The 57,671-nt window shown below is 36.8% G+C and carries 57 protein-coding genes (1 of these 57 cut by a window edge); 37 read left to right on the plus strand and 20 right to left on the minus strand.

Annotation, left to right across the window (positions count from 1 at the left end):
- Window positions 1–197 precede the first annotated feature (197 nt).
- Window positions 198–1,916, plus strand: a complete 1,719-nt coding sequence (locus tag ACIQ1H_RS02395) for an HD-GYP domain-containing protein (protein WP_402886248.1) — start codon at window positions 198–200, stop codon at window positions 1,914–1,916.
- A gap of 306 nt (window positions 1,917–2,222) precedes the next feature.
- On the opposite strand, the gene ACIQ1H_RS02400 is transcribed toward ACIQ1H_RS02395, so the two are convergent.
- Window positions 2,223–3,608, minus strand: a complete 1,386-nt coding sequence (locus ACIQ1H_RS02400; protein WP_402886250.1) for a glycine--tRNA ligase — start codon at window positions 3,606–3,608, stop codon at window positions 2,223–2,225.
- A 488-nt stretch (window positions 3,609–4,096) separates the two neighbouring features.
- Between ACIQ1H_RS02400 and ccpN the strand changes: the two genes are divergently transcribed.
- From ccpN to ACIQ1H_RS02480, 16 genes are all read left to right on the plus strand, one after another.
- Window positions 4,097–4,729, plus strand: a complete 633-nt coding sequence (ccpN, locus tag ACIQ1H_RS02405) for a transcriptional regulator CcpN (protein ID WP_172772074.1) — start codon at window positions 4,097–4,099, stop codon at window positions 4,727–4,729.
- A gap of 18 nt (window positions 4,730–4,747) precedes the next feature.
- Window positions 4,748–5,560: a pyruvate, water dikinase regulatory protein gene (locus ACIQ1H_RS02410; RefSeq protein ID WP_402886252.1), complete on the plus strand. Its 813-nt coding sequence runs from the start codon at window positions 4,748–4,750 to the stop codon at window positions 5,558–5,560.
- A gap of 209 nt (window positions 5,561–5,769) precedes the next feature.
- Window positions 5,770–7,602, plus strand: coding sequence for a DNA primase (gene dnaG / locus ACIQ1H_RS02415; RefSeq protein WP_402886254.1), 1,833 nt, complete (start codon window positions 5,770–5,772; stop codon window positions 7,600–7,602).
- Window positions 7,603–7,634: 32 nt separating this feature from the next.
- Window positions 7,635–8,762: an RNA polymerase sigma factor RpoD gene (gene rpoD / locus ACIQ1H_RS02420; protein WP_172772072.1), complete on the plus strand. Its 1,128-nt coding sequence runs from the start codon at window positions 7,635–7,637 to the stop codon at window positions 8,760–8,762.
- A gap of 255 nt (window positions 8,763–9,017) precedes the next feature.
- Entirely contained in the window at window positions 9,018–9,581 is a 564-nt protein-coding gene (locus tag ACIQ1H_RS02425) for a hypothetical protein (RefSeq protein WP_402886256.1), read from the plus strand.
- 497 nt (window positions 9,582–10,078) lie between these two features.
- Complete coding sequence (cccA, locus tag ACIQ1H_RS02430; protein WP_172772070.1) at window positions 10,079–10,429, plus strand: cytochrome c550; 351 nt, start codon at window positions 10,079–10,081, stop codon at window positions 10,427–10,429.
- A 155-nt stretch (window positions 10,430–10,584) separates the two neighbouring features.
- Entirely contained in the window at window positions 10,585–11,277 is a 693-nt protein-coding gene (locus ACIQ1H_RS02435; RefSeq protein ID WP_402886258.1) for a tRNA (adenine(22)-N(1))-methyltransferase, read from the plus strand.
- A 1-nt stretch (window position 11,278) separates the two neighbouring features.
- Window positions 11,279–12,400 carry a Nif3-like dinuclear metal center hexameric protein gene (locus ACIQ1H_RS02440; RefSeq protein ID WP_402886260.1) on the plus strand — a complete coding sequence of 374 codons (1,122 nt, stop codon included), beginning with the start codon at window positions 11,279–11,281 and terminating at the stop codon, window positions 12,398–12,400.
- A gap of 9 nt (window positions 12,401–12,409) precedes the next feature.
- Window positions 12,410–12,640, plus strand: coding sequence for a hypothetical protein (locus ACIQ1H_RS02445; protein ID WP_402886262.1), 231 nt, complete (start codon window positions 12,410–12,412; stop codon window positions 12,638–12,640).
- 838 nt (window positions 12,641–13,478) lie between these two features.
- Window positions 13,479–13,745, plus strand: a complete 267-nt coding sequence (locus ACIQ1H_RS02450; protein ID WP_402886264.1) for a lactococcin 972 family bacteriocin — start codon at window positions 13,479–13,481, stop codon at window positions 13,743–13,745.
- Window positions 13,746–13,856: 111 nt separating this feature from the next.
- Window positions 13,857–14,036, plus strand: coding sequence for a hypothetical protein (locus tag ACIQ1H_RS02455; protein ID WP_402886266.1), 180 nt, complete (start codon window positions 13,857–13,859; stop codon window positions 14,034–14,036).
- A gap of 45 nt (window positions 14,037–14,081) precedes the next feature.
- Window positions 14,082–14,831, plus strand: a complete 750-nt coding sequence (locus ACIQ1H_RS02460; protein ID WP_402886267.1) for a hypothetical protein — start codon at window positions 14,082–14,084, stop codon at window positions 14,829–14,831.
- A 198-nt stretch (window positions 14,832–15,029) separates the two neighbouring features.
- Complete coding sequence (locus tag ACIQ1H_RS02465) at window positions 15,030–15,680, plus strand: ABC transporter ATP-binding protein (RefSeq protein WP_402886269.1); 651 nt, start codon at window positions 15,030–15,032, stop codon at window positions 15,678–15,680.
- A gap of 120 nt (window positions 15,681–15,800) precedes the next feature.
- The gene (locus ACIQ1H_RS02470; RefSeq protein WP_402886271.1) at window positions 15,801–16,049 is read left to right on the plus strand and encodes a DUF2164 domain-containing protein; all 249 of its coding nucleotides are present in this window, start codon (window positions 15,801–15,803) and stop codon (window positions 16,047–16,049) included.
- Window positions 16,050–16,368: 319 nt separating this feature from the next.
- On the plus strand, window positions 16,369–16,905 hold the full coding sequence (locus ACIQ1H_RS02475; protein ID WP_172772062.1) for an NADPH-dependent FMN reductase: 537 nt from the start codon (window positions 16,369–16,371) through the stop codon (window positions 16,903–16,905).
- Window positions 16,906–17,124: 219 nt separating this feature from the next.
- On the plus strand, window positions 17,125–18,015 hold the full coding sequence (locus tag ACIQ1H_RS02480) for a PhzF family phenazine biosynthesis isomerase (protein WP_402886273.1): 891 nt from the start codon (window positions 17,125–17,127) through the stop codon (window positions 18,013–18,015).
- 74 nt (window positions 18,016–18,089) lie between these two features.
- Here the strand turns inward: ACIQ1H_RS02480 and ACIQ1H_RS02485 are convergent, their stop codons facing one another.
- Window positions 18,090–18,287 carry a YwbE family protein gene (locus ACIQ1H_RS02485; protein WP_337980783.1) on the minus strand — a complete coding sequence of 66 codons (198 nt, stop codon included), beginning with the start codon at window positions 18,285–18,287 and terminating at the stop codon, window positions 18,090–18,092.
- A 50-nt stretch (window positions 18,288–18,337) separates the two neighbouring features.
- The gene (locus ACIQ1H_RS02490) at window positions 18,338–18,874 is read right to left on the minus strand and encodes a tubby C-terminal domain-like protein (protein WP_402886276.1); all 537 of its coding nucleotides are present in this window, start codon (window positions 18,872–18,874) and stop codon (window positions 18,338–18,340) included.
- Between the two features lie 281 nt (window positions 18,875–19,155).
- Between ACIQ1H_RS02490 and ACIQ1H_RS02495 the strand changes: the two genes are divergently transcribed.
- The 4 genes from ACIQ1H_RS02495 (at window position 19,156) to ACIQ1H_RS02510 (ending at window position 23,895) form a co-directional block, all read left to right on the plus strand.
- On the plus strand, window positions 19,156–20,004 hold the full coding sequence (locus tag ACIQ1H_RS02495) for a MurR/RpiR family transcriptional regulator (protein WP_402886278.1): 849 nt from the start codon (window positions 19,156–19,158) through the stop codon (window positions 20,002–20,004).
- 64 nt (window positions 20,005–20,068) lie between these two features.
- Window positions 20,069–21,430: a GntP family permease gene (locus ACIQ1H_RS02500; protein ID WP_402886279.1), complete on the plus strand. Its 1,362-nt coding sequence runs from the start codon at window positions 20,069–20,071 to the stop codon at window positions 21,428–21,430.
- A gap of 110 nt (window positions 21,431–21,540) precedes the next feature.
- On the plus strand, window positions 21,541–22,440 hold the full coding sequence (gene garR / locus ACIQ1H_RS02505) for a 2-hydroxy-3-oxopropionate reductase (RefSeq protein ID WP_402886281.1): 900 nt from the start codon (window positions 21,541–21,543) through the stop codon (window positions 22,438–22,440).
- Window positions 22,441–23,895, plus strand: coding sequence for a four-carbon acid sugar kinase family protein (locus ACIQ1H_RS02510; protein ID WP_402886282.1), 1,455 nt, complete (start codon window positions 22,441–22,443; stop codon window positions 23,893–23,895).
- Between the two features lie 72 nt (window positions 23,896–23,967).
- Here ACIQ1H_RS02510 and ACIQ1H_RS02515 read toward each other — a convergent pair whose 3' ends face one another.
- Together ACIQ1H_RS02515 and ACIQ1H_RS02520 are read right to left on the minus strand one after the other, a co-directional pair.
- On the minus strand, window positions 23,968–25,230 hold the full coding sequence (locus ACIQ1H_RS02515) for a dicarboxylate/amino acid:cation symporter (RefSeq protein ID WP_402886284.1): 1,263 nt from the start codon (window positions 25,228–25,230) through the stop codon (window positions 23,968–23,970).
- 258 nt (window positions 25,231–25,488) lie between these two features.
- Complete coding sequence (locus ACIQ1H_RS02520; protein WP_402886285.1) at window positions 25,489–26,535, minus strand: TRAP transporter substrate-binding protein; 1,047 nt, start codon at window positions 26,533–26,535, stop codon at window positions 25,489–25,491.
- Between the two features lie 86 nt (window positions 26,536–26,621).
- Between ACIQ1H_RS02520 and ACIQ1H_RS02525 the strand changes: the two genes are divergently transcribed.
- Together ACIQ1H_RS02525 and ACIQ1H_RS02530 are read left to right on the plus strand one after the other, a co-directional pair.
- Window positions 26,622–28,229: an ATP-binding protein gene (locus tag ACIQ1H_RS02525; protein WP_402886287.1), complete on the plus strand. Its 1,608-nt coding sequence runs from the start codon at window positions 26,622–26,624 to the stop codon at window positions 28,227–28,229.
- A gap of 126 nt (window positions 28,230–28,355) precedes the next feature.
- Window positions 28,356–29,057 (plus strand): response regulator, encoded by a 702-nt coding sequence (locus tag ACIQ1H_RS02530; RefSeq protein ID WP_402886289.1) that lies wholly within the window; start codon window positions 28,356–28,358, stop codon window positions 29,055–29,057.
- Window positions 29,058–29,292: 235 nt separating this feature from the next.
- On the opposite strand, the gene ACIQ1H_RS02535 is transcribed toward ACIQ1H_RS02530, so the two are convergent.
- From ACIQ1H_RS02535 to ACIQ1H_RS02550, 4 genes are all read right to left on the minus strand, one after another.
- Window positions 29,293–30,261: a 4-hydroxy-3-methylbut-2-enyl diphosphate reductase gene (locus tag ACIQ1H_RS02535; RefSeq protein ID WP_402886291.1), complete on the minus strand. Its 969-nt coding sequence runs from the start codon at window positions 30,259–30,261 to the stop codon at window positions 29,293–29,295.
- A 69-nt stretch (window positions 30,262–30,330) separates the two neighbouring features.
- Window positions 30,331–30,894, minus strand: a complete 564-nt coding sequence (vrrA, locus tag ACIQ1H_RS02540; protein WP_402886293.1) for a VrrA/YqfQ family protein — start codon at window positions 30,892–30,894, stop codon at window positions 30,331–30,333.
- Window positions 30,895–31,343: 449 nt separating this feature from the next.
- Window positions 31,344–32,048 carry a response regulator gene (locus ACIQ1H_RS02545; RefSeq protein ID WP_402886295.1) on the minus strand — a complete coding sequence of 235 codons (705 nt, stop codon included), beginning with the start codon at window positions 32,046–32,048 and terminating at the stop codon, window positions 31,344–31,346.
- Window positions 32,041–34,752, minus strand: a complete 2,712-nt coding sequence (locus ACIQ1H_RS02550) for an ATP-binding protein (RefSeq protein WP_402886297.1) — start codon at window positions 34,750–34,752, stop codon at window positions 32,041–32,043. Before ACIQ1H_RS02550 ends, ACIQ1H_RS02545 begins: the two co-directional genes overlap by 8 nt.
- 365 nt (window positions 34,753–35,117) lie before the next feature.
- Between ACIQ1H_RS02550 and kdpA the strand changes: the two genes are divergently transcribed.
- The 9 genes from kdpA (at window position 35,118) to ACIQ1H_RS02595 (ending at window position 44,565) form a co-directional block, all read left to right on the plus strand.
- Window positions 35,118–36,812, plus strand: a complete 1,695-nt coding sequence (gene kdpA / locus ACIQ1H_RS02555; RefSeq protein WP_402886299.1) for a potassium-transporting ATPase subunit KdpA — start codon at window positions 35,118–35,120, stop codon at window positions 36,810–36,812.
- A gap of 15 nt (window positions 36,813–36,827) precedes the next feature.
- Window positions 36,828–38,891, plus strand: coding sequence for a potassium-transporting ATPase subunit KdpB (kdpB, locus tag ACIQ1H_RS02560; RefSeq protein WP_402886301.1), 2,064 nt, complete (start codon window positions 36,828–36,830; stop codon window positions 38,889–38,891).
- A 12-nt stretch (window positions 38,892–38,903) separates the two neighbouring features.
- Entirely contained in the window at window positions 38,904–39,539 is a 636-nt protein-coding gene (gene kdpC / locus ACIQ1H_RS02565) for a K(+)-transporting ATPase subunit C (protein WP_402886303.1), read from the plus strand.
- Window positions 39,540–40,032: 493 nt separating this feature from the next.
- A complete protein-coding gene (locus tag ACIQ1H_RS02570; RefSeq protein WP_340823678.1) occupies window positions 40,033–41,334 on the plus strand; it encodes a DEAD/DEAH box helicase in 1,302 nt (433 codons plus the stop codon).
- A gap of 12 nt (window positions 41,335–41,346) precedes the next feature.
- Window positions 41,347–42,240 carry a deoxyribonuclease IV gene (locus tag ACIQ1H_RS02575; RefSeq protein ID WP_402886305.1) on the plus strand — a complete coding sequence of 298 codons (894 nt, stop codon included), beginning with the start codon at window positions 41,347–41,349 and terminating at the stop codon, window positions 42,238–42,240.
- 189 nt (window positions 42,241–42,429) lie between these two features.
- Entirely contained in the window at window positions 42,430–43,218 is a 789-nt protein-coding gene (locus tag ACIQ1H_RS02580) for a lipid II flippase Amj family protein (RefSeq protein WP_402888525.1), read from the plus strand.
- A gap of 69 nt (window positions 43,219–43,287) precedes the next feature.
- The gene (locus ACIQ1H_RS02585) at window positions 43,288–43,638 is read left to right on the plus strand and encodes a VOC family protein (protein WP_172772048.1); all 351 of its coding nucleotides are present in this window, start codon (window positions 43,288–43,290) and stop codon (window positions 43,636–43,638) included.
- Window positions 43,639–43,852: 214 nt separating this feature from the next.
- A complete protein-coding gene (locus ACIQ1H_RS02590) occupies window positions 43,853–44,356 on the plus strand; it encodes a DUF6773 family protein (protein WP_402886307.1) in 504 nt (167 codons plus the stop codon).
- A 14-nt stretch (window positions 44,357–44,370) separates the two neighbouring features.
- Window positions 44,371–44,565 carry a helix-turn-helix transcriptional regulator gene (locus ACIQ1H_RS02595; protein ID WP_024362980.1) on the plus strand — a complete coding sequence of 65 codons (195 nt, stop codon included), beginning with the start codon at window positions 44,371–44,373 and terminating at the stop codon, window positions 44,563–44,565.
- Window positions 44,566–45,016: 451 nt separating this feature from the next.
- On the opposite strand, the gene ACIQ1H_RS02600 is transcribed toward ACIQ1H_RS02595, so the two are convergent.
- The 7 genes from ACIQ1H_RS02600 to ACIQ1H_RS02630 form a co-directional block, all read right to left on the minus strand.
- Window positions 45,017–45,655 (minus strand): ABC transporter ATP-binding protein, encoded by a 639-nt coding sequence (locus tag ACIQ1H_RS02600; RefSeq protein WP_402886309.1) that lies wholly within the window; start codon window positions 45,653–45,655, stop codon window positions 45,017–45,019.
- 12 nt (window positions 45,656–45,667) lie between these two features.
- Entirely contained in the window at window positions 45,668–46,366 is a 699-nt protein-coding gene (locus ACIQ1H_RS02605; protein WP_402886311.1) for a hypothetical protein, read from the minus strand.
- Complete coding sequence (locus tag ACIQ1H_RS02610; RefSeq protein ID WP_402886313.1) at window positions 46,363–47,097, minus strand: hypothetical protein; 735 nt, start codon at window positions 47,095–47,097, stop codon at window positions 46,363–46,365. The genes ACIQ1H_RS02605 and ACIQ1H_RS02610 overlap by 4 nt, the downstream gene beginning before the upstream one ends.
- Window positions 47,084–47,977 (minus strand): NADH dehydrogenase FAD-containing subunit, encoded by an 894-nt coding sequence (locus ACIQ1H_RS02615; RefSeq protein ID WP_402886315.1) that lies wholly within the window; start codon window positions 47,975–47,977, stop codon window positions 47,084–47,086. Before ACIQ1H_RS02615 ends, ACIQ1H_RS02610 begins: the two co-directional genes overlap by 14 nt.
- 117 nt (window positions 47,978–48,094) lie before the next feature.
- A complete protein-coding gene (locus tag ACIQ1H_RS02620; protein ID WP_402886317.1) occupies window positions 48,095–48,487 on the minus strand; it encodes a hypothetical protein in 393 nt (130 codons plus the stop codon).
- A 119-nt stretch (window positions 48,488–48,606) separates the two neighbouring features.
- Window positions 48,607–48,999, minus strand: coding sequence for a hypothetical protein (locus ACIQ1H_RS02625; protein ID WP_402886319.1), 393 nt, complete (start codon window positions 48,997–48,999; stop codon window positions 48,607–48,609).
- A 314-nt stretch (window positions 49,000–49,313) separates the two neighbouring features.
- Window positions 49,314–49,550: an endonuclease IV gene (locus ACIQ1H_RS02630; RefSeq protein WP_172772040.1), complete on the minus strand. Its 237-nt coding sequence runs from the start codon at window positions 49,548–49,550 to the stop codon at window positions 49,314–49,316.
- A gap of 108 nt (window positions 49,551–49,658) precedes the next feature.
- On the opposite strand from ACIQ1H_RS02630, the gene ACIQ1H_RS02635 reads away from it, so the two are divergent.
- Genes ACIQ1H_RS02635 through ACIQ1H_RS02645 form a run of 3 tightly spaced genes read left to right on the plus strand, consistent with a single transcriptional unit; the run spans window position 49,659 to window position 51,708 of the window.
- Window positions 49,659–50,405 (plus strand): metal ABC transporter ATP-binding protein, encoded by a 747-nt coding sequence (locus tag ACIQ1H_RS02635; RefSeq protein WP_340823698.1) that lies wholly within the window; start codon window positions 49,659–49,661, stop codon window positions 50,403–50,405.
- Between the two features lie 14 nt (window positions 50,406–50,419).
- Entirely contained in the window at window positions 50,420–51,283 is an 864-nt protein-coding gene (locus ACIQ1H_RS02640) for a metal ABC transporter permease (protein WP_402886321.1), read from the plus strand.
- Window positions 51,280–51,708 (plus strand): Fur family transcriptional regulator, encoded by a 429-nt coding sequence (locus tag ACIQ1H_RS02645; protein WP_172772037.1) that lies wholly within the window; start codon window positions 51,280–51,282, stop codon window positions 51,706–51,708. Before ACIQ1H_RS02640 ends, ACIQ1H_RS02645 begins: the two co-directional genes overlap by 4 nt.
- Window positions 51,709–51,775: 67 nt before the next feature.
- On the opposite strand, the gene ACIQ1H_RS02650 is transcribed toward ACIQ1H_RS02645, so the two are convergent.
- Both ACIQ1H_RS02650 and serC read right to left on the minus strand, forming a co-directional pair.
- A complete protein-coding gene (locus tag ACIQ1H_RS02650) occupies window positions 51,776–52,111 on the minus strand; it encodes a hypothetical protein (protein WP_172772036.1) in 336 nt (111 codons plus the stop codon).
- A 334-nt stretch (window positions 52,112–52,445) separates the two neighbouring features.
- On the minus strand, window positions 52,446–53,534 hold the full coding sequence (gene serC / locus ACIQ1H_RS02655; protein WP_402886322.1) for a 3-phosphoserine/phosphohydroxythreonine transaminase: 1,089 nt from the start codon (window positions 53,532–53,534) through the stop codon (window positions 52,446–52,448).
- A 223-nt stretch (window positions 53,535–53,757) separates the two neighbouring features.
- On the opposite strand from serC, the gene ACIQ1H_RS02660 reads away from it, so the two are divergent.
- Window positions 53,758–54,294 carry a hydrolase gene (locus tag ACIQ1H_RS02660; protein WP_402886324.1) on the plus strand — a complete coding sequence of 179 codons (537 nt, stop codon included), beginning with the start codon at window positions 53,758–53,760 and terminating at the stop codon, window positions 54,292–54,294.
- A 234-nt stretch (window positions 54,295–54,528) separates the two neighbouring features.
- Here the strand turns inward: ACIQ1H_RS02660 and ACIQ1H_RS02665 are convergent, their stop codons facing one another.
- Window positions 54,529–55,035 (minus strand): PCYCGC motif-containing (lipo)protein, encoded by a 507-nt coding sequence (locus ACIQ1H_RS02665; protein ID WP_402886326.1) that lies wholly within the window; start codon window positions 55,033–55,035, stop codon window positions 54,529–54,531.
- Between the two features lie 80 nt (window positions 55,036–55,115).
- A complete protein-coding gene (locus tag ACIQ1H_RS02670; RefSeq protein ID WP_402888526.1) occupies window positions 55,116–57,416 on the minus strand; it encodes a YhgE/Pip family protein in 2,301 nt (766 codons plus the stop codon).
- A gap of 191 nt (window positions 57,417–57,607) precedes the next feature.
- Here ACIQ1H_RS02670 and ACIQ1H_RS02675 point away from each other — a divergent pair, with 191 nt between their 5' ends.
- A protein-coding gene (locus tag ACIQ1H_RS02675; RefSeq protein ID WP_402886327.1) for a thioredoxin family protein crosses the window boundary here: on the plus strand, window positions 57,608–57,671 show its 5' end (the start). Its footprint extends 416 nt past the window's final position; the window shows 64 of its 480 coding nt (coding positions 1–64); it begins with the start codon at window positions 57,608–57,610; its stop codon lies off the right edge, out of view.

A 57,671-nucleotide genomic window follows, 5' to 3' on the forward strand; every position in this document is an offset into this window, starting at 1 on the left:
AAATATATATTAGTTATTTTTGCATAATTATACTAATTACATGGAAAATTAGTTTTAATTATTCTTCATTTAACACATAGATGAAAACCAAGCCTCTATCAGCAAACGTATAATAGTACGTTATTAGATTAATGCAGTCCTATGGAAAAGGGAGGGAGGTCACATAATGCTATAAATACGCGTGTGTGGCTGAATAAATGCTAAGAAAAGTGACATTAAGTATTGAGGAAGTAGAAGCAAATGATATTTTAGCAGAAGATATTTTTTCCGAGTATCGCCTATTAGCTAAAAAAGATTTAGTGCTAACTGAGAGAATAATTGCATTACTTAAACTAAGAAAAGTAGAGGAATTATCAGTTTATCTATCTTCAGATTCAGTAAGAATTGTTCATGATTTAAGTTTGCAGCGAACAAGAGAGTATGAGGATGTATTTGCACCTCTTTTACAGCAAAAAGAAGCAATTGATGAATATAAAGTAGCGGTCAACAATCTATTTATGACAACGTTAGAAAATGTTGTACACGAATTGCGTTATGGGCAAATTTTAAAAAGTACTCAGGATACAGCATATGTTAGAGGTGTGTTTGAGCGGATTTTAGAAAAAAAACATCGCTACGATTTACTCATACGTTTAAGAGAATGGGATGAGTACTCGTTTGTCCATTCCTTCGATGCTTTTGTACTAGGAACTATTTTTGCGCGACAACTAGGCTTAACAGAAATAGAGATGTTAGCGCGTGGTTATCTATTTCATGATATTGGCAAAGTATTTATACCACAAGAAATACTAGGCTTAAAAAGAAAGCTGTCCGAGGATGAATTTGAAATTGTCAAAACCCATACAACAAAAGGTTATGAGCTCCTATTAGAAAATGGTGAAGCAGATATCGCTTATTTAGCACGTGATCACCACGAGCGTTTTGCGGGAAAAGGATATCCGAACCAACTTTGTGCAGATGAGATGAGTGATGGTGTTCAACTATTACAAATTATTGATGTCTATTCGGCAATGACCTCAAAACGTGTATATCATTCGGGATATAACGCAACAGATGCTTTAGCTGTACTGTATCGAGATCGACATTTATATAACGAAAAGTTTATGCATAAATTTGTAGAGTGCCTCGGCATTTATCCTGTAAACTCAGTTGTGTTGCTATCTGATAATCGGAGTGCACGAGTGGAGCTTGTCTACGATCTATTTCCAACGTTACCGAAAGTAAAATTATTAGATGAGCAAAGGTCTATGAATTTACCCCTGAATTATAGTGTAAAAATTGTTAAAATGATTGATTATCGTGCTAATAGTTTTGAAGAAATTTTTAACTTATTTATCGAACAGTTAATACGAAATGATGAGAAAACTTTAAAAGTGTATTTCAATAAATTAATTGATCATTTACATCCGAAAGAAATTGTTTTAAAAATCTTCTTACCTGCCTATCGTATTCTGCGGCTACTAACGCGAGAAATTCAAACTGATATGAAGAAATACAAAAATTCCATTCATATATTAAAGCAACTATTGGAAGAACAATTAAATGTTTTGTACATGGATTACCAGCATGAGCAAACAACCATTTTAGTTGTGGAAACTTCTATTCGTGAGAACTTTTTTATTAAACTTGTTCAGAGTATTTTGTATATTGATAAAATCGTGCCGTTCTTTATTAATCCAGGCGATGATCAACGTATAACACAACTAATGGAGCACTGTGGTGTAAATGTTGCCTACTTTATTGACGAGGAACTGACGATCGACAAAAGAGTTCGTCCTATGCGTGAAGGCACCTTCCTATACTATTCCTTAAGTGATATTGAGGAACTATTAGTAAACTTAGTTGGTATGAGTATGAAAAAGTTTTTATTTGAGGAAAAAATGCAGGAGCGTTTATTTATATCGTTAAAAGCATAGCACATGGCCAAATCAAAATTTGATTTGGTTTTTATTTTTTAACTATAAAAAGGGAGTGTTAGTTAAATAGATTAGATGATCATAAATCGCCGATAAACTAAGAGAAACAGCCGATAAAAGTCCATGAATCGCTGGTGAGACAGAAGAAATCGCCGTTAAAAGTTCGCGAAACGCCTGTAAACCTTTGAAAAGCAACCGCCGTAGCAGACAACAACGGCATAAAAAAAGTGTTAGATTGATTACAGTCAATCTAACACTCTTTTCTTTTGTCACAGCTGCTCGGGCTTTTGACAAGTTTAATTCAAATTAAAATTGAAGATGCTTTTCGATATACGCTTTTACATCAGCGATTGGCATACGAACTTGTTCCATTGAATCACGGTGACGAACAGTTACTTGACCATCTTCTTTTGAATCGAAATCGAATGTGATACAGAATGGTGTACCGATTTCATCTTGACGTCGGTAGCGTTTACCGATTGATTGAGATTCATCAAAATCAACTGGGAACGATTTGCGTAGCTCTGACCATACGTCAGCAGCCTCATCCGATAACTTTTTAGAAAGTGGAAGCACTGCTGCTTTAAACGGTGCTAAAGCAGGGTGGAAGCGTAATACTGTACGTTTGTCATCACCCTCTAGCTCTTCTTCATCATAAGCATCACATAAAAATGCTAAAGTAACACGGTCAGCACCTAAAGATGGCTCGATGCAGTATGGCACATAGCGTTCGTTTGTCACAGGATCAATATAAGTGAAGTCTTCACCTGAATGCTCCATATGTTGTTTTAAGTCGTAGTCTGTACGATCAGCTACACCCCAAAGCTCGCCCCAGCCGAATGGGAATTTAAATTCGATATCAGTTGTTGCGTTAGAGTAATGCGATAATTCGTCATCCTCGTGGTCACGTAAACGCATTGAATCTTCTTTCATGCCCAAGTTCAGTAACCAGTTTTTACAGAATTCTTTCCAATATGCATGCCATTCAAGATCTTCACCTGGTTTACAGAAAAATTCAAGCTCCATTTGTTCAAACTCACGTGTACGGAATGTGAAGTTCCCTGGAGTAATCTCATTTCGGAAAGACTTACCGATTTGTGCGATACCGAATGGTGTACGTTTACGCATAGAACGTTGAACGTTTTTGAAGTTTACGAAAATGCCTTGTGCCGTTTCAGGACGTAGGTAGATTTCGTTAGTAGAAGATTCTGTAACACCTTGGAATGTTTTAAACATTAAATTAAATTGACGGATATCAGTGAAATCTGCTTTCCCACAATCAGGACAAACAACATCATATTTCACCATTGTTTCTTTCATTTGATCGAATGTCATACCGTCTACAATAATTTCATCACCTTTTGCCAGTGCAGCATCTTCGATGATTTTATCTGCACGGTGACGTGCTTTACAAGCTTTACAGTCTACCATTGGGTCGTTGAAGTTGCCAACGTGACCAGATGCAACCCAAGCTTTTGGATTCATTAGGATAGCTGCATCGATCCCAACATTATGTTCTGATTCTTGAACAAACTTTAGCCACCAAGCTTTTTTAACATTATTTTTTAATTCAACACCAAGTGGACCGTAATCCCAAGTGTTTGCTAAGCCTCCATAAATTTCAGAACCTGGGAAGACAAAGCCTCGATGCTTTGCTAATGATACAATTGTTTCCATTGATTTGTTAGCCATTATAATAGCCTCCTTCTTAATTTTCCTTGCACAAGAGTGAAAAAGTGTTACATGACGAATTAAAAGAATGACCAGTGTCATTATCAAAACTAATTCGCTTCATACGAATATTGCATACTTTAATTTAGCACGAACTAAATTAAAAATAGCACCCGTCTCCGGGCACAAATAATGCCCAGGGACGAGTGCTAATACCCGCGGTTCCACCCTGATTGTTTTAAACGACCTGTTTAAAACCTCTTTTCAAAAAGTTAGCTCAAGGAGTGCCTTTTCTCTGCTACATTGTAGACTTTCACCATCTTCTACTCGCTAAAAATTGAACAGATACTTTTTTCCTATCATCGCCTGTATAACGCAAGATTGCTCGAAAATACATTTAGAGCAAGCGTATGTGTCAATATTGTAGCATGTAGTTCTTTTCTTCGCAATAACCATTAAAATAGTATATAATAATTGAGCATAAGTATAACACTATTAGATTTGAGGCGGTGAGTCCAATCGAACTCAACAAACGTCAGGAAGACATTTTACAAATTGTGAAAGAGAACGGCCCGATAACAGGGGAGCATATTGCAGAACGTCTCAATCTGACAAGAGCGACTTTAAGACCAGACTTAGCAATTTTGACGATGGCTGGCTTTTTAGATGCTAGACCAAGAGTTGGTTATTTCTATTCTGGGAAAAAAACATCTGTAACATTAATGGATAGCATTAACAATTTAAAAGTAAAAGATTTTCACTCGGGACCTGTTGTTGTACCTGAAACAATGACGGTATATGATGCCATTTGTTTCATGTTTTCAGAGGATGTCGGAACCCTTTTTGTCGTTGATAAGAATGAATTTTTAACAGGGGTTCTTTCTCGTAAAGATTTACTGCGTACAAGTATTGGCACGCAGGATTTAAATAAAATTCCTGTACATATTATTATGACACGAATGCCAAATATCTCGTACTGTGAAAGATCAGATTCGTTAGTTGTTGCAGCAAATAAGTTAATAGAACGAGAAGTAGATTCGTTACCGGTAATCGAACCTCAAGAGGGCGGATTGACGATAGTCGGCCGTTTAACTAAAACGACCATTACACGTGCCTTCCTATCTCTTGCGCAAAATGTCTAACAGTTGAAGGGGAACAGCATGAAGAGATTACGCGTTTTTGTTGTATCTGATTCCGTCGGCGAAACTGGTGATCAAGTAGCTAAGGCTGTTATTAGCCAGTTCCGTCCAGGCTTAGAAAATACGATTATTCGGCGCTTTCCACATATTCAAACAGAAGAGCTTGTTCGAAAAATAGTCTGCCTCGCTGCGAAACAGAAGGCATTTGTAGTTTATACACTTGTTCGACAAGACATGCGTGCATTATTGCATGATCTTTGCGAAAAAGAAAAAGTTCATGCTGTAGATATATTAGGACCAGCGTTGAAATCGATGGCAACCTTTATGGAAGAAATGCCATTAGAAACTCCGGGCATTGTGCATCAACTCGATGATGACTACTTTAAAAAAATTGAGGCAATTGAATTTGCAGTGAAATATGACGATGGCAGAGATCCAAGAGGCTTATTGCAAGCTGACATTGTACTTGTTGGCGTTTCACGTACTTCTAAAACGCCGCTTTCACAGTATTTAGCACATAAACGTTTTAAGGTGGCAAACGTACCATTAGTCCCGGAGGTTGCGCCGCCAGAGGAATTATTAAAAATTGATGCGAGAAAATGTTTTGGCTTAATTATTTCTCCTGATAAATTAAACTCGATAAGAAAAGAAAGATTAATGACGTTAGGTTTAAGTGACGATGCCATCTATGCGCAACATGCACGAATTTTAGAGGAAATACAGCATTTTGAAAAAGTTGTCGATGAAATAGGCTGTAAAGTGATTGATGTAACGAACAAAGCTGTTGAGGAAACTGCAAACGTTATTATTGAATATCTTGCAAGTTATAAATAAAAAACTAAAATTTAGTAAACCACCTCGGGTTATTAGAGGCGGTTTTTTTGAGTCGGTTTTTAAAATTGTATAGATAAATACTAAAATTTGTTTTATAATAATAAAATTGTGGTAAAAATATTTAAAATGAGAAAAATCCAATTTTTTTGTCGAGAAATAAAGGATTTTTAAAATGGATATCGAATTGTGTTCTAGAACGTAAATTAAAGATGGTGATGAATTTGGCAGGGAAAATACCAGAAGAAGTGATTGAGCAGATTCGTACACAATCAGATATTGTGGATGTCATAAGCGAATACATGCAGCTAACAAAGCGTGGGCGCAATTGGTTTGGACTCTGTCCGTTTCATGGAGAACAAACGCCATCTTTTTCTGTGTCAACAGACAAACAGATTTTTCACTGCTTTGGTTGCGGTGCAGGTGGTAATGCTATTACTTTCGTCATGGATATCGAAGGGATTTCTTTCCCGGATGCTGTTGTAAAACTTGGTGAACGTGTTGGTATGCATTTAGATGTAGGTCCAAGTTTACCAGAGGCGACGACAAAGATATCTAAAGTGGAAGAGAGGATGAAAGAAGCACATGCCTTTGCGGCAGATTTTTTCCATCATTTACTGCTAAACACAGAAGATGGTGAAGAACCTTTAAATTATTTGCTAGAAAGAGGATTTACAAGGGAACTTATCGAATCTAATAGCATTGGATGGTCTCTCCCAAGCTTTGATGCATTAACGATATTGCTTGAAAGAAAAGGTTATAACTTACAAGAAATCGCAGATAGTGGTCTAGTTATCAAACGTGAAGGGGAAGAACGCTATTTTGATCGTTTTCGAGGACGTATTATGTTCCCGATTCGTGATGAGAACGGTAAAATTATTGCCTTCTCAGGACGAATTCTGTCATCGACAGGTGAAGAGGCAAAATATTTAAATAGTCCAGAATCACCAATTTTTCAAAAGAGTGAAGTGCTATATAACCTAGACAAGGCACGAACCTCTATTAGAAAAAATCGTCAAGTAGTGTTGATGGAAGGTTTTATGGATGTTTTGGCTGCAACTTCAGTTGGCGTAACAAATGCCGTTGCAACAATGGGAACCTCGCTTACGAATCAGCATATCACAAAGCTAAAACGCTTAGTAGAGCAAGTTACGATTTGTTATGACGGTGATAATGCTGGATTTGATGCGGCGAAAAGAGCGGCGCAGTTACTCCAAACGGAACGCATGAAAGTTAATATTGCGGTGATACCAGATAAACTCGATCCTGATGAGTATATTCAAAGTCTAGGTGGACAGGCTTTTAAGGAACAGATTTTGGAAAACCCACATACGTATATTGCTTTTATGATGATGCATGCTAGACGAAATAAGAATTTTCAATTTGAAAATGATACGCTTCAATATATTCAAGAAGTACTCGAACAATTAGTAGGTAGTTCCTCACCAATTGAGCGAGATTTGTATATCCGACAGCTATCAAATGAAACGACGATTTCGGAAGAAGCTATTTATGCCCAATTCCGAAAACTAGAGGCAAATCAAGTACGCTCTGCGAAAGTGGAAATGCCAACGCATACACCTTCGATGCCAGTCACGCAGCAACAAAAGCCTATGGACGCAGCCGAACGTGCCGAACGTTTATTACTGGCTCATATGCTTCATAATATAGATGTAGTGGACAGGGTATTACGTAGTGAGCAAACAGAGCCTTTTGTAAGAGATGCATATATGGCTGTTTTTGTTCGATTGGTAGGATTTTATGAGGAATATGGTCATCCAGATTATCAGCGCTTTGTAGAAATCTTAGATGACGCTGAATTACGCAAAATTGTTATGGAAGCTGCTTTAGTAGAACGTGATCCTGACCAGGCTGAATCAGAAATCGTAGATTCTATCCGACAGCTTCAAAAATATAGAATTGAGCAAGAAATTCATCAAAAGATGCATGAGTCAAAGGAAGCGGAGAAGATGCACGAGTATGCGCGTGCTCTAGAAATCGCCCAACAGATTATTCATTTAAGAAAATCGTTATCGGCGATTTAACCCGATTCGGTTGTTTAGAAGGAGGAAGGTTTATGGCGGACAAGTCTGAACGTTCAAAAGAGGTAGAAGTAGAAATTACATTAGATGAAGCAAAAAAATTACTACAAGAAAAGGCGAAAACAGAAGGTGAAATTTCGATGAAAGAAATTTCAGAGAAATTATTGCCTTATGAATTGGAAAATGAAGAAGTTTTCCATTTTGCTGAAGACCTTGAAAAAAATAAAGACATTCAAATTATTGGTAAAGAGGAATTTGAAGAAGAAAGCTTAATGAAAGAAGAAGCTAACGAAGAAACGTTCGATTTAAATGATTTGAGCGTACCTCCAGGGGTAAAAATTAACGATCCTGTACGTATGTATTTAAAAGAGATTGGCCGTGTAGATTTACTTTCTGCAGAGCAGGAAATTGCTTTAGCAGAGCGTATTGAGCAAGGTGACGAAGAAGCACGTAAACGTTTAGCAGAGGCAAATTTACGTCTTGTTGTATCGATTGCAAAACGTTATGTTGGTCGTGGGATGCTATTCCTTGATTTAATTCAAGAGGGGAATATGGGGCTTATTAAGGCAGTTGAGAAATTCGACTACCGTAAAGGCTTTAAATTCTCAACATATGCAACTTGGTGGATTCGTCAAGCAATCACACGTGCAATTGCTGACCAAGCACGTACAATTCGTATTCCTGTACACATGGTAGAAACGATTAATAAACTAATCCGTGTACAACGTCAATTGTTACAAGACTTAGGTCGTGAACCGTCTCCAGAAGAGATTGGTGAGGAAATGGATTTAACACCTGAAAAAGTACGTGAAATTTTAAAAATTGCGCAAGAACCTGTATCTCTTGAAACACCAATCGGAGAAGAAGACGATTCACACTTAGGGGACTTCATTGAGGACTCTGAGGCACAATCTCCTTCTGACCATGCAGCATATGAATTGTTAAAAGAGCAACTAGAAGATGTTTTAGATACATTAACAGACCGTGAAGAAAACGTACTTCGTTTACGTTTTGGTTTAGATGATGGACGTACACGTACATTAGAAGAGGTAGGTAAAGTATTTGGTGTAACGCGTGAACGTATTCGCCAAATTGAGGCAAAAGCACTTCGTAAGTTACGCCACCCTTCTCGTAGCAAACGCTTAAAAGATTTCTTAGAATAATTAACCAATACAATCCATTTATAATAAATGCAAACCCCGCCATCCTTTTAAGTGGCGGGGTTTGCCTTGTATTGGGCATTGCGACGAGCTGAAGAAACCAGAAGAAACTTTAAATAATTGCTAAAGGTATGTAAAAATATATAATTTGAACGGTTCTGTAGTCTCGTTTTTGCGACTTTTTACAGATGCTCTTTCATGAATTGTGAGATAAAATTGTATTACAACCATTATTAAGCAATGTTTGGAGAATATACGATGACAAATCCACGGAAAAAAATTATTTTAAATGAGATATTGTTTTGGAAGCAAAATAAGCTATTGCCAGAGCACTACTGTGACTTTTTAGCGACTCTTTATGCAGAAGGAAATGATATAGAGGAGTTAGAGTCTGCAACTCATAAACAGGCTGTATTGCCTTTAGAAAAAAGAAAAATGTTGTTCTTCATTGTGGTATTAAGCTTGAGTATGATGGTGCTCTTGTATTTTTATTTTACAGTAACTACTTTATTGCTTTTTTTAACAGGCATTGTAGTGATCGCTGCAGTTACATTATTCATATTAGCTTTCCGTTTTGCGAGCCAAAATAACTTATTAGCACCTGCTCTGCATATTATTGCTGCTATATTGTTATTTAGTTTATCGATTCGCATGTATACTACATATTTTAGTGGAAATAATTTAGCGTTATTTGCCTTTATCGCGGCAAATTGTGCCGTGTGGTTATTTTCAGGGTTAAAAATGAAATTGCTTTACTTCACAGTCTCTGGGGTACTCGGCCTAGTGGCACTAATTGGCTATTACTTGTATAATTTTATGTAATTTAAATACCCTTCTATGACCTATTCTTTGTGCATAGAAGGGTATTTGTTTTTTTAATATAGCAGTATGACTTTATTGAAAAAGTAATTTTGTGAGAAGTTTAATAAAAAAATAGCAATTAATATTATATTAAAATAATAGTATGACCTATTTATGCAAATATCATTATAATTAGGCAGCTTAATACAGCATAAAGGTTTAACTCGCAAGTCGTAATTTTATTTTCATTGTTAGACGTATATGAATGCATTGCAAGTGGCAAAATATTTGCGAGCAGAAAACGAATGTTAGTGTGGAAAGAGTTCTCCATAAGCCCAATTATTGGTTTTAACAAGACATATTTTATCCAATTGATACAGAAATGTCGAAAATGTTACAAACAAAGGAAAACTTAGCGAATGGGGCTTTTCGTTTCATGTGTAATGCAGTACAATATTAGATGTTGACTGATTCTATATTATAATAGAAGTAGATTTATTAATGAGGAGGGGAAACATATGAAAAACAATCCAGTCGTTCCTTACATCTTGATTCTGGCATTTGGTATAGGTCTTATTTTCTTCATGTCTTTACAAGGCGCAGATAACAAGAAAGAAATTGCTGCTGAACATGAGGGTGGTGGCGAAACTACAGAAGCTAATGATGATGGTTCTGCATTAGTACAAACTTGTATCGGTTGTCACGGTGGTGACTTAACTGGTAGTGTTGGTCCAAACCTACATGGTTTAGATGAAGCTCATATCGTGGACGTGTTAACTAACGGTATTCCAGGAACTCCAATGACACCAGGAATGAAAAACGAAGCAGAAGCGAAAGCAATCGCTGAGTACATCTCTACTCTAGAATAGTTTAAAAAAGTGGCTGTACTAAAAGTGTATTTACGCTTTAAGTACAGCTTTTATTATGATAATGGAGTTGCTCAAAATATGAGACAACTCCATTTGTTTTTTTGTCCAACATCATACATACTAGAATGGACTCTATATAAGGTAGGCGGTTAAAAATGAACGCACAAAAATTATCAAAAAGATTAGAAACAGTGGCAAAATTTGTTCCAACAGGTGCGGTTGTGGCGGATATTGGCAGTGATCATGCTTATTTACCTTGCTATTTAATTCATAAGGAAATAGCTACTTGCGCAGTAGCAGGCGAAGTTGTGAAAGGTCCTTATGATTCAGCGGTTGGACAAGTGAAAAAGGAAGGATTAACGGAAAAAATCACGGTTAGATTAGCTGACGGCTTAGCTGCAGTGGAAGAATCAGACCATGTAGATACTATTACAATTGCTGGTATGGGTGGTCCACTTATTGTGTCCATTTTAGAGAAACATCCCCAAAGTTTACAAGGTGTCACTCGTCTAATATTGCAGCCCAACATTCATGCAAAAGTTATACGGGAATGGGCTTTAAAAAATAATTGGGCAATTCTGGACGAAGATATTTTAGAGGAAGACGAAAAGATCTATGAGATTCTTGTCTTACAACGAGGACCGATGGAGCTAACAGAAGCAGATATTTTATTTGGACCTAAACTAGTACTTCGAAAATCACCAGCATTTATGAAAAAATGGAATAGAGAAAAAGAAAATTGGCAACGCGTTTTACATTCTATTGAAGGGGCCGAGCCAACACTAGAAATTAAGGAAAAACGTGCAGAATTAAAAGCGCTACTTCATTTAGTGGAAGGAGTTTTATAGCATGAAATCTGTTAACGGTCAGGAAATTATACAGTTATTTGAATCATGGTCGCCAAAAAAACTTGCCTGTATGGAAAACGATCCAATTGGACTTGCAATTGGCACGTTAAATAAACCAGTAAGTAAGGTTTTAGTCACATTGGATGTCAATGAAGCAGTAGCGGACGAAGCTATCGCTCAAGGATGTGAACTGATTATCGCACATCATCCGCCAATTTTTAGACGCCTAGCCAATATTCGTACTGATAATCCTACAGGACAATTATACGAAAAGCTTATTAAACATGATATTGCTGTATATGCCGCACATACAAACTTAGATGTGGCGGAAGGTGGCGTCAATGATTTATTGGCTGATGCATTGATGCTGGAAAATCGTTCTATTTTAGAAGAAACGTATGCGGAGGATGTTCTGAAGCTAGCTGTATTCGTACCAACTGCAAATGCGGATACATTACGTGAGGCATTAGCGAAGGCAGGAGCTGGTCGTATAGGGGCATATGAAGCATGTAGCTATACTACAAGTGGGGAAGGTCGATTCCGCGCGCTAGAAGGGGCTAATCCGTATGTTGGATCGGTTGGTGAGTTACATGTAGAGGAAGAAGTCAAAGTGGAGGTTGTATTCCCAACGCCTATTAAAAATCGTGTATTAAAAGCGATGTTAAATGCCCATCCATATGAGGAGCCAGCATATGATGTAATTCGCTTAGATCAGCAAACGAATATTATGGGATTAGGACGTGTTGGCTATTTACCTGAAGAAATGACGTTAAAAGGCTTTGCGGAATTTGTAAAGAAACAACTAGATGTGCCAGCTGTTCGTGTTGTCGGCGATTTGCAATCTAAAGTAAAAAAGATTGCCCTTGTTGGCGGAGACGGAAATAAGTATATTTATACGGCGAAGCATGCTGGAGCAGATGTGTTTTTAACAGGTGATATGTATTTCCATACTGCACAGGACGCACAAGCAATTGGTTTACAAATTGTAGACCCAGGTCATCATGTAGAAAAAGTAATGATTGCAGGGGTTGCGAAAAAAATGGCGACGATGTGTGAAGCAAAAAAATATACAGTAGAATTTGTTCAATCTGCTATTCATACAGAACCATTTTTATTTGTTTAAGAGAGGGGAATGGGAGTGGCAAATGGGAGACCTGCTGGCAATAATGCGGGCAAGTTATGGATAATGATTGGTTTACTAATTGCTGTGTTCGGAGGCGGCATGACAATTATGACGAATATGATGAATGAGAAAAAAATAGATGCAATGACCGAGCAATGTGAAGACGATGGGGGCAAAGCTATTGTATCGAAAGAAAAGAATTTTTTATCAACAAACTATTCGTTTGAATGTAAAAAATAGTATGTGAATAAACGCAACTTTTAGAGGTAATTCCTTTAAAGGTTGCGTTTTTTTTGTTGTAAATGAACTATTGTCTATAGCCAATTTTTATTTAACTGCTGTTGATTTCCGCTACGGGAGGACGCTTTCCGCGGGCACACCGTAAGCCGCAACCCTCGCTAACGCGCGGTCTGTTGCGTCTTTCGTTGTGTGCTGTTCCCGCAGGAGTCGCCTCCCTCCGCTACAATCAACTAGTATCACATTCCTAGATAACTATTGCCGTTGAATTCCGCTACAATAAACTAATCCTGTAGGTTGGGGAGTTCGAATTAATAACTATTAAAAATAATTGCCAAAGGACATCAAGGGTGAAGATGCATATTGTTACCACGTTAATCAATATTTAAAAAATATTGATTTTTCTATTAATTTGCGGTATATAAAAATTAATTAAATGAGAATCGATTGAGAATGTAAATTGAACTAATGTAGAAAAGTGTTGACGACAACAATAATGCTAGAAAAGAGGCGGTGAAAATTAAAAAGATTCCAGCACCATATTTATCTAATTCTACTATTTATTTTGTTATTATCATTAATCAGGGATTATGAAAGTCAGCCTATTTGGATAAAGGTTTTTGGGATATTTGGCATTTTAGGATTTTCCGTACTCACATATTTGGAGAGAGATAAATTTTTCAAAAGGTAAAGCGCTCTATCAAATTTTTATCCATTACATAATAATAAATAGCCATTAAACATAATTATTCCTCGTCAAATGAAAGGAGGTGAGCCATATGTTACCCAAAAAAACTGTGAGGGTGAAAATAGTCGTGTTAGCGTTGGTGGCATTATTGTTATGGCCATCTGGGTTTTGGCAGTGTCACATCATGTTATGTATGATCCTTTAATTGTTGCAACAACAACAGTTGTCACACAAAGTGATCCATTCAACCGCGGAGACGTTTCTCGTAAATGTTTAGCACCAGGACCAATGACACAATATCCAAATGAAGGTGGCACTTGGGAGTATGGATTTTGGAATGCTAAAGTTCGTTCATACTACACAGTGGATCGCTGTCATGGAAGCACGGTGATACTGAATTCATATCTTAATTATGATTAATGACTTAATAAATATTTTTTTACTTAATTTGAACAATTAAATTAGCAAACTTTAATAGAATTATTGATTTTGAAGGGGGATTTCTGTAAGAAAAGAGGAGGTGAAAATGCGGTGAAAATTAAAAAAATTCCAGCACCATATGTTTATCTAATGCTAATATTTATTTCGTTACAATCATTAATCAGGAATTATGAAAGTCAGCCTATTTGGGTAAAGGGTTTTGGTATATTTGGCATTTTAGGATTTTCCGTACTCACATATTTGGAGAGAGATAAATTTTTCAAAAAGTAAAGAGTCTATCAAATTTTTATACATGATTTATGGAAGGAGATAATTATGAAATTTAAAAAATTCGCATTAATAGTGTGTTGTTTAGGATTAATAGGGAGTATGTTTTCATTTGATTTCACGAATGTACATGCAGTACAAATGGATTCTAATTCGGATGAATCAGGAACAATGGACCCTTATTTAGAAGAATATCTAAATGATCTTGTTTTTAATGAAGATACCGATTTTTATAAAATATTAACAGCAATTGAATTATTACCTTCTGATATGGAGGAACTGAGTGCCGATGAAATGGCAGAGTGGTTATCTTTAGAATCCGGTGTAGAAGTGTATGCAGAAGGGGATTCGTTAGTTTTCCCTACTTTTAAAAATAAAGAAGTTCCAATTGGGCTTTCTTCAAGGAAAAGCATGACAACTTTTGCCTCTTGGACTGACTATGCTGGGTGTATTGGTGCTGTTGGATTAGCAGCACTACAAAATGCATTACCAATAACAAAAGTGGTGAAAATTAGATCTACTTTACAAGCTTTAGGCGGGGCTACTAGAGCCATTCGTGCTATCCATACAAACTATAAGTATTATCGATCTCAAAAATATTCTGTTCAAACTTCTTTAAATAAAGCAATAACTGATATTGTTGATAGAAGAAAATTAGGTGCTGATACAAGACAATTATTAACAGAACTATTTAGTGTAGGTATTGTTATAAATTCGTGTAAGAAATTGTTTAGCTATGAATTTGATGAAAAAAGACTAGATGGAAATAAGGTTGCTGTAAACACATTATCTTCTTAATACTGTTTAGATATTAAAAATAGATACATCATTTTTTTATGAATACTAGAGAAGATTAATATCGATTAACTCGATTAATTACTATAGCTTCCATACTTATATTGGATAGGAAGTTATCTTTCCTTGAAGAGATCCGCAAAGCAAGTATTTTATCGGACTAGTCATCGGTACAATTAAATGACTAAAGGAGTAATTGATATGATTATTCAAACAAAGGATATCGGCATCGAAATTAGTGGGAAAACGATTTTTTCTGATATTTCATTTGTGATTAACCCTCGTGAAATGATTGCCATTACTGGTCCGTCTGGTAGTGGCAAAACAACACTTTTAAACTGTCTAGGGCTTATTCAATCAGTCAATAGTGGGGAAATAATAATCGAAAATCAAAATGCTAGTAAATGGAAGGAGAAAGAAAAAACAAGTTTTTGGAAAGAAAAAGCGGCATTTATTTATCAAGACTATGGCATCATTGAAGATGAAAACGTCAGTTATAACGTGACATTAAATAAGCGACAAGCAAAAACAAAAGTTATTGACGAAATCCTACATACAGTTGGACTCGGTGGAAGAGGTCAAGATATGGCGGCTGTTTTATCTGGGGGAGAAAAACAGCGATTAGGCGTAGCGCGTGCAATTTATAAGAAAGCTACTATTATATTTGCGGATGAACCAACAGCCTCTCTTGATAAATCGAACAGAGAAATTATTATTAATCTATTAAAAGCATGTAGTCAGAACGGTGCTAGTGTCATTATTGCTACACATGATGAACGGCTAGTCAATGTTTGCGATAGAAGTATAAATTTGCTTGAATTTGACCAATTGAGGGAAAACGGCAAGTTATAGTTGGTCGCTGTTCACTGGTTACGATCCATTTGTATGTAAAAATAATTTAAATGGCCACTATACAAAATTTAGCCTTAGTCTATACTTGATTTAACGGTATGCAGAAGGGAGTGGCGAAATATGTTTATCCGTTTAACAAAGGAGCAACAAGAGCAAATCATCGCCGATATACAACGCTTTTTCTATAATCAACGAGATGAGGATATTTCGGATTTTGAAGCGGAAAGATTATTTGATTTTGTGAAAGAAAATATTGCTCCATATATTTATAATGCAGCGATTTCAGATGCAAAATATGTAGTGGATAGTCAATTATCAGCTATTGAAGATGAGCTAGTAGCTTTGGAGCGCCCAATAAAAATAAAATGAGAACAAAAAGAGAAACGATTATTAGAAAATCGTTTCTCTTTCTTTAGTGGGAACAATTTTTATTCGTATACTTTAGTTTAAAATCAAAAAAATGACAGTTGAATAATTGACAAGGACAATATAAATATGGTAATTTTATCTCGAATTAAAGATACATGATTCCGAAGCAATTGAGAAGTGAAGGTTGCTTTATGATTTTTGATTGAATAAGGTACTGTTTATTTGAACACCATGAGTAAGAGCGCAAATTTTTTGAAATTCACCAAAGAAAAAAGCAATCAGAAAAACACTTTTTGGGTACGAATAAGGAGGAATAGAGATGTTGAAAATTGGGATTATTTTAGGTAGTACACGTGAAGGGCGCGTAAGTCCACAAGTTGGTCAGTGGGTAAAGGAATTAGCAGAAAAACGTCGTGATGCTGAATATGAAATTATCGATATTGCCGATTTCAAGTTACCGCTTTTAGGAGAACCAGGAGGCGATGCTTCTGGAGCCGCAGCATGGTCACAAAAAGTTGCTGCTTGTGATGGGTTTGTTTTTATTGTGCAAGAATACAATCATTCTATTTCAGGAGCGCTTAAAAATGCTTTAGATTATTTACGTGAGGAATGGAATAATAAAGCAGCGGGTATTGTGTCATACGGTTCTGTAGGTGGGGCACGTGCGGCGGAACATTTACGTGGTATTCTTGGAGAATTATCGGTTGCCGATGTACGTGTACACCCTGCATTGTCTTTATTTACTGATTTCGAGAATGGTAATGTGTTTAAACCAAAAGATGTGCAAGCTGATTCAGTAAACCAAATGTTAGATCAAGTCATTCCATGGGCAACAGCTTTAAAAACAATTCGCTAATAAACGGTGGAATAATAATAGATTGCAAATAGCATGCTGGCGTATGTCCAGTATGCTATTTTTTGGTGTTTTTCTGGTGTCAGGCACCCAAACAATTTTGAAAAAAAAGAAAATTCCCCATTGGTCACTCCATTGCATTATGTTAATATAGCCGTATAACATTAGTTAGTTCTTCCGTGAAATCGAAATTCACATTCTAATTACAAGGTGGGGAAGTATATGAAAACTATAACTGTTCAACATTATGATGCATTTAGCCATGTCCCGAATATGGGCAATCCAGCTGGCGTTGTAGTCGAAGGAAATCAATATAGTGAGCAAGAAATGCAAGAAATTGCGAAAATGGTGGGCTTTAATGAAACAGCCTTTGCTTTGACGTCTGAAAAAGCTGATATACGCATTCGTTATTTTACACCAGGTCATGAAGTCGATTTATGTGGACATGCCACAATGGCGACTATTTATGCATTACAAACACAAGGTTTATTAGCAAACAAAACGTCTATTACAATCGAAACAAAAGCAGGTATATTACCCATTCGTCTAGAGGAAAAAGATGAGAAGCTATACATAACAATGCAGCATGCTGCACCACAATTTGAAGCATTTAATGGCTCTAGAGCTGCGCTTGCTGAGTCAATCGGTATTGACGAGGATGAATTGCATTCAGACTTACCAATTGTCTATGGTAGCACTGGATTGTGGACCTTACTAATACCTGTCCAAAAATTAAGCTCTTTCAAAAAGATGAATCCACAAACCGCTACATTTCCGTCTATTTTAAAGGAGATGCCAACAGCTTCCTTGCATCCATTTTGTTTAGAGGCATTAGATGAAACGGCAGACATGCATGCGAGACATTTTTCTTCACCGTACTCTGGCACAATTCAAGATATCGTAACGGGAACAGCTTCAGGTGTAATGGGAGCATACTATGCAAAGTATGTTAAGAATGAAATAACATTTCCGAAAACCCTTATTGTTGAACAAGGACAAGAGCTTGAGCGAGACGGTCGTGTGTATGTACATGTAAATAAAGCAGACAACCATTTAGACATTTCGATTACTGGAACGGCTGTCTATGTCAACGAATTAAAAGTGCAAATATAAGTGCCAGTCACTCAAACAATTTTCACACAATTTTAAACAAAAGAGACTGTTCATCTCCAGAACAGTCTCTTTCATTACTTTTGAAAAATATCACAAACTCTACCTATTTGGCCATCCGTTAAACGAACCTTAATGCCATGTGGATGATGTGAAGAATTGGTTAAAATATCTTTGACAATCCCTCTTGTTTTCACCCCTGTTCGTTGATCTTTTTTGAGGACAATGTTGACCTCAAGCCCTGGGTGAATATCTTTTCTATTTTGACCGTTCATATTTAACCTCACATGTATATAGAATGATTCAAATTATAGCATAGTTGCAGTTAGTTACCAATTGCAAAAAGTGATTGAAAGAGTGAGGCTAATAAAGCAACGAATAAAGTATCGTCCGTCTGGAACAGTTTATAAACAATGCCTTCTCGTACAATTCCATCTTCTATGTAGTTAGCACTGGCAATTTTTTCATCATTACAATATAAATAAGCTGTTGATGTGAAATCTTTCTCAAAGCGAAAAATAAGACCATCCATCGTAAAGGAATAGGAAGATTCTAATAATTGAACAGTTTTTCTTTGGATAGGTATGATACTCCTATCAGGCATGATGATTTCATGACTGACATCTTTTGTGAGTAGTGTAGAACGCACTTGAAAAAGGGGTTCTCCGTGAATTGTCCGTGTTTCGTAACGGTGCGGTAACGGTTGCTGCGATGCTATTAGTGAGGCTGCATTGAGCACTTTCCCGATGTTTGAACGCTCAACTTTTTGAAGTAAGCAAACTGTTTCATTTTGACTGTTTACAATTGGTAATTTTGAAAGTCTATCAAATGCTTTTGGATATGCAAGTGTAAATGTTGCCATAAAAAACCTCCAATCTACTTACTATACGAGTAAGTTAGACTGGAGGTTTCACTATTTTGAATAGAAATAAATATCCCGCTCAATGCACGTTTTCTTGAGTGGAATGATTCATTATGTATCGCTGTAATAAAACTACATTTGATTGTAATTGCACTACATAAATGTAATAATATTTCGAGAAAAAAAGAGAATAAGTAACAATATTATGCCTTTTAAAAAAAACGAACTTGTGATGAAATTGTGATTGTAGTAAAATTACATTAATTTCAGGAGGTGATTTATTGTTAAGTTTTGAAGAACGAATTAAAAGTAAGGTGAATACGCTAACAATTTCGGAGATGAAAGTTGTTGAACAGCTGAAAATGCATAAACAACCATTTTTGTTATCCATGAACGAACTCTCAACATTAAGTAATGTGAGTGAGCCGAGTGTTGTTCGTTTATACAGAAAGCTTGGGTATGCTAGTTACCAAGAGTTAAAAGTGGCACTCGCTCAAGAGCAAGTGAGTAACCATTACACCTCAACGTCGAATCAAAATGAGATTAAGGATGAGGATCTTGCAAATGTTGTTTTTGATAAAATAGCAGATCAGCTTTCTATAGCTATGTCGATGACTAAGGAGAAAATAAATATCACCCAGATGGAAGAAGCTGTTCAAATTATATCTAAAGCAAGAAGACTTTTTTTCTTCGGACAAGGTCTTTCAGGTACGATTGCAGAGGACGGCGCCCATAAATTTATGAGAATTGGCGGTACGACTATTGCTGTTCAAGATCCACATTATCAAGCGATATATGCCAACCATATGAATAGTGAAGATGTTGTCATTGTAATTTCTCATTCGGGAGAAACGGTCAATATTATAGAAGTTGTTAAAATGAGTCAAAAAAGCGGAGCATTTGTCATTGTGATTACATCAAATGCCAATACAACGCTTGCCAAAATGGCTGATATACTACTCCTTACACAGGCACAAGAGACTGAAATACGGTCGGATGCGATGGTAAGTCGCCTTGTACAACTAGCTTTAATAGACACATTATTTACTAGGGTTGTTGCCATTGGAGGTAGCCAAGTAAAAGAATCTATCAATATTTCACGCTTAGCTGTTACAAGAATGAAAAAATAAGCGTTTAACAAAAGTGTATGCGTTGTCACCTTAGAGATAAATGAATTTAAGGAGGATACATTAAATGTTAACAGGTAATTCACTCATTATCGGGTTTGTTCTTGCTCTCATTGTTTTATTTGTCCTTATTATTCGATTCAAGTGGGATGCTTTCGTCTCTCTTTTAGTAGTCGCCCTTAGCCTCGGCTTATTATCAAGCATTCCTGCTAAAGAAGTTCCCAGTATCATCGCCACAGGATTTGGCAACACGCTAGCTGGTGTCGGTATTTTAATCGGACTTGGGATAATATTTGGTCAATTTTTAGCATCATCTGGTGCGATTAATAAAATTGCTACTGGAATGCTTCGCGTTTTTGGAGTCAAAAAATCTCCATACGCAATTGCCATGACATCCATTACTGTGTCAATTCCTGTATTTTTTGACGCAGCCTTTATTATTTTACATAAATTAATTCAAAACCTTTCTTTTAAAACAAAAATCTCACTTACTACTTTTGTTGCGATTCTTTCGATTGGGTTAATTACAGCTCATAGTGTAATTATTCCGACACCAGGACCATTGGTTGTCGCAGACCAAACAGGGGCAGATATTGGGATGTTCTTTATTTATGGATTGTTAGTTTCTATTCCTGGCGTACTAGTTGGCGGTGTAATCTATGGGAAATTTATTGGCAAGCGAATTACAAATGAGAGCCGTCTTGATGAATCTGACATTTCGGAAGTAGACAGCTCGCTTTCAGGAAGAAAAGAAATTTCAACCGCTCTTTCTTTTGGAATGCTCGCTTTACCAATTATTTTGATTTTATCAAATACATTAATAAATTTACTTTTCAGAGACAACCCAGAACAATTCGTTCCGACATTTTTCTCAGTTATAGGAGATAAAAATGTTGCGCTATTAATTAGTGTGCTTGTCGCAATGTTTGTCTTAAAGCCATACATCAAGGAGGAGACTAAAACCGTTTTTGCCAAAGCTTTAGACCAAAGTGGAGCGGTCATCCTTATTACGGGTGCTGGGGGCGCCTTTGGAAAAGTTGTTCAAGAAACGGGCATTGGTGATTTAATTATTAGCATGATGCAAGGGCTAAACATCCCTGCTATATTACTCGCTTTCTTATTTGCACAAATTCTTCGTGCTTCGCTCGGATCTGCAACAGTTGCTCTTGTTACAACATCTGCCATTATGGGGCCGTTAGCGGCAGACCTAGGTGTATCACCAGTCGTGTTAGGTCTTGCAATCTGTGCTGGTGGTATCGGTTTATCACTACCTAATGATTCTGGTTTTTGGGTAGTAAGTAAATTTGGGCGTTTATCGATGACGGAAACAATTAAAGTTTGGTCAATCGGTGGTTTCTTATCAGGGGTGACAGTATTAATTTTCGTTTTCGTTCTAAGCTTGTTCCAAGGAATTTTACCAGGTTTATAATTTACTTGTTTAAAAGGCGGATGGCTAGTCCACCGTGATATTGAGTTGATTAAGAGGCATGAGGTACTTTATATCAGTGAATGAACAACTAGATTGGAGCTGAAGTTAAATTGAAGAAAAAAATAGGATTTATTGGACTTGGCATTATGGGCACGCCTATGGTTCGCAACCTTTTGAAAAAAGGGAACGAGGTGACTGTGTACGACCTAAATACAATAGCGGTTGATACACTAGCAAAAGAAGGGGCAAAAACAGCTACCTCTGGAAAAGAGGTTGCACTAACAAGTGATGTTGTAATTACAATGTTGCCGGAAGGGAGACATGTTCAGCAAGCTATTTTTGGAGAACATGGAGTTATGCAAGGTGCTCGTGAAGGAATGGTCATTATTGACATGAGCTCTGTCACACCAGTTGAATCAAAAGAAATGTTCGAGCTTTCTGCAAAACAAGGAGTTCATTTTCTTGATGCACCAGTTAGTGGTGGCGAGCCAAAAGCAATTGATGGGTCACTAACTATCATGGTTGGTGGAAAGGAAGATGTTTTTGAAAGTGTTAAAGACATTTTATATGATATGGGGAGTGACATTGTACTTGTCGGTGACGCAGGTAGCGGATCTACTGCAAAGCTTGCAAATCAAATTATTGTAAACCTAAATATTGCTGCGATATCAGAAGCACTTGTGTTTGCGACAAAAGCAGGTATTAATGTGGAAAAAATGTATCAGGCAATTCGCGGTGGTCTTGCAGGAAGTACTGTAATGGATGCAAAAATTCCAATGATGCTGGATCGGAATTTTAAAGCGGGTGGACGTGTCGACATTAATCTGAAAGATCTAAACAATGTAATGCATACTGCTCACGAGCTAGCTGTTCCACTTCCGTTTACAGCACAGCTTTTAGAAATTTTCTATTCTTTAAAAGCTAATGGAAAAGAAACCCTTGATCATGCAAGCATTGTCCAGCACTATGAGAAATTAGCAAATGTTGAAGTTTCAAGAGAGGTGCGATAAATGACAGCGAGTAAAGCATCTGAACTATTAGTAGGCTTTCATGAACCAAGTCGCGAGCAAATCCAAGCAAAACTAGTGGATGCTCGAAAAGGGTTTAACCATAAAATCGTTATTCTTGATGATGATCCCACAGGTGTACAAACCGTGCATGGTGTTTCCGTTTATACGGATTGGACAAAAGCAAGCATTAAGCAAGGGTTCCGTGAGCAAAATCAAATTTTTTTCCTGCTAACAAATTCTCGCAGTTTTACCGCTGAGGAAACTATAGTTGTTCATCAGGATATAGCTCGCTGTGTACATGAGATTTCTGTACAAGAGGGAATTCCTTATCTACTAGTTAGCCGTGCAGATTCTACATTGCGAGGTCATTATCCGATCGAGACTGAAACAATGAAAAATACGATTGAAGAAATTTCTAATACGAGGTTTGACGGGGAAATCCTAATTCCTTTCTTTAAAGAAGGTGGTCGTTTAACAATCAACAATATCCATTTTGTTCAGTATGGAGAAGAACTTGTTCCTGCTGGTGAAACGGAGTTTGCTAAAGACCGTACGTTCAGCTTTAGCTCATCGCATCTAGGCGAATGGATTGAAGAAAAAACAAATGGTGTTTATAGAAAAGACGATACAATTTATATTAGCATTGAGGATTTACGTTCACAAAATATTGAAGCCATCAAAGCACAGTTGATGGAAGCTAAAAACTTTAAGAAGGTCGTTGTAAATGCAGTTGTTTACAGTGATGTTGAAGTGTTTGTAATTGCCTTGCTTCAAGCTATAAAAGCGGGAAAAACGTTTATTTTTCGAAGTGCCGCCTCCTTAACGAAAGTACTAGGAGGTATTTCAGATAAACCATTTTTAACTAGAGCAGAGCTTATTGCCGAAGAGTCCTCAAATGGAGGACTAATAGTAGTGGGCTCACACGTTCAAAAGACAACAGATCAATTGTATGCTCTTCTTGATAGCGGTCTCGTAACAGGTGTAGAGTTTAATGTTCATCTTGTTCATGATAATGATAAATTTCAACAGGAAGTTAACCGTGTCCGTATAACGTGCGAACAGCTGATTACTTCTGGAAAGTCCGTAGTTTATTATACGCGTCGGGAAAGATTGGACTTAGGTGAGGATCAAGGAGAAAACGAGCTTCAATTGTCTGTTAAAATATCACAAGCAGTGACAAGCATTGTCCATGACTTAAAAGTACGACCGAAGTACATAGTTGCAAAAGGTGGAATCACTTCTTCAAGTGTGGGAACAGTGGGATTATCAGTAAAGCGAGCTGAAGTAGTTGGTCAAGTTAAACCAGGCATTCCAGTGTGGAAAATAGGAGAAGAAAGCAAGTTTCCTAGTTCATCTTTCATTATCTTCCCTGGCAATGTTGGGACAACTAACACGTTAAAAGAAGTTATTGAAGTATTAGAGGGGAAACCAGGTCATACGTTGAACGAATTATAGAGATGTAACTGTGTAAAAACACCTCCAATCTACTTCCTAATTAGGTAAGCTAGACTGGAGGTTTTATTGTTATTAATTGGAAATCATTTTACCTGATAAAGCACGTTTCTCTTGCTCTGGATCGAATTCATTTTCCATTTTAGATACAACGACTGTCGCTACACCGTTACCAATTAAGTTTGTTACAGCGCGTGCTTCAGACATAAAACGATCGACACCGATTAACAGGGCAATCCCTTCTACAGGAATCATAGGGAATGCAGCGAGTGTTGCAGCAAGTGTAATAAAGCCTGAGCCAGTTACCCCTGCAGCTCCTTTAGAAGTTAACATTAATATAGCAAGTAAAGTAAGCTGATGCCAAATATCTAAATCAACCCCATAGGCTTGTGCAATGAAAATAGCCGCCATTGATAGATAAATAGAAGTACCGTCCAAGTTAAAAGAATAACCAGTTGGTATAACAAGGCCGACAACTTGTTTCGAACAGCCGTAATTTTCTAATTTGCGCATCATCGAAGGGAGCGCAGATTCAGAAGAAGATGTACCAATAACAATGAAAATTTCATCTTTAATATATTTAATGAATTTAAATATACTAAAGCCAAAGTAATGTGAAATTAAGCCAATAATGACAACAATGAATATGAACATTGTAATATAGACAGATAGCATTAAGAACCCTAAGTTCCCAAGAGATTTTATACCGAAGTTCCCGATAGTATAGCTCATAGCACCAAATGCTCCAATTGGAGAAATTTTCATGACCATATTAACAATTTTAAAGAATATATCTGCTACTTGCTCAAAAAACTTGATAACTGGTTTAGCGGGTTCACCAATAGCTGCTGCTGCTAAACCAAATAATACAGCAGAAAATAAAACTGGTAATAACTCGCCATTTGCAAGGGCACCGACAACATTATCAGGGATAATTTGCATTATAAATGCCCCAAAACCATGTTCAGCAGCTGCAGCTTGTTCTGTATATTGTGAAACATCCGCAGCATTTGCGGCATCTGTATTAAATCCTTTACCAGGTTGAATGATATTAACAATAAGTAAGCCGATTGCCAATGCGAATGTCGAGACAATTTCAAAATAAATTAAGGCCTTACCACCAATTTTACCGACCTTTTTTACATCACCCATGCTACCAATCCCGATAACAACAGTTAAGAAAATAATAGGTGCAATTAACATTTTAATTAATTTAATAAAAATATCAGCTAATATTTTTAAGCTAGCACCGAACTCTGGGAATGCAGCACCAACAATAATACCGAGTACAATGGCAATTAGCACCTGTACCGTTAAGTTTTTAAAATTTATTCGCATAAAACTTCCCCCTAAAAATATGTGAACTTTGTGAACGCTTTCATGTGGTTATCATAGCTGAAATTTTCCGACAATAGGTTTTATGGCCGTAAAGTTTCTATTGTTCATTTTGTTCATTTTTCATTTAATTAGGTAAAAAGCTAGTAATATCAACGGTTTGAAGCTGTTTTATAGTAGATAACAATTTTGCTAAACTATTATAATACAAAAGAAAAAACCCCACATAAAGTGGGGATAGATTTTTAATGACCAAAAGCTTTAAGGAGATACTATCTTTTGAATTTCAGTCAAAACTTTTTGCTGTTTAACATTAGCTCGATAGAAGTCATAAGCAGGTGCTAATTTTTCTTGAAAACGTTGACGTTCCTCTTCACTCATCATATATATTTCAAAATCATTTTCTTGCTGTAGCTTTCGTAAATCAGTGTCATTTATTAACACAGCCTGCTTAAATTGCCATTCGGTTGTTTCCTTCATCGCATCCATAAGCTGATTTTGGACTTTTGTCGGTAACTGTTCCCAAAATTTTTCGTTCATTAAAACTGAATAGCCTAAAATCCCATGATTAGTTAAAGTCATATTTTTTTGAACTTTATAAAAGCCCTTAGAATAAATATTCGAGGCAGTATTTTCTTGGGCATCGATAGCGTGTGTTTCTAAGTCAGTAAAAACTTCACTAAAGGAAATTGGCACAGGCGTTGCACCGACTAAGCTAAATTGCTTTTCAAGTGTTTTACTAGGCATTGTGCGTATACGTAACCCTTGTAAGTCTTCAAACGTATGAATGGGATGCTCAGCTGTTAATTGTTTAAAGCCATTGTGCCAAAAGCCGAGACCCCTTACTTGAAAAGGCTTTAGCTCATCTAATAATTGCTCACCAATTGGTCCTGTTAGTACTTGACGAACTTCATCATCTGTATGAAAAAGATAAGGGAGATCAAGCACTTGCCAATCGGGTACATAGGAAGTCATTTTAGAAAAAGTAGGAATAATCATCTCTACTTTCCCATCTTGTAAAGCCTTGAATTCATTTTCATCGTTAAATAACGAGGCATTTGGATAGACATGCACTTTTACCTTGCCATTTGTTTTTTTCTCAACTAGTTCAGCAAATTTCGTTGCAGCTTGTCCTTTTGGCGTATTTTCAGCTACAACATGACTCAAATGTATCCTAATTTGGGTATCGAGGCCCTTTTGTTCATCATCATAGGGGAGCGTTTTCGAAAATAATAATCCTTGCTGTATACTAAATACAATAGTTAAGATCAAAACGGTTGCAATAGTTCCAATAATAAATTTTTTCATATTTTTACACCCAATTGATTCGTATTTTCACATGTTTTTGTTATTCTAACATAAGGCATAAGCTAAAATATAGTAAGAGGGAGGCAATGGTCTTGAAATTTCAAAAGTTATCGATGAAGGGCAAAATCATGTCTCTTACTTTTTTTATACTTTTGTTGTCTTTTAGTATTGGTGGAACTTTTTTGCTTGGGTTTGTTATGAATGAACAGAAAGAAAAGCTGGCGGAACAGGCATTACTTGTTGCAAAAACGGTCTCACAGCTACCAGAAATGAAAACTGCTATTACTAATAGGGATTTTACAGAAGCGACTGAACATATTAATCCTGTTGTTGAAGAAATACGAGATATTAATGGGGCGCAGTATATAGTTGTTCTCGATATGCAACGACGAAAATATTCCCATCCAAATGCGGATGAAATTGGTACAATCTCACAGTCTGGTGATTTAAACGCTGCATTTTCTGAACATTTTTATACATCGATTGCACATGGTGAGTATGGAGATATGGTTCGAGCTTTCGTGCCAATTATGACAGATGATGGACGTCAAATTGGTGTTGTAATCGTTGGCTATAGTGTATTAACTGTGAGTGAACTTTTATTATCAATCCAAAAAGAGCTAATAATTACAGTAGCTTTATCCTTATTATTTAGTGCTTGGGGTGCTCACACGTTAGGTCGGCATATGAAAAAACAAATGTTTGGATTAGAGCCCCACGAAATCGCTAAAATGTACGTAGAACGCACTGAAACATTTAACGCGATGCATGAAGGGATTATCGCCATTGATACGGAATTGACGATTACCATTTTTAATGAAAAGGCATGTGATATATTAGGTGTGGCTGAGCGACCATCATCACTAATTGGGAAGAAAATTTTCGAGGTGTTGCCAGATACGCGGTTACCCGAAATATTAGCGCTAGATCGTCCTCTCTATAATCGTGAACTCTATATAAATGATCATAGCATTATGAGTAATCGTATTCCGATACAGGTTAATGGGAAAACCGTTGGTGCTGTAGCGATGTTTAAGGATCGGACAGAGGTGAAGAAACTAGCCGAGGAATTAACGGGAGTCAAGGCATTTGTTCAGGCATTACGTGTACAAACACATGAACATAAAAATAAATTGCATACGATCGCTGGCCTTTTACAGCTTGGACATCATGAACAAGCACTTTCCTATTTAACACAAGTAAAGGAAGAGCATGATGAAATCACGAATTTTTTAAATGAGCGCATTAAAAATGAAAATATTTCGGGGTTATTGCTTAGTAAAATTGCTCATGCGAAAGAGCATGGCATTACATTAGAAATAGACCGAGCGAGTCGTCTCACAACATTTCCTAAAAATTTAGATCATCATGATTTTGTCATTCTATTTGGGAATTTAATTGAAAATGCATTTGATGCATTAAAGGATAGTCCCGTTGAAGAGAAGATTGTGCATATTTCAGTAGATGAAGATGATGATGTACTTGCAATTTTAGTAACAGATAACGGAGTGGGCATGACGGAAGAAGTAAAGGCACAAATTTTTAAAAATGGCTATTCGACTAAAGAAAAAAAGGGCCGAGGTATCGGATTGTATTTAATAAAAGAAATCGTGCAAAAAGGACAGGGTGAAATCGAAGTAATCAGCGAACCAAGTAAAGGGACAAGCTTTTTAATAACATTTTATCATTCTTAGTGTTCGGAAGTTTTACTTTATAAAGGACATTGTATGAAAGCATACATTATGCACTTCATGTGAGAGAAGTGTATTGAATTCGTTTAATAGAAGAAAGTAGTAATCGATTGTATGGAGGGCTTGATAGTGACGCAGATTAACGTGTTATTAATAGAGGATGATCCCATGGTGCGGGAGGTAAACCGTCAATTCATTGAAAAAGTTGCTGGATTTAAGGTAATAGGGCAAGCGTCGAATGGGGTAGAGGGAATAGACAAAATCAATACGCTACGACCAGATTTAGTGTTTATGGATATATTTATGCCAGAGCAAGATGGTATAACAAGCTTGCGAAAAATTCGTGAACTCAAAATTCCTGTCGATGTGATTACTGTAACAGCAGCCAATGATATGGAAACGGTAAAACAAGTTTTGCATCTTGGTGTCTTTGATTATATAATGAAGCCATTTTCATTTGAACGAGTGCAAGGTACGCTAGAAAACTACATGCGATTTAAGCAACAAATGCTAACCCAAAGGGAGCTAACGCAAGGAGAGCTCGATCAGTTATTCCATTATCATAGTGGAGAAGGGAAGGCTGAAGTAGCAAGTGAGGAGAAAACCGAAAAAAGCTTGCCAAAAGGTTTTAATCGAGCGACACTGGAGAAAGTGGTCCATTATTTGCAATCGGTAGATGGTGCATCAGCAGAAGATGTGGCAAGCGGTGTTGGAATTGCACGCGTAACAGCAAGACGATACTTAGATTATCTAGAAAAGCAAAAGGAAATAACGATGGATGTTCATTACGGTGGCATTGGTCGTCCGATTAATTATTATTTTAGTAAGTAATAGGAATAGACAGAGACATTATTTTGAAATTTTATAGGGTAAGGTGTTTGTGAAGTAGGCGATAACTGCGATAAAAGCTTACAGGGTTGTCGGCTTAGAAGTGCATACAAAAAGTAATCGCTGTAGCGAACAACTACGTTCACAGCAAAAAAGTGTTAGATTGATGGGAGTCAATCTAACACTTTTTCTTTACTGTCGCAAACTTTCATTCATATCTCCAAAAGGTGGATACAAATTAGTAAGGCATAATTTTATCGACAGGCTTAGGCGTTTTAATTTTTGGTAAAATTTTATCAAGTGTAACGGTACGTTGGATACTATGCGTCGTTTCATCATTTTCATCAAATTGCTCAAGGAAATTAATAACCTCTTTCACAATAGGTGTTGGTGTGGAAGCACCTGCAGTGACAGCAACTGTATTAATTCCTTTTAACCAATCAACTTTAAGTTCAGAAACGTCTGCAATACGATAAGAAGGTGTACCTGCAATTTCTACAGATACTTGTGTTAGACGGTTCGAGTTATTCGATTTAGGATCGCCAACAACAATTAATAAATCTGCTTCTCCTGCTTGCTTCGCAACGGCCTCTTGACGAACTTGTGTTGCTAAACAAATTTCTTTATGAACTTCAATATGTGGGAATTTTTCTTTTAAACTATCCATTAAATGAGCAACATCCCATTGACTCATAGTCGTTTGGTTTGTTACTAGCAATTTATCATTTGTTAAGTTTAAAGCATCAATATCCGTTGAAGATTGTACTAAATGAACATGGTCTGGAGCAACACCGATTGCACCCTCTGGCTCTGGATGGCCCTTCTTACCAATATAAATAATATCGTAGCCTTCAGCTGATTTTTCACGAATTAAATCGTGTGTTACTGTTACGTCAGGACATGTAGCATCAATGGATACTAGGCCTTTGCGTTTCGCAATTTCACGAATTTCAGGTGAAACACCATGCGCAGTGAAAATAACAGTGCCTGTTTCTACCTGTTCAATAATTTCTAAGCGATTTTCACCGTCTAATGTAATGATACCATCTTCTTCAAAGGCATCTGTAACATGTTTATTGTGCACAATCATCCCTAAAATGTAGATAGGTCTTGGTAATGTTTTATCGAGTGCGGCGTTACGTGCAATGACCATCGCATCAACAACACCGTAGCAATAGCCACGTGGATTAATTTTTAATACTTGCATGGTTGTGACTCCTTTCAAGCTTACCTACCTACATTATAACGGACAGGCACGGCGAATACAAAGAAAGCCTCACTCCATAGGTGGCTGGAAAATACGGGGCTTAGATGGAATCGGTTCTTGTGGGGTAGGCGCAGCACTTTTTTGTGCTGAACGTCTACCTTTAGTGGAACCTGCTGCCTTACTTGCTGCCGCTGCATCAGTAGCCGCAGCTGCCACGCCTGCTGCTCCCGCTGCTGCTCCAGCTGCAGGCAGTCCTTGGAAGCCTTTATACAATTTTAAAAGTGAAGGGATGTTTTTCACCATTGGCATTGCTTGTTGTATATAAGGGGTATACGTTTTGGCAGAATTAAATAAACTATTTGCTTGCTGTAAAAATGAGCCGATTTTGGAAGGTTCCTGTACGGGTGGCGTCGGCATTTGCCCTCCGAATGCCCCCCTCATTCCACCACCGGACATTGGAAAGCCACCTGGAATTCGTGGTTGAGGAAAACCTCCAGGCGGATAAAAGGACTGCGGTGGCATCTGAGGAGGTGTAGGCATCCGCATTTGCGCAGGCATTTGCGCTGGCATCTGCGCAGGCATTTGCATGCCACCCGGATACATAGGGTATTGATAAGGTGGTCTAAATACCATAATGATCTCCTTTCATTGTATGCTTTTCATTGATGACATACCTGATTATAGATATGATATGCAGACGCTGATGTTAGCGTTCGACAAATGCTAATGACTGAACAATTGAAAGGGCTCTTATGTGCTCTTTCATTTTAAGTTATGTAAGGCACGATAGAATGGATTATGAGGAAAAGAAAATTCTAAAAAAAACAATAAAACATTTACAATAGCAGGCGAATAATATTTTTGCTTATTTAAGGGAAAATCGGATAGCTTTTTGCAATTAAGTACATGTCCCAACAAAATTGCTAAGTGAGGTAGTTATTTGTGAAAGCAGTAATTAATAAATACAAGGCATAGCTCCATAGAGTTGGAGCCATGCGTACGGATTTTTACCGTAGAGAACCGTATAGAAAAGTAGTTGTTATAGTTGAATAGCGTATTTGATAGTGCAATTTGATCTAACGTTATTCATCATCATTCACTCGCAGCATTCTATATCCAACCCGAACGTGAGTCTGAATATACTTTGGTTGTGAGGGGTTCTCTTCTATTTTCTTTCGAAGAGTTGCCATAAATACTCGAAGGCTTGGAACATCTGACTGGAGAGCATTTTGCCATATCTCCTTCAATAAAAAATTATGTGTAAGTACTTTGCCAACATGCTTGGATAGAACAACTAAAAGTTTATACTCAATAGGTGTCAAGTGCACTTCCATCCCGTTAACAAACACGGTGTTTGCCACGTAATGTATTTCTAATTGTCCATTACCAAACACTGCTGACTCAGCTTCTAGCTGATGTTCGCTACTTATTCTTCGTAATGCTACACGTATACGCGCAAGTAGCTCCTCCACGCTAAAAGGTTTTGTGACATAGTCATCCGCACCAGCATCTAATGCGCTTATTTTATCGAGTTCTTCACCGCGGGCACTTACAACAATTATGGGCGTTTGGGTCCAACCACGTACTTTTTTAATAAAGTCTATCCCGTCCATATCAGGTAAGCCTAAATCAAGGATAATGACATGGGGCTTCAACGAAATAGCTTTTTGTAATGCACTAGAACCATCTTGTGCTATATCGAATTCGTAGTGCTGAGTAGTTAAGGTCATTCTAATTAAATTGCCGATTGCTACATCATCTTCTACGACTAAAATCCGCTTATTCATTTATACGGACAACTCCTTTTTTTAAAGTAAAACGAAAGATGGTTCCAGTCGGATAGTTATTTGCAACTTCTAATTCACTATCATGTAATTTTAAAATTGTTTGACATAATGCTAATCCTAAGCCTAAGCCCCTTCGACTGTCACTACGCTGAACTTTACCTGTTATAAACGGCTCGAACAGTTTTTCTTTTAACGAATCGTCAATACCTGGTCCGTTGTCAGCGATACTGATGTCAACAAACTCGTCACGATCTTTTGCAATGAAAGAGATGGCACTACCTGCAGGTGTATAGGTTAATGCATTATCAATTATATTTATAATTACTTGAATCATTAGGCGTGCATCCATCAATGCCATAAGTAATTCAGGCTCTACATGATAAGAAATGTTATGTGTGTTGTCACGTGGAGTAACATGCAGTAGTGCCTCTTGAATAATATCCTCCACAAGCTCTAACTGCATCTCTAATGCAAATTGCCCATCTTCTAACATCGAAACTGCCAGTAGGTTTTCAACCATTTGAACAAGCCATTTTGAGTTCTTGTATATATCTTCGTATAATCGTGTTTTTTCGATTTCAGGAATATGCGCTTTATTTGTTAACAGGATATCTGCATTACCAGAGATAGTTGTAAGCGGTGTTCGTAAATCATGAGAGATAGCACGTAAAAGGTTAGCTCTCATTTGTTCAAGCTCCGCTTCCTTTGCAACTTGCTCATTTAAACTTTGCAAATACCATTTATCGAGAGCGAATGAAAAATCATTCAAAATAGCATGTAAAATATCGCGCTCAAATGCGGGGAGAGGTGCTTGCTTAGAAAGAGCAATTCCTACAATACCCTTAACGTTTCCACTTGAAATAACAGGTAAATAATAGCCGTTCACTTCAGGAAAAATATCTGTTGATATACCAGCAAAATGTTTATTATTAATGACCCAATGTATTACACCTAATTCATTAGTATCTTTAAAGAGTGATGCTACGTTAGTATTCTCCATATTAGATAGACTTGTTGTTGGGAAAAAAATAGAGTTAGTAATTATTTTCTGCTCTATTTCAAAAAATTGTACAGGTCTTTCTACTAATTTAACAATCTGTGTCATGCCTTCTGTAATGATTTCTTCAATAGATTTGGCGTGTTGTAGTTTGCGATTTGTTTCTAGTAAAACTTCCATTCGATATGATTTACGAACAGCAACGATTGCCTGCTCTTTTATCTTTTTTGTTAAGCTACTTGTGATTATGCCAGAGAAAAACATAATGAGAAAAGTAATAGGATAATCCCGATGATATGCTTCAAGGGAAAATCGTGGCTCAGTAAATAAAAAGTTAAATAGAAGTACAGCTACTGCAGAGCTAATAATGTTCATTAGCCAGCCTGACGACCATATCGCAAGGATTAGCACAGTGAGAATATAAATCGTAATAATATTGGATTCACTAACTCCTATTGTAAAGAAAAATAAAGCTAAAATAGAGCCTAAGAGAAACACTACTGCCATTTTTAATAAATCTAACCATTCAATCGTTAGTCGATTTCGAACGCCAGTAGGCACATACAATCGTTCATTTTCTTGATCTGGAACTATATGCATAGTTAAATTCGGTGCAAATTCATTGAGTCTGTCACTGATTTTCGCATGTGGCAGCCACCATTTCTTTTTCAAAGCAGTTCTGCCAATTACTAGCTTTGTGACCCCACTTAAATGTGCATAATTGGCTAGTGCAGCTGCGACATCATTCTCTTGAACGATTACAACATGGCCGCCAAGTTGCTCGGTCAATTTCATATGTTGTTGCAATCGTTCATCATTTGCTTCACTAAAACTACTTTCTTGCACCTTTTGCACATAAAGCGCAGTAAATTTGCCATGTAATGCTTGAGCAAGTCTTACGGCAGTGCGAATAACTTTTGCATTAGTCGGGGAGCTGCTAATACCTACTAAAATATGTTCTTCAATTTGTTTCGTTTGTCTAATCGATTCGCTATCATTTATCTGTTTGTAATTAACCGTATCTGCAGTCCTGCGTAAGGCAATTTCCCGAAGTGCGACTAAATTTTGTTTGCGAAAAAAGGAAGCTAATGCTTTTTCAGCTTGTTGTTTATGATAGATTTTGCCTTCTTTTAAGCGTTGTATTAACTCATCTGGTTCAATATCCACAATCTTGATAAGTGCTGCTTGATCAATTAAATAATCTGGAATGCGTTCTCGCACTTGTACCCCCGTAATTTCTTCAACCACATCATGCAGACTTTCAATATGTTGAATATTTACAGTTGTATATACATGGATACCTTTCGCAAGTAATTCTTCTACATCCCCAAACCTTTTTGTATGACGCATAAGTGGAACATTTGTATGAGCCAACTCATCGATTAGTACGATTTCTGGTTTGCGTTGCAATACTGCATCTATATCTAATTCTTGAAAGTTTTTCCCTTTATAATGCAAATTTCTAGTCGGTATTTGCTCAAGTCCGTCAAGTAAGGCTAATGTCTCTGGACGTGGATGTGGCTCTATATAGCCAATTACGACATCTTTGCCAAGCTTTTTTGCTAGATGTGCTGCATCTAGCATGGCATACGTTTTACCTACGCCAGCAGCATATCCGATAAAAATTTTTAGTCTCCCTACAGTTGCTTGCTCCTGATGAATTCTTGCTAAAAATTCTTCTGGAGTGGGGCGCTCATTTTCCATCATCCTTCACCTCATTTGTATTATAGCGTTATCTGACATTAAGAAAGTGTAAAGATTTAACCCCTTTATCGTTTCTTAATACAAAATTCAATTTCCTAACACTACATTAATTTCAAAGTCAGTATGATGAAAACATCAAATGGAGGGAATGGTGATGTGAATTGATGGACTTTTATATGATTGGCTTATTAATCATTAGTTTTGCCAGTCTATATGCGTTAATAATTTGGTGCTACAAATTAGTCGAAGAGTAGGGGGAATCGCTATGGGCATTGTTATTGGAATTATACTTATCTTACTTTTTGGATATTTAGGGTACGCCCTCTTATATCCAGAAAATTATTAATAGGATGCAGGAGGAATAGCGTATGTGGCAAATAGCCATTGTTTGTATTATTTATTTACCGCTTGTTATCCTAATGGGCCATTATCTTTTTCATGTCACAATGCATAAAAAAACATGGCTCGATCCAGTGATGGATAAAGTAGATGGTGTCATTTATAAATTATGTGGCGTAAAGCAAGTGGATATGACCGGAAGACAATATGTGCTGTCGTTAATTATGTCGAATGCTTTTATGGTGTTCATTGGCTATATGCTATTGCGCATACAATCTTTTTTGTTGTTAAACCCTAATGAAATTGAAAATATGGAGGCAACGCTTTCCTTTAATACGATCATTTCATTTATGACCAATACAAATCTGCAGCATTATAGTGGTGAATCAGGTTTAAGTTATTTGTCACAAATGCTTGTCATTATTTTTATGATGTTCACATCGGCAGCGACAGGCTATGCAGCATGTATGGCGTTTTGCCGACGTCTAGTGGCCAAAAGTGATACTTTGGGCAATTTCTATGTAGATTTTGTACGGGTGATTACACGTGTATTAATGCCCATTTCAATTGTGGTTGCCATTATTTTAGTATGGCAAGGTTCACCTCAAACATTAAGCGCCAATAAAACCGTCCAAACAATTGAAGGAAAGATGCAAGATATCGCACTTGGACCTGTTGCATCGCTTGAATCAATTAAACATGTTGGTACAAATGGAGGCGGGTTTAATGGAGCCAATTCGACGACTCCTTTTGAAAACCCTTCCGTTATATCCAACATTGTAGAAATGCTATCTATGATGTTGCTACCTGGGGCTTGTGTTATAGCATTTGGCTTAATGGTTGCTTATAGAAAAAAGAAAACGATAGTTGGTAAGCAAGGGCTAGCAATCTTTGGTGCCATGAGTATGCTGTTTCTAATTGGGCTAGTAACAGTGTATATAGCTGAACGTGCTGGAAATCCACTTATTAGTGAGCTAGGTATTACACAGGCACTTGGCAGTATGGAAGGAAAAGAAATGCGCTTTGGTATAGCCCAATCAGCTCTTTTCACTGCTGTCACAACGGCTTTTACAACTGGCTCTGTCAATAATATGCATGATACTTTAACACCGCTTGGTGGACTTGTGCCGATGTTTAACATGATGCTAAACGTTGTATTTGGTGGTAAAGGCGTTGGGCTCATGAACATGATGATGTATGTGCTACTGACGATTTTTATTGCGTGCTTAATGATAGGCCGCACCCCACAATTTTTAGGAAAGAAAATTGAGGAAAAGGAAATGAAGCTTATAGCGCTGTGTATTTTAATTCATCCTGCTATCATTCTGTTATTTTCGGGTTTTGCTGTTGCTACGACAGCAGGCGTGGCAGGCATAACAAATCCAGGTGCACATGGTTTATCACAGGTGCTATATGAATTTGCTTCTGCATCTGCCAACAATGGCTCTGGCTTTGAAGGATTAGCCGATAACTCGACATTTTGGAATGTATCGACAGGGCTAGCGATGTTTTTCGGACGCTATTTAACCATCATAATTCAATTGGCAATTGCTTCGTTACTTGCTAAAAAAATGTTGCATAGCGATTCAATTGGAACATTGAAAACAGATACACCGATGTTTACATTTTTGCTTGTAGGAATTGTACTGATGATTGGCGCATTGACATTTTTACCAGCATTGGCACTTGGGCCAATTACAGAGCATTTACAAATACATTCCTAATGAGGAGGGACATAAATGGAAACTGGAAGGAAAAGTTTTATTTCGAGCGAAATAATCAAGCATTCCATGATCGGTACGTTGAAAAAATTTAATCCACTATATATGATCAAAAATCCTGTAATGTTCGTTGTAGAGATTGGATTTATTTTAGTGTTATTGTTATCGTTTTTCCCCCATTTACTTTGGAGCGGGGAAGGGGAGCATGAGCGACTCTATAATGCTATTGTCGCTATTATTCTCTTTGTGACGATTTTATTTGCTAACTTTGCAGAGTCTATAGCAGAAGGGAGAGGGAAGGCTCAGGTACAAACATTAAAAAATACAAAAACAGTAACACAGGCACGAGTTCTTTTAGCGGATGGTTCGGAAATAATGAAACAAGCACATGAGCTGAAAAAGGGAGATAAAGTTTTAGTTCAAGCGGGGGAGGTCATTCCGAACGATGGCGAGGTAATTGAAGGGATTGCGACTGTCGATGAATCGGCCATAACAGGGGAGTCGGCACCTGTTGTGAAAGAACGAAGTGGTGACTTTTCATCTGTTACAGGAGGTACGACTGTCACTAGTGATTGGCTTATTATTGAAATTACATCACTGCCAGGAGAGTCATTTTTAGATAAAATGATTACGCTAATAGAAGGGGCAAGTCGAAAAAAAACTCCTAATGAAATCGCGTTAAATACATTGTTAGTAAGTTTAACGATAATTTTCTTATTGGTTGTCGTGACATTATATCCAATGACTACTTATTTAAACGTGCATATTTCCATGGCAACATTAATTGCACTGACCGTTTGTTTAATTCCCACTACAATTGGTGGCTTGCTTTCCGCCATTGGTATTGCTGGGATGGACCGTGTGACACAGTTTAATGTTATTGCGATGTCGGGGAGAGCTGTGGAAGCGTGCGGTGACGTAGACACCCTCATATTAGATAAAACAGGAACAATCACTTATGGCAATCGCATGGCATCTGAGTTTTTACCTGTAAAGGGAGTAGCGCATCTAACATTGATGCAAACTGCATGGCTTAGTTCCTTAACTGATGACACACCTGAAGGAAAATCTATCTTATCGTTAGCATATGATTTAGGTGTGAATACGACAGATGCACAACATATTATTAAATCAAGTGAGCATATACCGTTTTCTGCACAAACACGGATGAGCGGATTAAATTTGCAGGATGGCACTCAAATTCGAAAAGGGGCTTATGATACGATTAAACAAGAAAGCATTGTTGCAGGGCATTCAATCCCTCAAAGTTTGGAGCAGTTAGTCCATCAAGTATCTTCTGTCGGAGGGACGCCACTTGTTGTGTCGATGAATCATAATATTTTAGGCGTAATCCATCTTAAAGATGTTGTCAAATCGGGTTTAAAAGAACGATTTGAACAGTTGCGGGCAATGGGCATTAAAACAATTATGTGTACAGGTGATAATCCACTAACAGCAGCAGCTATAGCCAAAGAATCAGGCGTGGATAGCTTTATTGCTGAAAGTAAGCCTGAGGATAAAATAAAGGTCATAAAAGACGAGCAGGCACTTGGGAAAGTTGTAGCGATGACAGGGGACGGAACGAATGATGCACCTGCATTGGCGCAGGCAAATGTTGGTCTTGCTATGAATTCAGGTACGAATGCAGCGAAAGAGGCTGCGAACATGATAGATTTAGACTCAAATCCAACTAAAATAATAGAAGTTGTAGAGATTGGGAAGCAATTATTGATGACGCGTGGCGCACTTACTACATTTAGTATTGCGAATGATGTTGCGAAATATTTTGCGATTATCCCTGCCATGCTGATGGTGGCAGTACCAGAAATGAGCTCACTTAACATTATGCAACTCGATTCACCGACAAGTGCCATCATTTCTGCTTTACTTTTTAACGCGGTTATTATTCCGTTATTAATTCCTATAGCAATAAAGGGCGTAAAGTATAAGCCGATGAGCGCTGCAAAATTATTACAGAAAAACTTGTTCATTTATGGACTTGGTGGCATCTTTGCTCCCTTTATTGGAATAAAGGGGATTGATTTACTAATAGGGCCACTGTTATCCATGCTTGGGCTATAGGAGGGACATGACATGAATCGATTTTGGAATAATGCAAAGCAAGCGTTATTTGTATCATTAACAATGTTTGTAATATGTGGTTTAATTTATCCTTTTACTGTGACAGGTATTGCACAAGGACTATTTAACGAGCAGGCAAATGGAAGCATTGTTGAAGTTGATGGTAAAGCTGTTGGTTCAGAATTATTAGGGCAAGCCTTTACATCACCAGCATTTTTTGGGGGACGTGTTTCTTCTATTAATTATAATGTGTATGCAAAAGAAGATATTGTACCAGATGAACATGGAGCAACTGTCTATGGAGGAGTTAGCTCAGGGACCTTTAACTATGCACCTTCCAATCCAGAATTAATAAAACGAATCGATGAAGACATTCAAACATTTTTAGAGGCCAATCCAACAGTAAAACGACGAGAGATTCCTGCTGATTTAATGACAGCCTCAGGATCAGGCTTAGATCCACATATTAGTGTGCAAGCAGCACAAATTCAAATAAACCGAATTGCACTTGCAAGTGGGCTGTCAGTAAAGGAAATTGAAGAAATTGTAGAGGTTCATACAGAAGGACGCACGCTCGGAATATTTGGAGAAGAGAAAGTAAACTTTTTAATGGCGAATTTGGATATTTTTAAAAGGATGAAGCAATAAAAATAGGCGATTATTTTTAGATTAAATTGAAAAAGGCAGATAGAGAAACGTAAATAGTTCGTTCTCTATCTGCTTAAATAAAAAGCGAGTGCACAATTTTTGTGAATTAACAATCATTTTAATAAGATTTTCCTCTTTGATAGATTCAAGTCCTCTTTCATCAAGTACAATCCAAGTAACGTTTTGTCATTCATCATCTTTGCCACCTTCAACTACCTCACTAGAAAACCCGTAATCTATAACATTTGGGGTATACCTGTTCTTATATAGTGAGGTTGTTCAACTGCAAAAGTCCATTATATCTTTTTTGCATTATTCACACTTTACATTTTTCATTGCATAATAGTCGCAATTAAAGTAAGTTTGTTAAAGGTTAGCGTTGCATCGATGAAAAAAATAATAGAATTTTGTAAATGCTTATGTTAATAGTAAGGAAACATACCTAAAAGGCCGAATCATGGTACAATGGGAAAGATGTAAGGAGGAACGAATTATGTCAAAATATACTGATTATAATTTTCAGCCATTTTTGCAGGACGCAATTGCAAAACTTGGCTTCACAGAACCAACACCAATACAAAAGGAAATTATTCCGCTAATACTTAAAGGTAAAAGTGCGATTGGTCAAGCACATACAGGTACAGGGAAAACACATAGTTTCCTTATTCCGATTGTGCAACGTATTCAAGTTGACAAGCAAGAAGTACAAGCTGTTATTACTTCGCCAACACGAGAGCTTGCTCAACAAATTTTTGATGCGTTAAATCAATTAATAGAAGGAACAGAGATTCAAGCGAAATTATTTATTGGGGGTACGGACAAACAACGCTCCATTGATAAGTTAAAAACGCAACCACAAATCGTTGTTGGTACACCAGGACGTATTCGTGATCTTGTTTCAGCTCAAGCGTTATTTGTGCATACGGCACCAATTTTAGTGGTAGACGAAGCGGACCTAGCGTTCGATATGGGCTTTATCGAAGAGATTGATGGCTTTGCTTCTCAAATGCCAGAAAAACTTGAAATGTTCGTATTCTCTGCAACAATTCCAGAACGTCTACAGCCTTTCCTAAAAAAATACATGGAAGCACCTGTACACATTCATATGAACGATAAACGTCCAGTAGCAGAAGGTATTGACTTTGTGCTTGTGCCTGTTCGTTCGAAATCACGCAACAAACGTTTACTAGATGTCATTGAAGGCATTAACCCGTTTTTAGCGGTCATTTTTACGAATACACGTAAAAATGCAGAGCATGTTGCTGGCTATTTAAACGAGCAAGGAATTCGCTGTGGTCAAATTCATGGTGATTTAACCCCTCGTGATCGAAAAAAAATGATGAAGCAAGTTCGCGATTTAGAGTTTCAATATATCGTGGCAACAGATCTTGCTGCGCGTGGTATCGATATTCAAGGGATTTCACATGTCATTAACTATGAAATTCCAGAAGATCTAGAATTCTTTATTCACCGTGTTGGACGAACAGCACGTGCAGGTAATAAAGGAACGGCGATTACATTATTTGAGCCTTCAGACGAGGACGCATTAGCACGCATTGAGAAAATGGGTATTCCATTTGAACAAAAGGATGTCAAAGATGGTGAATGGTCTGAACTAAAAGAACGTCATGCACGTAAAAACCGAGTGAAGCACGAAAATGAAATTGATGTAAAAGCAAAATCTCTAGTGCGCAAACCGAAAAAAGTAAAACCAGGCTACAAACGTAATATGAAATGGGAAATGGAAAAGATTAAAAAACGCGAACGTCGCATAAAAGCACGCGGCAAAAAATAAGGAGGCATATATATGTTACTTGGCTCACATGTTTCAATGAGCGGTAAAGAAATGCTACTCGGCTCTAGTAAAGAAGCTCTTTCTTATGGTGCGAACACCTTTATGATATACACGGGTGCTCCACAAAACACGCGTCGAAAACCAATTGCAGATCTTAATATTATGAATGGTCTATTACACATGAAAGAGTATGGCATGTCCAATATTGTCGTGCACGCTCCATACATTATAAATATTGCAAACACAGAAAAACCTGAAACCTTCCGTCTTGGTGTAGATTTTCTACAATCAGAAATTGAACGCACTGCTGCATTGGAAGCAACGCAAATTGTTTTACATCCTGGTGCACATGTAGGCGCAGGAGCAGATGCAGGTATTGCCAAAATTATTGAAGGTTTAAATGAAGTGCTTTCACAAGATTATCCTGTGCAAATTGCATTAGAAACAATGGCAGGTAAGGGAACAGAGTGTGGCCGTTCTTTCGATGAGCTGGCAAAAATTATTGATGGTGTTACAAATAATGAGCGCCTTTCTGTATGCTTTGATACATGCCATACGCATGATGCTGGCTACAATATTGTAGAAGATTTTGATGGTGTGTTAAACGAGTTCGATAAGATTATTGGTGTGGATCGTATTAAGGTCCTTCATATAAATGATTCTAAAAATGTTCGTGGCGCAGGCAAAGACCGTCATGAAAATATTGGCTTTGGGCATATCGGATTTGATGCGTTAAAATACGTAGTTCACCATCCTCAATTGATGGACGTGCCCAAAATATTAGAAACACCATTTGTTGCATTAAATAGTGATGCTAAATCAAAAACAGCACCATATAAATATGAAATTGAAATGTTACGTAGTGGCGAATATAAACCTGAGCTTATTGACGCCCTACGAGGTTAATTAAACCGTAGACAAACGCAAAAAAATGTGTGTTTGTCTACGGTTTTTTAATATCGTAGTTAAATGGCTATAATTCACAGGCATTTTAAGCTTTCTGGAACTAATTTAAAATTCAAACGTCTACATGTGAAATAATTGGAAAGTTAAGAGTAGGTATAGAGAGTGGAAATTGTAACAGAAAAATTAATGATGATTGCTTTATTTATTCTCATCATTCATTCAATCGAGACCCTTGCGTATGCAGTCCGTTTATCAGGAGCACGTGTAAGGTTGCTAGCTTCAGCTTTATCGCTTTTTAATGTAATGGTCATGGTTTCGAGGCTAGCGAATATGATGCAGCAACCATTTACAGGAAGCTTGGTGGATACAGCTCCTGCTGACAATGCGTTAGCCTATGTAGAAAACCAATATCGCATTATTATTGGAGCGGCATCGGTAGGAACTCTTATAGGGATATTATTACTGCCAACGTTCGTAGCCATCTTTTCAAGAGGGATAATCCATTTGGCTGAGGAAAGAGGTTCAATCCCCGCTTTATTGAAAAAAGGATTTACGCTTGAATATGTAAGACGTGGAATGAAACATATTCGTAAGCCAAGTTTTTCGTATTTAAAGGGAATGGGCTTACGAGATATCCCAGTCAAATTATTTGTCATTAACATTGTCATAACAGCGATTTATACGATTGGTGTTTTATCAGCTTTATATGCTGGGTTATTAGTACCAGAATTAAGTAACACTGCTGTTATGGCGTCTGGACTAATCAATGGTATGGCGACGATTTTGTTAATTATTTTTATTGATCCTAAAATTTCAATACTTGCGGATGATGTAATCAACAAGCGAGGTAGCTATCTAGATTTAAAAAAAGCGTCTGTTATGATGATGACATCCAGATTTTTAGGAACGATTTTAGCGCAAGCTTTATTTATACCTGGGGCACATTATGTTGCTTGGTTTGCGAAGCTTATTACGTAATCACTAGAAGGAAATCGCTTTTATAAAGAGAATTGAAATGAATAACGAAAAGATAGGAAGGTGACTTTTATGAATATAAAGGGCTTTGGTGGAATCTTTTGGAGAACAAAAAATTTAGAGGATATTAAACAATGGTACAGTAAAGTTTTAAACATGGAAATCGAAGGCTGGAATGGTGCCATTATTACACCACAAGCAGACAATGAAACAATTTTTTCTTTCTTTACCGAGGATGATGGCTATTTTCCATTAGAACAACAAGTGATGTTAAACTTCCAAGTTGAAAATCTAGATGACAGTATTAAGCATCTAGAGAAATTGGGTGTTCCTTTTGTAAAGGAAAAAGAGGTTAGTGAATTTGGAAATTTCATATGGATTGAAGATCCAGAGGGCAGACGAATTGAGCTATGGGAAAAGTAAACGAATAGAAATTCCTAACGTTAATAGGCAATATGGACATTTTTTAAAATGAATTTTTAAGGCACATTTTCCACAAGAAAATGTGCCTTTTTCATGTCTTTAAGAGAACTCATTTTGCATTTTGTAAATTATAAATAACTTTATGCAATTTATATATTGCATAAAGCAATGTTGTTTTATATAATAAAATTAATAAAACGAATGGAGGAAAATTATGGCTGCCAGACAGAAGAAGCAAGTTGATGAGCGTGTAAAAAATTTACAAAATAAAATATACAAAGAAGTTTATGTATTGATCATGATTGTCTGTTCAATATCGATCTTAATTAAATTCTTTAAAATGGGCGTGTCCTTGGATAATGTATTAACAGAGTGGTTGATTATATTTATATCATCTGTATATTATTATGTAAGAACGGCATATCTTGGCATTTTAACCGATGAAATAGAGGTTCACGATAGTAATAGCAAAGTCAAATTAGGAACAAAAAATGTACTTTTTGGTGTTGTATTTGGTTTAGCTTTTGCAATTATTTTAGGGCTTAACAGTGCATTTAACTACGCAGACAGTACACAACAAGCAATAGAATATTTCTTCGTTGTCTTTTTAGTATCTCTACTGATATATGTGCCATTTTTTGCAGGGTTTTTGGGATTATCGTATAAGGCTGCAAAAAAGAAAAGTGATCAAGTCGTTCAAAAAAATTTAGAAGATTAACAGTGGTGATTAGCATGAAAAATATCCGTTTAAAAATGGCTCGAATAGAACATGATCTGTCACAAGAAGATTTAGCACAAAAAGTAGGGGTTACTCGACAAACGATTGGCTTAATTGAAGTAGGTAAATATAATCCGACTTTAAACTTATGTATTGCAATCTGTAAAACGTTAAATAAAACGTTGGATGAATTGTTTTGGGAAGAGTAAATTAAAGAAAACCTCCATTTTGAACTTTGTCAAAGTGGAGGTTTTACTATATTTGAGGGAAAGCAAAAGTTAAAATTACTGCATTTGTGTTCAAAGAAAAGATAAATACTGCGGTTGATTTCCGCTACGGTCGAGCGCTTTCCGCGGGCACACTGTAAGCCTCAACCCTCGCTAACGCGCGGATTGTTGCGTCTTACAATGCGTGCGTTCCCGCAGGAGTCGCCCGTCCTCCACTTCAATTAACTATTCGTACTAATGGTATGGTGATTCATTCGCGCAAAAGAGATTTACCCGTGGCGCGAGAAGGTGATTCCGCGGAACAGGGTGAGAATTCCGCGGAACGAGGGCATAATTCCGCGATGCGAGAAGCTAATTCCGCGGAACGAAGGGGAAATTCCTTTACGGGCGGGCGCTTTCCGCTCAATCAACTGAATATGTTGGCAAAGAGAGGTCAGACGGGGATTTCCGTTAACACACCTTCACGCAGTTTATATACTTGATCACATAGAGACTCAATATCGATTTTATTATGTGAAGTTAATAATATGGTAGCACCTCGTTGTTTTTCGGCGTTAATGATGTTATATACATTTTGTACAGAATCTTCGTCCAAGCCATTCATTGGCTCATCTAATAAAATTAATTCAGGTGTTTCCATAATGCTTTGAGCGATCGCTAGTTTTTGTTTCATCCCAAGAGAGTAGGCTTTAACAGGGCGGTTATCTTCGGGGTCTAAACCAACTTTTGTTATTGCGGCTTTTATATCCTGGTCAGTAATTTGATTGCGTATCGATGCTAAAAATTTTAAGTTGGAGAACCCTGAATAATGCTCTAAAAATCCAGGCTTTTCAAGGATTACACTTGCACTTTTAGGAAATGAAATATCTCGATGTAACACATCCCCGAATAATTTTACGGTTCCGACACTCGGTTTTACTAAGCCACAAATAACGCGAAATAACATCGATTTCCCTGAACCGTTATGACCGACAAAGCCATAAATTTTCCCTCGCTCTAGTTGGAAATTAATATTTTGTAGCACCGTGCGTTTTTTAATCACTTTGGAAACGTTTAATACTTCAATGGACATAGCATGACCTCCCTAATGGTAATCATTTTTTAAAGCAATTTGAACAATAAATAAACACATAACACACATATATAGCCCCTCAATGACTAAAATGACAGCGAACATGTTTGCCTCGAAATTTCCCATTAGCCCATAATAGAAAGGAATATAGGGGGCGGATTGCTTAATACCTGCAAAAAATAGAACAATCAGCGAAACAGTCGCTATTTTTGCGGATAGCAATAATTCGATGATTTTCCATAGCAATGCATGACAGTACATATTGATGCACAGAAACAATGCCTGTAGAACAATTAAGAAATCAAATTGTAGCGCTACTTGAGCTTTTAAAAAAAGGAAAAAGCTCATGATATAAGTCATTGCGACATAGCATGCAGTGAATATAAGTAAGATTAGCAGCCGATTAAGCCAAAACCAGCTTTTTTTGGGATAGCGTAATAGCATGTTGTATGAAAAAGAAGTGGAGCGAGGCTTCCAAATAATTTGAATTAAAAGCACATAACCAAACCATAGCAAAGTCCAGTACATCCAAGTAAGTTCCTCCACTTGTCCCAAAAGGGCAGTAAATGCTTGGCGCAATGTCATGCCATCAAAAAGTGATGTCATATAGAGTAGCAATAAAGTAGTTAACAATGGATAAACAATACAAATACAACTAATTTTCAAGGCATCTTCTCGCAGTAGTTTCCACTCTAACGAAAATGTTGTCATGAATCATCATCTCGCACGTAAAAGTCTAGTTTATTGACTAAATAATGAATGGTATTGATTAACAATATCATAACGGCAACTAATATAAAGAATGTACTAATAGGTGACGCAAATTCAGTTTTATTAAAGGCAATATACACAAAGTGCTTTATATATCGATCCAACATGCCAAGAATCATAACTACAATCACACTAATGAAGTTATTTTTGAAAAGTTGTTGGAAGACGATATAAAGCAACCCGAAAATAGCAGTAACACAATAAAACATATAGATAAAGTAAAGCAATGAACCGTTTTCTTTAGGCTCAGGCACATATAATAATAGGGCACTGTAATTTTTGATATACGGCGAAAAAAGCCACTTCGCTAGCGATGTGCTCAACAAACTACTTCCAAAAACAATCGCTGAAAAAAACGCAGTCACGATAAAAACGAAGCAAATTTTATAAGTGGCAAATTGCTGTCGGTGACGATATCTTCTAAGCAGTAGCCAATCATTGTCTTTAGATGAAAAGGGTGCTAATAATATTAAAAAAATAGGAATATAAAAATATTCATAACGAGAGGCTAATATAAAGTCTTTTAGCGTATGCCATCTTGTTGCCACTGAAGTGATAGGTAATACTTCAAACAAATGTAGCGATATTATAAAATATGCCACACCCCAAAAGAGCAGTTTTTTCAAGCGAATATCCTGTAGACAATGGGAGCAGTACTTATAAAACATCATCATGTTTCCTCATGCCAATGACGTAAATGACAAATGTAAGTAATAATTGCAACAGAAATTCGATAACCATAATGGAAAGGGAGTTGTCTCCATGTATACCATCTGGGGCTAAAAAGAAAAATGGAGCCCATTTTGGGTGATTGGTGGCTAAAAACCAAAGACTTGTATAAATAATTTGTGGCATAAAAATCATTAAATAATAATTTTTAATAAACATAGAAAGTGCTAGCCCCAAACAAATATACGCACTAGCAAACAATCCACCGATAATATAAAATACGGTAGCATATGCATATGGAGATATGCTTAGTAAATCAGAAAAAAGGAATTGGATATCTCCTTTAAAAACACTTATAGCATTATCTGGTATTGCTAAAGTCCCTTCTACAAACCCTCTATAAATATTGGCATAAGCTGTATAGTCCCAATGATTCGTGAATAGATTTACGAGCACTACGCCTAGATATATTGGCAAAACGAACAGCAAAAAGGCAGTTAGAAAAGTTGTAGCAAACTTTACTTTGTAATATTTTTGTCTTTCCATCCGCATAAAAATATATTGTGAATAGCCACTTTTTCTTTCCTGATAAATTGAGTCCACAAGTGCAAAAGAGATTAATAACGGAAATATTAAATAATACAATTCAGATGCTAAATTATTCGTAAAACCAAGCCATTGCTTATATGGGGAAACGAAAATAAGCACATCTTCTACAATTTCTTCTTCATAGTATTGGCCGTAAATTCGTTCTGTTAATTGATACTCTTCGTTATGTTCTTTCACACCTAGTACCACAGCAATCACAACAAGCAGTATTAATGCACAAATACTAAGATAAAAGTTTTTATTTTTAAATAGTTTTATATATTCAATAAGCATTGATATCCTCCTATTCAAAGACAGGGTCGTCTTTATCTTGAATAGACAACCCTATCAAGACGTTTGATAAAAGAATGACAATGAATGTTGTTATATCAGTAAATTTGGCTTGCTATTTCATCTTGTATCAGGAAAAAATCTTCCTGAAATATCTACTCTAACAACCGTTGATCTAGAATTTTCTGCGACAAGCGTTACGCTGTTACCAACAGCGCTTTGATCTACTGTAAAGAAACGTGTATCAATATCCGTTACACTTGTAGATGTTGCAGATACTTTTGCCCCTTTAGCATCCACAATCCACATATTTGCAGTGTAATTACCACCGACTGTAGAGTTTTCTACCTTTGAATTACTATTATTATCTTTTGTTCCTGTTGCTAAATTTACGTTAGTAGACAAAAAAGGGAGAGTATTTGCATATGTGATAGCACTAGTACCTGCACTTGCTGCACCGACACTAACTAATAATCCTAAAGCACAAACTGTTGTTGCTATTTTTTTCTTCATGTCAAACCAACTCCTTCTTTGTATTTGAATAAACATATCAACTAAATAACGAAAAACTTCTCATGAATTATTCCATTCTCTAATAATGTTGTTATATCAGTTATTGGGCATGATCTATATCATCTTGTGTCTGGATAAAATCTTCCTGAGATTTCTACACTCACAAATTTTTTTTGGTCATTTTCTGCTACTAGTGTAACATCTCCACCAACAGCACTTTGATTTACAATGAAGAGACGTGTATCATTATCCGTTACATTTTTAGCAGTATTAGAAACCTTTTTCCCGTTAGCATCCACAATCCACATAGTTGCCTCGTAATTTTGACCAACTATAGAATTTTCAACTTTTGAGTCACTGTTATTGTCTTTTGTTCCGGTCGCTAAATATATGTTCCTTTTAAACCCAGGCAGTTCCTTCGCATAGGTAATAGCACTTGTCCCTGCACTTGCTACACCGGCACTAACCAATAATCCTAATGCACAAACTGTTGTTGCTAGTCTTTTCTTCATGTCAATGCAACTCCTTCTTTGTATTTTGATGAGAATAAACCAATAGCAACAAAACAACGGGGCAACAAAAACCTATTCATAGAGAAAGCGATATAACAATCTCTAATTATCAATTATTATAAAATTCCAAACTTTCTATTTTCAATATTTTTGTAAAGAAAAATCTATTGTAATTTACTAAAAAGTTCAAAAAAAATTTAAAATATAGGTAGATTTTGGAGGGGGTTAGTCCGTGTTAGGATAAGTCGAAACGATTTTTTCTAATACATAAAAAAAGCCCGCAAGTCACCAACTGACTTGCGGACCTTACTATATTATTTAGTAAATAGTGCAATAAGCTGGCGGGAACGTTTTCTTCCTAGAACGGCTTCCACTTCACTCAGTACCTCTTTTGGTATACCTAAAAAGAGCCAAGAAAATGAGAATTGCTCAAGATAAGGTCGAAGCTTTTTTACTTCTGACGTGCTAATTTCAAAACCTTCGGCACGTGCAATGGCAACTACTTCTTTATCTGTACTTTGAGATAATTGCTGCAAAAAATGAATACTCACAACCAATCCCTCCTTTTAAGTCTTGTTTTCTTTACAAATATGAAACATTCATTTATACTTACAATTTGTAAATCGTAATGATTTTGAATTAGAAAGAAGCGATCATGCATGAAAAAAACATTAATTGACATCGATAATGTGTCATTTCAATATGACTATACACAGGTATTGAAAAATATCTCATTCCGTGTGGAAGAAGGAGATTTTTTAGCACTCCTCGGACCTAATGGTTCAGGAAAATCAACATTATTAAAAATTATTTTAGGATTATTGAAACCAATGTCTGGCGAAATTAAGTTGTTTGGAGAGCCAAGTGCAACATTTAAACATCGTGAATGGATAGGCTACGTTTCCCAAAAATCCAATGCTTTCAACTCAGGTTTTCCAGCAACTGTACAAGAGGTAGTCATCAGCGGATTAACAAAAAAATTAGGGCTATTTAAAAGACCTACAAAAGATGTTAAAGACAAAGTATATGAGGCTTTAAAGGCAGTAGGAATGGACGCCTTTATGAACCAAAATATTGGTGAACTATCTGGTGGACAGCAACAGCGTGTCTTTATTGCACGAGCTTTAGTAAGCGAGCCAAGATTACTGATACTGGATGAACCGACTGTCGGCATCGATCACGAGAATGTGCAGTCCTTTTATGATATGCTGGCGAATTTAAATAGGGAACAAGGAATTACGATGATTCTTGTCACACATGATGTTGATACAGTTTCAAACCGAATTAGCCATGTTGCTTGCCTCAACCAAACGATTCATTTCCACGGTTACAAAGACGAATTTGATTCTATTTCTCAGGATGCGCTAGACGCTTGGTACGGTCATTCCGTGAGAAAGATTCATTAGAAGGAGAAGGCACAATGATTGAAGCAATTTTTAACTATGAGTTTTTACAAAATGCCTTTTTCTCTGGCTTATTGATTGGCATCATCGCACCACTTCTAGGGGTATTTATAGTAGTTCGCAGACTATCATTAATTGCCGATGCTTTATCCCATGTTACACTTGCGGGTATTGCAGGTAGCTTGTATGTAAGTCAATCTTTTGCTGCATTTGCAATGCTCAACCCTATTTACCTTGGCATTCTAGCCTCAGTTAGTGGTTCAATATTAATTGAACGCTTACGTCGACTGTATAAGCACTATGAAGAGCTTGCCATACCGATTATTATGTCTGGCGGTATTGGAATTAGCGCCATTTTTATATCACTTGCCAGTGGCTTTAGCACCGATTTAATGAGTTATTTATTTGGCTCCGTTTCGGCTGTCTCTCGACAAGATTTATGGGTTGTAATTGGGATTGCCATTGTAGTCATTGTCTTTTTATTTTTATTCTTTAAAGAACTTTTTGTGCTATCGTTTGATGAGGAATATGCGAAAGCTAGTGGACTACCCGCACGATGGGTTCATCTTTTATTTATGATTGTGACAGCGCTTGTGATTGCAGCAAGTATGCGTATCGTTGGTATTTTACTAGTATCTTCTTTAATGACTTTGCCAGTTGCTGCAGCAATGCGTCTTGCAAAAGGCTTTAAGCAAACGATTATCTATGCAATTGTATTTGGCGAGGTAGCGGTATTAATCGGTTTAGTAAGTGCATTTTACTTAGATTTAGCACCAGGTGGTACAATTGTTGTTACATCAATTCTTATCTTATTACTTGTAATCATAGGTAAGAAAACGATGTTAAAACTATCTGCAAAACAAGGGGAGGCAGCACAGTGAATATTTCAAGAGCGTGGGAAATTTTAAAAGAAAACGGCTATAAAAAAACAGATAAACGTGAGTTAATTTTAAATATGTTTGCAGAGACGGATAAATATTTAACCGCTCGAGATTTATTAGATGTGCTGAAAAAAGATTTTCCTGGTATGAGTTTTGATACGATTTATCGAAATCTCTCAACGTTTGTACAGCTTGGCATATTAGAAGAAACCGAGTTATCCAGCGAACGAAATTTTCGCATGCATTGTGAGTCTGAACATCATCACCATCATTTCATATGTATGGATTGTGGCAATGTGAAAGAGCTCAATCTTTGTCCAATGGAGATGCTTGGTGAAAAGCTTCCTGATTATGAAATCGAAAATCATAAATTTGAAATATACGGTAAATGTCCAGATTGTAAACATGAAACCCTGTCAAATTAATATTTGACAGGGTTTTATTTATTGTGAAGGAGTAATGCTAGAAGGAAAGGGCATAAGAAGACTACTACTATCTTCTTACAATACGGATAGCATCTATTTTTTTACAGTCAATAATAAGTGGTGTTGTAGAACCTGCTTCTAGGAAATAAGCACAGCAATTTCTTGCATTAAAGCTCACGAAAGTCAAACCAAGGAAACTAAGGCCGCCTGTTAAGAAAACATCTACTACAGTGCCAACTTCTAAACATTTTAATTGCTCACAGATACAGCTTCTGCAGTGATTCATTGCTTTATGACCTTTTTCTTCTTTGCACTCATGTTGTTTCTTTTGGTGACAGTTGCAAGGTTTTTGGCATTTACAAGGAGCCCAATTCATGTGTGTAACATATCTTCTATCTTCCATTTGATACTACCTCCTTTCGTTAGAAATAATGTAAAGCTATTGCCTTACACTTATAATCTATGTTTTTTAAAAGGAAGGAGGTTGGTAATATGTCCGATAGACACTAAAAAAACTATTTTTTTCTTTAAAAAAATGCTTCGTAAGTTTATTTTATTTTGTAAATGTATGTTTGTACCAATGGCATTGTCATAGAGATAGAAGTCTATCATTGGGAAATGTGAAAGAATTTTTAACGGAAGATGGAGGCTATAAATTAGAGAGGGAGCATAAAAATGCCATTGAATCAAAATAAACGACGAATGATATGATTAAGCTATCATTCGCCGTTATATTATTATTGGTGTTTTTGTTGGAATGCGACCATAAAGTCACGTAGTGCTTTACAAGTTTCTAATGGAACAGCATTATAAGTTGAAGCACGGCAACCACCAACGGAGCGGTGACCATTTAGACCAATAAATCCAGCTGCTTTTGCTTCAGCTAGGAATTGTTTTTCAAGCTCTTCATTAGCGACACGGAATGTGATGTTCATTAATGAACGACTTTCAGGCGTTGCGTGACCAGTGTAAAAGCCATTACTGTTATCAATCGCATCGTAAATTACTTGTGCTTTTTCTTCATTAAGTTTAGCAATTGCTTCAACGCCACCTTTAGCGTCAACCCATTTTAATACTTCACCTAACATATAAATACCGAATGTTGGTGGTGTGTTGTATAACGAGTTACCGTCTGTATGCGTTGTATACTTTAACATTGTTGGAATGTCTTTGTTCGCTTTTTCTAATAAGTCTTTGCGAATAATAACGACAGTTACACCAGAAGGGCCAAGGTTTTTTTGCGCACCAGCATAAATGATACCAAATTTGCTGATGTCAATAGGTTTCGATAAAATATCACTCGACATATCTGCTACTAAAGGAACATTGCCTGTTTCGGGGAATTCCTTCCATTGAGTACCGTAGATCGTATTATTTGATGTGATGTGAAGGTATGCATCATCTTCATTAAATTGAATTTCTGACAAAGCTGGAATGTTACGATATTTATTTTCCTTAGTGCTTGCGGCTTCAACAGGAGTACCAAATAATTTTGCTTCTTTGAATGCTTTTTCAGCCCATGAACCAGATAAAACGTAGCTTGCTTTTTTATCTGCTTGAAGGAAGTTCATTGGTACCATTGTAAATTGCAGGCTTGCCCCACCTTGTAAAAATAGTACCTCATAGTTTTCTGGAATAGCATAAAGTTTTTTTAGTAGAGCAATTGCTTCATTATGTACTTCGTCGAAGATCGCACTACGGTGGCTCATTTCCATAATAGACATACCTGAATTACGGAAGTTAACTAATTGTTGTTGAGCGTTTTCTAGAACTTCTAGCGGTAGTGCAGAAGGACCTGCGTTAAAATTGTATGCACGTTGTGTCAAAGTGGTACACTCCTTGTTTGTTTTGTTTAATAAAAGCACTTTACTGGATTATAACTTAATTTTCAAGAGAAAAAACAAAATTCTCAATATTTTATTTATGTAGGATGAAAATGAGCATTTTAGTGTCAGGCACGCACACAATTCGCACACAATTTATTAAAACACTACAAAGACAAAGAAATTTCGGTATACTATCGTTAAGTAATGAAAAGGGGTGTTTTTAATGTTTACAGTTGAACAAGCAAGTCTAATTGTCGTTGATGTGCAAGGGAAATTGGCAACAATTGTAGATGAAAGCGAAACGGTTATTCAAAATGTGTCAAAACTTGTACAAGGAATGCAAGCGCTGGATGTGCCAGTATTATGGCTGGAACAAAATCCAAGTCGCTTAGGGGGCACTGCGTTAGAAATTGCACAGCATCTGCAGGGCAATCCAATTGCCAAAATGGCTTTTAGTGCATGCCAAGAAGAGGACTTCATTAATGCAGTTAAAGCAAGTGGACGTACGCAATTTATTGTAACGGGTATTGAAACACATATTTGTGTCTATCAAACAGCAAGACAGTTGAAGGAACAGGGGTTTGAAGTTGAGGTAGTTGTTGATGCCGTATCTTCTCGCACTAAAGCCAATAAGGAAATAGGGTTAGATAAAATGAAGGCACTAGGCATTTTGCCAACGAGCACGGAGATGATTTTGTATGAGCTTTTACAAAGAGCAAATCATGCTCATTTTAAAACGGTGTTACAACTTGTAAAATAATATAAAACGCACTAAGAGGGTGTGTTTATAAGTATCGTCTAAAGTAACATAGTAAGCAGGGACATGGGTTGTGGCATATTTGTTAGAGATAGTGACTTTTGTTTAAGGGGAATCGGCTGACGCTAAGCTGGTGAAAAGTAATCGCCAAAGTGGACCATTCACAGCACAAAAAAAGTGTTAGGTTGATTGCAGTCAATCTAACACTTTTTCCTTTTCATCTATAGTTCTTATGATTTAAGCAGGCATTTCAGTTGGTGTTGGTTTGGCATAACCATTTTTGTAAGTCTCATCAATTGTTTGACGGATTTCTTTCAAGCTCATGCCATCTTTATGCATTTTTGCTGATTGCAGTGCAATTTCCAAGCATACGCCACAACGTGTACCATGATCGTCCCAGACGATTGTTCCATCTTCACGCTTTTCTTGAATGAAGCAGTTTAAATTGCTTTTATGTCCTGCGGATTCTCCACAGCCACAGTAGCATGGCATCCACTCTAAAATGTCTGTCGATTGCCCCGCGATTTGGTAAACTAAGCGAATATTCTCGGTTTGGCTATCTAAAAAAGATGGTAGAACATCAGCACCTGCTGTTTCTTCCTGAATGTCTCCTGACACATGAGCATGTCCATCATGTGAAGCCTCATCTTGTGTATCACTCGGATTTTCTTTAATTGCCTTATCTGTCCCGCAAGCACTTAATACGAGTAGTAATAACGTAAAAATGGATACAAGTTTTTTCAAAACAAACGCCTCCTACTTGTTTACAATATTTCCATTATAACATTGTCCCTGTCAATATTTATAGCAAGCAAGGACGATTTTCAATGAAATATATCTAAACCTCGTGTTTTGTTCATCAAAAGTTCCATTTTTTCGCCTAGTAATTTTTTTAAGAAAAAGCCAAACAGAAGAAAGACTAGCCAAAAGCCTAATAAGAATGCGAGGTCTACCCATACTTTTTGCCAGATGATTCCACCAACTGCTTCCCGCATCATTTCGATTGCATAGGTAAACGGTAAAAACGGATTGATTATTTGGAAAAACTTAGGTAGCAACTCGACTGGATAAGTACCACCAGAACCAGCAATTTGTAAGACCAACATAACAATTGCTAACGCTTTTCCAACATTTCCAAATACAGATACTAGCGTGTAGACTACGGTAATAAAAACAAAACTAATAATTAGTCCAAACATAATGAAAAAGTAGGGTGCACTAATTGAAACATCTAATAGTAAAGCATCGCCAATAGTAATAATTAATGTTTGTATTAATGAGATCGTTGCAAAGGTCATTAATCGGCCGAAATAAATTTCCCGAATACTATATTGTTGATTGTCATGTATATTCACCGCAAGTAAGGAAATCAGTAACAAACAACCTACCCAAATGGATAGCACTGTATAAAAAGGTGTCATGGCTGTTCCATAATTCGCGATTGGGAACATTCTATGCTCTTCTAGTTGGACAGGCTCTTCAAAGAAGTTCCGTTCAGCATCAACATCGTTTTTTAATAACTGAACAATTTCAGAAATATCGGTTTCGTTTTCTAGCGTTCGAAGCTTATTAGCAAGATCAATAATTTTTTTACTTAATGTAGGGAAGTCTGACTGAATTGTAGCTATGGCCTTATTGGCTGTTACAAGTGTATTTTTAGCATTGTTTAACCGTTGCTGCGCCTGTGGAATGGAGCTTTGCACCTTTGTAAGCATTGTCGAAGCATTTGTTAACGTATCTTTTGCGGCATTCAACGTTGTATGAATTTGCGGCTCAAGATTTTCTGTATAATAGCTCAGAAACTGTTTTAAATTGTCAGCAGCATCTTGCGCAATTTTTTGGACTTCAGCAATATCGTTTTTTATCTTTTCTTCATCGATATTATTTATTTGCTGCACTTTACTTGATACATCCGTTAAAAGTGAATTTAGTTGACGCAAAGTAGAAAGTGCATCTATCGAAGAATCTGTTATTGTCGGATTTACTTGTAACGCATCTTGTATAGACTCCAATTGCTGAATGAGATTTTTATTAGCTACAGCGGTAGAATCGTCTTGTTGAAGTGATTGAATAACATCAGTAAGTGAATTTTCAAGTTGTTTACGAGAAGTTGCGTCTGCCTGTGTTAGTTTTTGTAAAGCCTCCAATGTCTGGATACTACTGTTTACTTTGTCTAGTGAAGAGGTTAATTGTTTTTGCAGTTCGTCTTTTGATTGCGCTAATGTCGAAGTATCGGAAGTAGCACTTTGCAGCTTTTCTAAAAGATTTGTGAATTGCTGTGCGATTGTTTGCGCACTTTCTAAATCCTTTTGAACGATTGGTGAAAGCTGATTGAACAGTGTATCTGCTTCATTAATTAGCTTTAACCCGCTTTGAACAGTCGTGAGGCCGTTATTCGTAATTTTCTCTATTTCTGGAATTTCACTAATCGTCGTGTCTAATAATTTTTCAGCGTCTTTTCCACCTGTTGCCGTTTGCGCTAGAATGGACTCAATATCAGGTAAATGTTGCTCAATTGTAAAAATGTACTGTTCAAATTTTTTAAAGTCTGGAAGTTCATGTTCTATTTCAATACCAATTGTATTGAACATTGAAAAAAGGGTGCCATTGACAGTGGATATAAACTCACTCGAAACTTGTTGCGTAATAACGCCAGCCCCTTTACTAGTAATTTTAGGGGCGATCGGATTAATTTTTTCATTTACATAATAGTCTATATGCGCCTTTGTCGGTTCATCTGTCAAAATGGATGTGAGCTTCTGTGAAAAGTCACTAGGAACGATAAGAACTGCAAAATAGTCACCATTTTTTAATGAATCGAGCGCTTCTTGCTTAGGAGTAAAATACCAGGAAAAGCTATCGTTTTCTTTTAAATTGGTCATTAATTCCTTTCCTATATTGAGATCTTCTCTTTTAACGGTTGTCCCGACATCTTCGTTTACAACAGCAATTTTCATATTGGAAGTGTGAGCGTAAGGATCCATAGAGGCATAAATATTAAGCCATGCATAAAGTGAAGGTAAAAAAATAAGGCCAACAACGATAACGGCAACTACCCAATTTGATACAATATTTTTAATATCACTTTTGTAAATTCGAAAGACATGTTGGAAAGTGTGTTTCATAGTCAAAGTTCACTCCAATTTCATTTTGAGCTTATAGTAGTATGTTCCCTTAAAAACACTAAATTATGTTTGAATAGTTGGAAAATTTAATATGAAAGACTAAATAGTTTACTAGGTTCCAAAAACACTTTATAATCAATCCCAAATACACTAAAAGTAGGGCATTTTTGTGTGAAAATGGAGGAGTTTAATTGAAAAAATTACTAATTATTGGGTCGGTTATTGTTGTATTGTTTGCAGCGATTATTGTGCTTA

Source organism: Lysinibacillus sp. NPDC097279 (assembly GCF_044761745.1).
Classification (GTDB): domain Bacteria; phylum Bacillota; class Bacilli; order Bacillales_A; family Planococcaceae; genus Lysinibacillus.

Coding starts and splice junctions, on each gene's coding strand:
- ACIQ1H_RS02395 (WP_402886248.1), top strand. CDS start 198: ATGCTAAGAAAAGTGACATTAAGTATTGAGGAAGTAGAAGCAAATGAT.
- ACIQ1H_RS02400 (WP_402886250.1), bottom strand. CDS start 3,608: ATGGCTAACAAATCAATGGAAACAATTGTATCATTAGCAAAGCATCGA.
- ACIQ1H_RS02410 (WP_402886252.1), top strand. CDS start 4,748: ATGAAGAGATTACGCGTTTTTGTTGTATCTGATTCCGTCGGCGAAACT.
- dnaG (WP_402886254.1), top strand. CDS start 5,770: ATGGTGATGAATTTGGCAGGGAAAATACCAGAAGAAGTGATTGAGCAG.
- rpoD (WP_172772072.1), top strand. CDS start 7,635: ATGGCGGACAAGTCTGAACGTTCAAAAGAGGTAGAAGTAGAAATTACA.
- ACIQ1H_RS02425 (WP_402886256.1), top strand. CDS start 9,018: ATGACAAATCCACGGAAAAAAATTATTTTAAATGAGATATTGTTTTGG.
- cccA (WP_172772070.1), top strand. CDS start 10,079: ATGAAAAACAATCCAGTCGTTCCTTACATCTTGATTCTGGCATTTGGT.
- ACIQ1H_RS02435 (WP_402886258.1), top strand. CDS start 10,585: ATGAACGCACAAAAATTATCAAAAAGATTAGAAACAGTGGCAAAATTT.
- ACIQ1H_RS02440 (WP_402886260.1), top strand. CDS start 11,279: ATGAAATCTGTTAACGGTCAGGAAATTATACAGTTATTTGAATCATGG.
- ACIQ1H_RS02445 (WP_402886262.1), top strand. CDS start 12,410: ATGGGAGTGGCAAATGGGAGACCTGCTGGCAATAATGCGGGCAAGTTA.
- ACIQ1H_RS02450 (WP_402886264.1), top strand. CDS start 13,479: ATGGCCATCTGGGTTTTGGCAGTGTCACATCATGTTATGTATGATCCT.
- ACIQ1H_RS02460 (WP_402886267.1), top strand. CDS start 14,082: ATGAAATTTAAAAAATTCGCATTAATAGTGTGTTGTTTAGGATTAATA.
- ACIQ1H_RS02465 (WP_402886269.1), top strand. CDS start 15,030: ATGATTATTCAAACAAAGGATATCGGCATCGAAATTAGTGGGAAAACG.
- ACIQ1H_RS02470 (WP_402886271.1), top strand. CDS start 15,801: ATGTTTATCCGTTTAACAAAGGAGCAACAAGAGCAAATCATCGCCGAT.
- ACIQ1H_RS02475 (WP_172772062.1), top strand. CDS start 16,369: ATGTTGAAAATTGGGATTATTTTAGGTAGTACACGTGAAGGGCGCGTA.
- ACIQ1H_RS02480 (WP_402886273.1), top strand. CDS start 17,125: ATGAAAACTATAACTGTTCAACATTATGATGCATTTAGCCATGTCCCG.
- ACIQ1H_RS02485 (WP_337980783.1), bottom strand. CDS start 18,287: ATGAACGGTCAAAATAGAAAAGATATTCACCCAGGGCTTGAGGTCAAC.
- ACIQ1H_RS02490 (WP_402886276.1), bottom strand. CDS start 18,874: ATGGCAACATTTACACTTGCATATCCAAAAGCATTTGATAGACTTTCA.
- ACIQ1H_RS02500 (WP_402886279.1), top strand. CDS start 20,069: ATGTTAACAGGTAATTCACTCATTATCGGGTTTGTTCTTGCTCTCATT.
- ACIQ1H_RS02510 (WP_402886282.1), top strand. CDS start 22,441: ATGACAGCGAGTAAAGCATCTGAACTATTAGTAGGCTTTCATGAACCA.
- ACIQ1H_RS02515 (WP_402886284.1), bottom strand. CDS start 25,230: ATGCGAATAAATTTTAAAAACTTAACGGTACAGGTGCTAATTGCCATT.
- ACIQ1H_RS02520 (WP_402886285.1), bottom strand. CDS start 26,535: ATGAAAAAATTTATTATTGGAACTATTGCAACCGTTTTGATCTTAACT.
- ACIQ1H_RS02525 (WP_402886287.1), top strand. CDS start 26,622: ATGGTCTTGAAATTTCAAAAGTTATCGATGAAGGGCAAAATCATGTCT.
- ACIQ1H_RS02535 (WP_402886291.1), bottom strand. CDS start 30,261: ATGCAAGTATTAAAAATTAATCCACGTGGCTATTGCTACGGTGTTGTT.
- vrrA (WP_402886293.1), bottom strand. CDS start 30,894: ATGGTATTTAGACCACCTTATCAATACCCTATGTATCCGGGTGGCATG.
- ACIQ1H_RS02545 (WP_402886295.1), bottom strand. CDS start 32,048: ATGAATAAGCGGATTTTAGTCGTAGAAGATGATGTAGCAATCGGCAAT.
- ACIQ1H_RS02550 (WP_402886297.1), bottom strand. CDS start 34,752: ATGATGGAAAATGAGCGCCCCACTCCAGAAGAATTTTTAGCAAGAATT.
- kdpA (WP_402886299.1), top strand. CDS start 35,118: ATGTGGCAAATAGCCATTGTTTGTATTATTTATTTACCGCTTGTTATC.
- kdpB (WP_402886301.1), top strand. CDS start 36,828: ATGGAAACTGGAAGGAAAAGTTTTATTTCGAGCGAAATAATCAAGCAT.
- kdpC (WP_402886303.1), top strand. CDS start 38,904: ATGAATCGATTTTGGAATAATGCAAAGCAAGCGTTATTTGTATCATTA.
- ACIQ1H_RS02570 (WP_340823678.1), top strand. CDS start 40,033: ATGTCAAAATATACTGATTATAATTTTCAGCCATTTTTGCAGGACGCA.
- ACIQ1H_RS02575 (WP_402886305.1), top strand. CDS start 41,347: ATGTTACTTGGCTCACATGTTTCAATGAGCGGTAAAGAAATGCTACTC.
- ACIQ1H_RS02580 (WP_402888525.1), top strand. CDS start 42,430: ATGATTGCTTTATTTATTCTCATCATTCATTCAATCGAGACCCTTGCG.
- ACIQ1H_RS02585 (WP_172772048.1), top strand. CDS start 43,288: ATGAATATAAAGGGCTTTGGTGGAATCTTTTGGAGAACAAAAAATTTA.
- ACIQ1H_RS02590 (WP_402886307.1), top strand. CDS start 43,853: ATGGCTGCCAGACAGAAGAAGCAAGTTGATGAGCGTGTAAAAAATTTA.
- ACIQ1H_RS02595 (WP_024362980.1), top strand. CDS start 44,371: ATGAAAAATATCCGTTTAAAAATGGCTCGAATAGAACATGATCTGTCA.
- ACIQ1H_RS02600 (WP_402886309.1), bottom strand. CDS start 45,655: ATGTCCATTGAAGTATTAAACGTTTCCAAAGTGATTAAAAAACGCACG.
- ACIQ1H_RS02605 (WP_402886311.1), bottom strand. CDS start 46,366: ATGACAACATTTTCGTTAGAGTGGAAACTACTGCGAGAAGATGCCTTG.
- ACIQ1H_RS02610 (WP_402886313.1), bottom strand. CDS start 47,097: ATGATGTTTTATAAGTACTGCTCCCATTGTCTACAGGATATTCGCTTG.
- ACIQ1H_RS02615 (WP_402886315.1), bottom strand. CDS start 47,977: ATGCTTATTGAATATATAAAACTATTTAAAAATAAAAACTTTTATCTT.
- ACIQ1H_RS02620 (WP_402886317.1), bottom strand. CDS start 48,487: ATGAAGAAAAAAATAGCAACAACAGTTTGTGCTTTAGGATTATTAGTT.
- ACIQ1H_RS02625 (WP_402886319.1), bottom strand. CDS start 48,999: ATGAAGAAAAGACTAGCAACAACAGTTTGTGCATTAGGATTATTGGTT.
- ACIQ1H_RS02635 (WP_340823698.1), top strand. CDS start 49,659: ATGAAAAAAACATTAATTGACATCGATAATGTGTCATTTCAATATGAC.
- ACIQ1H_RS02640 (WP_402886321.1), top strand. CDS start 50,420: ATGATTGAAGCAATTTTTAACTATGAGTTTTTACAAAATGCCTTTTTC.
- ACIQ1H_RS02650 (WP_172772036.1), bottom strand. CDS start 52,111: ATGGAAGATAGAAGATATGTTACACACATGAATTGGGCTCCTTGTAAA.
- ACIQ1H_RS02660 (WP_402886324.1), top strand. CDS start 53,758: ATGTTTACAGTTGAACAAGCAAGTCTAATTGTCGTTGATGTGCAAGGG.
- ACIQ1H_RS02670 (WP_402888526.1), bottom strand. CDS start 57,416: ATGAAACACACTTTCCAACATGTCTTTCGAATTTACAAAAGTGATATT.